The organism is Streptomyces sp. NPDC002181 (assembly GCF_042890485.1).
GTDB lineage: Bacteria > Actinomycetota > Actinomycetes > Streptomycetales > Streptomycetaceae > Streptomyces.
In genome coordinates this window covers 57,091-113,403 of record NZ_JBIASC010000010.1, presented here as the reverse complement: position 1 = coordinate 113,403, position 56,313 = coordinate 57,091, and the positions used below count along the sequence as shown (strand labels likewise).

47 protein-coding genes and 1 pseudogene (2 of these 48 cut by a window edge) are annotated in these 56,313 nt (G+C 74.4%); 20 read left to right on the top strand and 28 right to left on the bottom strand.

Annotated features, from left to right (window positions below; all coding sequences use genetic code 11):
- From ACFYXV_RS23710 to ACFYXV_RS23680, 7 genes are all read right to left on the bottom strand, one after another.
- Positions 1-637, bottom strand: partial view of a LysM peptidoglycan-binding domain-containing protein gene (locus tag ACFYXV_RS23710; RefSeq protein ID WP_389383951.1) — the 5' portion only. Its footprint begins 86 nt before the window's first position; only the first 637 of its 723 coding nucleotides appear in the window; it begins with the start codon at positions 635-637; the stop codon falls past the left edge of the window.
- Positions 638-672: 35 nt separating this feature from the next.
- A complete protein-coding gene (locus ACFYXV_RS23705; protein WP_389383950.1) occupies positions 673-1,095 on the bottom strand; it encodes a phage tail protein in 423 nt (140 codons plus the stop codon).
- 65 nt (positions 1,096-1,160) lie between these two features.
- Complete coding sequence (locus ACFYXV_RS23700; protein WP_389383949.1) at positions 1,161-1,700, bottom strand: hypothetical protein; 540 nt, start codon at positions 1,698-1,700, stop codon at positions 1,161-1,163.
- A gap of 2,797 nt (positions 1,701-4,497) precedes the next feature.
- Positions 4,498-4,656 (bottom strand): DUF6760 family protein, encoded by a 159-nt coding sequence (locus tag ACFYXV_RS23695; RefSeq protein ID WP_366449577.1) that lies wholly within the window; start codon positions 4,654-4,656, stop codon positions 4,498-4,500.
- Positions 4,653-5,165, bottom strand: a complete 513-nt coding sequence (locus tag ACFYXV_RS23690) for a hypothetical protein (protein ID WP_383352679.1) — start codon at positions 5,163-5,165, stop codon at positions 4,653-4,655. The genes ACFYXV_RS23695 and ACFYXV_RS23690 overlap by 4 nt, the downstream gene beginning before the upstream one ends.
- Positions 5,165-5,608: a phage tail protein gene (locus tag ACFYXV_RS23685; RefSeq protein WP_366103952.1), complete on the bottom strand. Its 444-nt coding sequence runs from the start codon at positions 5,606-5,608 to the stop codon at positions 5,165-5,167. Before ACFYXV_RS23685 ends, ACFYXV_RS23690 begins: the two co-directional genes overlap by 1 nt.
- Before the next feature lie 69 nt (positions 5,609-5,677).
- Positions 5,678-7,294, bottom strand: coding sequence for a phage tail sheath subtilisin-like domain-containing protein (locus ACFYXV_RS23680; RefSeq protein WP_389383948.1), 1,617 nt, complete (start codon positions 7,292-7,294; stop codon positions 5,678-5,680).
- A gap of 389 nt (positions 7,295-7,683) precedes the next feature.
- Between ACFYXV_RS23680 and ACFYXV_RS23675 the strand changes: the two genes are divergently transcribed.
- The gene (locus ACFYXV_RS23675) at positions 7,684-9,087 is read left to right on the top strand and encodes an RICIN domain-containing protein (RefSeq protein ID WP_389383947.1); all 1,404 of its coding nucleotides are present in this window, start codon (positions 7,684-7,686) and stop codon (positions 9,085-9,087) included.
- 58 nt (positions 9,088-9,145) lie between these two features.
- Here ACFYXV_RS23675 and ACFYXV_RS23670 read toward each other — a convergent pair whose 3' ends face one another.
- From ACFYXV_RS23670 to ACFYXV_RS23660, 3 genes are all read right to left on the bottom strand, one after another.
- Complete coding sequence (locus ACFYXV_RS23670; RefSeq protein WP_389383946.1) at positions 9,146-11,245, bottom strand: ATP-binding protein; 2,100 nt, start codon at positions 11,243-11,245, stop codon at positions 9,146-9,148.
- Positions 11,242-11,925, bottom strand: a complete 684-nt coding sequence (locus ACFYXV_RS23665; RefSeq protein ID WP_389383945.1) for a DUF4255 domain-containing protein — start codon at positions 11,923-11,925, stop codon at positions 11,242-11,244. The genes ACFYXV_RS23670 and ACFYXV_RS23665 overlap by 4 nt, the downstream gene beginning before the upstream one ends.
- Positions 11,926-12,089: 164 nt before the next feature.
- Positions 12,090-12,770, bottom strand: coding sequence for a response regulator transcription factor (locus ACFYXV_RS23660; protein WP_389383944.1), 681 nt, complete (start codon positions 12,768-12,770; stop codon positions 12,090-12,092).
- A gap of 306 nt (positions 12,771-13,076) precedes the next feature.
- On the opposite strand from ACFYXV_RS23660, the gene ACFYXV_RS23655 reads away from it, so the two are divergent.
- On the top strand, positions 13,077-15,947 hold the full coding sequence (locus tag ACFYXV_RS23655) for an AAA family ATPase (RefSeq protein ID WP_389383943.1): 2,871 nt from the start codon (positions 13,077-13,079) through the stop codon (positions 15,945-15,947).
- 17 nt (positions 15,948-15,964) lie between these two features.
- Here the strand turns inward: ACFYXV_RS23655 and ACFYXV_RS23650 are convergent, their stop codons facing one another.
- Positions 15,965-17,521, bottom strand: coding sequence for an IucA/IucC family protein (locus tag ACFYXV_RS23650; protein ID WP_389383942.1), 1,557 nt, complete (start codon positions 17,519-17,521; stop codon positions 15,965-15,967).
- Positions 17,522-17,642: 121 nt separating this feature from the next.
- Here ACFYXV_RS23650 and ACFYXV_RS23645 point away from each other — a divergent pair, with 121 nt between their 5' ends.
- Complete coding sequence (locus ACFYXV_RS23645) at positions 17,643-19,229, top strand: IucA/IucC family protein (RefSeq protein WP_389383941.1); 1,587 nt, start codon at positions 17,643-17,645, stop codon at positions 19,227-19,229.
- Between the two features lie 118 nt (positions 19,230-19,347).
- Entirely contained in the window at positions 19,348-20,127 is a 780-nt protein-coding gene (locus ACFYXV_RS23640) for a GntR family transcriptional regulator (RefSeq protein ID WP_389383940.1), read from the top strand.
- Positions 20,128-20,208: 81 nt separating this feature from the next.
- Here ACFYXV_RS23640 and ACFYXV_RS23635 read toward each other — a convergent pair whose 3' ends face one another.
- Entirely contained in the window at positions 20,209-21,561 is a 1,353-nt protein-coding gene (locus tag ACFYXV_RS23635) for a S8 family serine peptidase (protein WP_389383939.1), read from the bottom strand.
- Positions 21,562-22,121: 560 nt separating this feature from the next.
- Between ACFYXV_RS23635 and ACFYXV_RS23630 the strand changes: the two genes are divergently transcribed.
- The 4 genes from ACFYXV_RS23630 (at position 22,122) to ACFYXV_RS23615 (ending at position 26,555) form a co-directional block, all read left to right on the top strand.
- The gene (locus ACFYXV_RS23630) at positions 22,122-23,048 is read left to right on the top strand and encodes a SigB/SigF/SigG family RNA polymerase sigma factor (RefSeq protein WP_385469103.1); all 927 of its coding nucleotides are present in this window, start codon (positions 22,122-22,124) and stop codon (positions 23,046-23,048) included.
- A 217-nt stretch (positions 23,049-23,265) separates the two neighbouring features.
- Positions 23,266-24,327, top strand: a complete 1,062-nt coding sequence (locus tag ACFYXV_RS23625) for a glycine betaine/L-proline ABC transporter ATP-binding protein (protein WP_385469227.1) — start codon at positions 23,266-23,268, stop codon at positions 24,325-24,327.
- Positions 24,327-26,117 carry an ABC transporter permease/substrate binding protein gene (locus ACFYXV_RS23620; protein WP_385469105.1) on the top strand — a complete coding sequence of 597 codons (1,791 nt, stop codon included), beginning with the start codon at positions 24,327-24,329 and terminating at the stop codon, positions 26,115-26,117. The genes ACFYXV_RS23625 and ACFYXV_RS23620 overlap by 1 nt, the downstream gene beginning before the upstream one ends.
- Positions 26,118-26,336: 219 nt before the next feature.
- Positions 26,337-26,555, top strand: a complete 219-nt coding sequence (locus ACFYXV_RS23615) for a hypothetical protein (RefSeq protein ID WP_385469108.1) — start codon at positions 26,337-26,339, stop codon at positions 26,553-26,555.
- A 28-nt stretch (positions 26,556-26,583) separates the two neighbouring features.
- Here ACFYXV_RS23615 and ACFYXV_RS23610 read toward each other — a convergent pair whose 3' ends face one another.
- Entirely contained in the window at positions 26,584-26,859 is a 276-nt protein-coding gene (locus ACFYXV_RS23610; RefSeq protein ID WP_389383938.1) for a hypothetical protein, read from the bottom strand.
- 311 nt (positions 26,860-27,170) lie between these two features.
- Between ACFYXV_RS23610 and ACFYXV_RS23605 the strand changes: the two genes are divergently transcribed.
- Positions 27,171-30,398 carry a TIM-barrel domain-containing protein gene (locus ACFYXV_RS23605; protein ID WP_389383937.1) on the top strand — a complete coding sequence of 1,076 codons (3,228 nt, stop codon included), beginning with the start codon at positions 27,171-27,173 and terminating at the stop codon, positions 30,396-30,398.
- A gap of 12 nt (positions 30,399-30,410) precedes the next feature.
- Here ACFYXV_RS23605 and ACFYXV_RS23600 read toward each other — a convergent pair whose 3' ends face one another.
- Complete coding sequence (locus ACFYXV_RS23600; RefSeq protein WP_389383936.1) at positions 30,411-31,031, bottom strand: DUF6817 domain-containing protein; 621 nt, start codon at positions 31,029-31,031, stop codon at positions 30,411-30,413.
- Positions 31,032-31,226: 195 nt separating this feature from the next.
- Between ACFYXV_RS23600 and ACFYXV_RS23595 the strand changes: the two genes are divergently transcribed.
- Entirely contained in the window at positions 31,227-32,135 is a 909-nt protein-coding gene (locus ACFYXV_RS23595) for a LysR substrate-binding domain-containing protein (protein ID WP_389383935.1), read from the top strand.
- Here ACFYXV_RS23595 and ACFYXV_RS23590 read toward each other — a convergent pair.
- The 3 genes and pseudogenes from ACFYXV_RS23590 to ACFYXV_RS23580 form a co-directional block, all read right to left on the bottom strand.
- Positions 32,070-33,398: pseudogene (locus ACFYXV_RS23590) on the bottom strand (MFS transporter); the annotation flags it as partial. The gene ACFYXV_RS23595 and the pseudogene ACFYXV_RS23590 overlap by 66 nt on opposite strands.
- 47 nt (positions 33,399-33,445) lie before the next feature.
- The gene (locus tag ACFYXV_RS23585; protein ID WP_389383934.1) at positions 33,446-34,099 is read right to left on the bottom strand and encodes a TetR/AcrR family transcriptional regulator; all 654 of its coding nucleotides are present in this window, start codon (positions 34,097-34,099) and stop codon (positions 33,446-33,448) included.
- A 66-nt stretch (positions 34,100-34,165) separates the two neighbouring features.
- Complete coding sequence (locus tag ACFYXV_RS23580; protein WP_383356700.1) at positions 34,166-35,278, bottom strand: M20 family metallopeptidase; 1,113 nt, start codon at positions 35,276-35,278, stop codon at positions 34,166-34,168.
- 119 nt (positions 35,279-35,397) lie between these two features.
- Here ACFYXV_RS23580 and ACFYXV_RS23575 point away from each other — a divergent pair, with 119 nt between their 5' ends.
- Positions 35,398-35,640, top strand: coding sequence for a DUF6158 family protein (locus ACFYXV_RS23575; RefSeq protein ID WP_048478198.1), 243 nt, complete (start codon positions 35,398-35,400; stop codon positions 35,638-35,640).
- Positions 35,641-35,706: 66 nt separating this feature from the next.
- Here ACFYXV_RS23575 and ACFYXV_RS23570 read toward each other — a convergent pair whose 3' ends face one another.
- On the bottom strand, positions 35,707-35,868 hold the full coding sequence (locus tag ACFYXV_RS23570; protein WP_383498253.1) for a DUF6126 family protein: 162 nt from the start codon (positions 35,866-35,868) through the stop codon (positions 35,707-35,709).
- Between the two features lie 215 nt (positions 35,869-36,083).
- Here ACFYXV_RS23570 and ACFYXV_RS23565 point away from each other — a divergent pair, with 215 nt between their 5' ends.
- The gene (locus ACFYXV_RS23565; RefSeq protein ID WP_389383933.1) at positions 36,084-37,619 is read left to right on the top strand and encodes an MFS transporter; all 1,536 of its coding nucleotides are present in this window, start codon (positions 36,084-36,086) and stop codon (positions 37,617-37,619) included.
- A gap of 43 nt (positions 37,620-37,662) precedes the next feature.
- Here ACFYXV_RS23565 and ACFYXV_RS23560 read toward each other — a convergent pair whose 3' ends face one another.
- A complete protein-coding gene (locus ACFYXV_RS23560; RefSeq protein WP_389383932.1) occupies positions 37,663-38,997 on the bottom strand; it encodes a tetratricopeptide repeat protein in 1,335 nt (444 codons plus the stop codon).
- A 149-nt stretch (positions 38,998-39,146) separates the two neighbouring features.
- Between ACFYXV_RS23560 and ACFYXV_RS23555 the strand changes: the two genes are divergently transcribed.
- On the top strand, positions 39,147-40,520 hold the full coding sequence (locus ACFYXV_RS23555; protein ID WP_389383931.1) for a M64 family metallopeptidase: 1,374 nt from the start codon (positions 39,147-39,149) through the stop codon (positions 40,518-40,520).
- Positions 40,521-40,597: 77 nt separating this feature from the next.
- On the opposite strand, the gene ACFYXV_RS23550 is transcribed toward ACFYXV_RS23555, so the two are convergent.
- The 3 genes from ACFYXV_RS23550 to ACFYXV_RS23540 all read right to left on the bottom strand — a co-directional run bounded on the left by ACFYXV_RS23550 (position 40,598) and on the right by ACFYXV_RS23540 (position 43,140).
- Positions 40,598-41,224 carry a C39 family peptidase gene (locus ACFYXV_RS23550; RefSeq protein ID WP_385469137.1) on the bottom strand — a complete coding sequence of 209 codons (627 nt, stop codon included), beginning with the start codon at positions 41,222-41,224 and terminating at the stop codon, positions 40,598-40,600.
- Between the two features lie 71 nt (positions 41,225-41,295).
- Entirely contained in the window at positions 41,296-42,447 is a 1,152-nt protein-coding gene (locus ACFYXV_RS23545) for a serine hydrolase domain-containing protein (protein WP_385469140.1), read from the bottom strand.
- A gap of 99 nt (positions 42,448-42,546) precedes the next feature.
- Positions 42,547-43,140, bottom strand: a complete 594-nt coding sequence (locus tag ACFYXV_RS23540) for an HPP family protein (RefSeq protein ID WP_389383930.1) — start codon at positions 43,138-43,140, stop codon at positions 42,547-42,549.
- Between the two features lie 184 nt (positions 43,141-43,324).
- Here ACFYXV_RS23540 and ACFYXV_RS23535 point away from each other — a divergent pair, with 184 nt between their 5' ends.
- Together ACFYXV_RS23535 and ACFYXV_RS23530 are read left to right on the top strand one after the other, a co-directional pair.
- On the top strand, positions 43,325-43,513 hold the full coding sequence (locus ACFYXV_RS23535; RefSeq protein WP_385469147.1) for a hypothetical protein: 189 nt from the start codon (positions 43,325-43,327) through the stop codon (positions 43,511-43,513).
- Positions 43,514-43,578: 65 nt separating this feature from the next.
- Positions 43,579-44,655, top strand: coding sequence for a GNAT family N-acetyltransferase (locus ACFYXV_RS23530; protein ID WP_389383929.1), 1,077 nt, complete (start codon positions 43,579-43,581; stop codon positions 44,653-44,655).
- Positions 44,656-44,665: 10 nt separating this feature from the next.
- Here the strand turns inward: ACFYXV_RS23530 and ACFYXV_RS23525 are convergent, their stop codons facing one another.
- Both ACFYXV_RS23525 and ACFYXV_RS23520 read right to left on the bottom strand, forming a co-directional pair.
- Positions 44,666-45,097 (bottom strand): peptidase inhibitor family I36 protein, encoded by a 432-nt coding sequence (locus tag ACFYXV_RS23525; RefSeq protein ID WP_385469153.1) that lies wholly within the window; start codon positions 45,095-45,097, stop codon positions 44,666-44,668.
- Entirely contained in the window at positions 45,090-46,103 is a 1,014-nt protein-coding gene (locus ACFYXV_RS23520) for a hypothetical protein (protein WP_389383928.1), read from the bottom strand. The genes ACFYXV_RS23525 and ACFYXV_RS23520 overlap by 8 nt, the downstream gene beginning before the upstream one ends.
- 155 nt (positions 46,104-46,258) lie before the next feature.
- Between ACFYXV_RS23520 and ACFYXV_RS23515 the strand changes: the two genes are divergently transcribed.
- The 3 genes from ACFYXV_RS23515 to ACFYXV_RS23505 all read left to right on the top strand — a co-directional run bounded on the left by ACFYXV_RS23515 (position 46,259) and on the right by ACFYXV_RS23505 (position 50,815).
- Complete coding sequence (locus ACFYXV_RS23515) at positions 46,259-49,108, top strand: XRE family transcriptional regulator (RefSeq protein WP_389383927.1); 2,850 nt, start codon at positions 46,259-46,261, stop codon at positions 49,106-49,108.
- A gap of 44 nt (positions 49,109-49,152) precedes the next feature.
- Positions 49,153-50,145: an isopenicillin N synthase family dioxygenase gene (locus tag ACFYXV_RS23510; RefSeq protein WP_389383926.1), complete on the top strand. Its 993-nt coding sequence runs from the start codon at positions 49,153-49,155 to the stop codon at positions 50,143-50,145.
- A gap of 136 nt (positions 50,146-50,281) precedes the next feature.
- A complete protein-coding gene (locus tag ACFYXV_RS23505; RefSeq protein ID WP_383356725.1) occupies positions 50,282-50,815 on the top strand; it encodes a GNAT family N-acetyltransferase in 534 nt (177 codons plus the stop codon).
- A 42-nt stretch (positions 50,816-50,857) separates the two neighbouring features.
- Here ACFYXV_RS23505 and ACFYXV_RS23500 read toward each other — a convergent pair whose 3' ends face one another.
- The 4 genes from ACFYXV_RS23500 to ACFYXV_RS23485 all read right to left on the bottom strand — a co-directional run bounded on the left by ACFYXV_RS23500 (position 50,858) and on the right by ACFYXV_RS23485 (position 53,059).
- Positions 50,858-51,154: an antibiotic biosynthesis monooxygenase family protein gene (locus ACFYXV_RS23500; protein ID WP_385469165.1), complete on the bottom strand. Its 297-nt coding sequence runs from the start codon at positions 51,152-51,154 to the stop codon at positions 50,858-50,860.
- A gap of 153 nt (positions 51,155-51,307) precedes the next feature.
- Complete coding sequence (locus ACFYXV_RS23495) at positions 51,308-51,955, bottom strand: hypothetical protein (protein ID WP_389383925.1); 648 nt, start codon at positions 51,953-51,955, stop codon at positions 51,308-51,310.
- Between the two features lie 79 nt (positions 51,956-52,034).
- Positions 52,035-52,319 carry a hypothetical protein gene (locus ACFYXV_RS23490; RefSeq protein WP_389383924.1) on the bottom strand — a complete coding sequence of 95 codons (285 nt, stop codon included), beginning with the start codon at positions 52,317-52,319 and terminating at the stop codon, positions 52,035-52,037.
- A gap of 14 nt (positions 52,320-52,333) precedes the next feature.
- A complete protein-coding gene (locus ACFYXV_RS23485; RefSeq protein WP_389383923.1) occupies positions 52,334-53,059 on the bottom strand; it encodes an HNH endonuclease family protein in 726 nt (241 codons plus the stop codon).
- Between the two features lie 273 nt (positions 53,060-53,332).
- Here ACFYXV_RS23485 and ACFYXV_RS23480 point away from each other — a divergent pair, with 273 nt between their 5' ends.
- The gene (locus ACFYXV_RS23480; RefSeq protein WP_389383922.1) at positions 53,333-54,202 is read left to right on the top strand and encodes a DUF4132 domain-containing protein; all 870 of its coding nucleotides are present in this window, start codon (positions 53,333-53,335) and stop codon (positions 54,200-54,202) included.
- Positions 54,199-56,313, top strand: partial view of a DNA-binding protein gene (locus ACFYXV_RS23475; protein ID WP_389383921.1) — the 5' portion only. 2,859 nt of this gene lie beyond the right edge of the window; only the first 2,115 of its 4,974 coding nucleotides appear in the window; its start codon is at positions 54,199-54,201; the stop codon falls past the right edge of the window. The genes ACFYXV_RS23480 and ACFYXV_RS23475 overlap by 4 nt, the downstream gene beginning before the upstream one ends.

Genomic DNA, 56,313 nt, shown 5'->3' with positions numbered 1-56,313 from the left:
CGATCGCCCGCCAGGCGGTGGCCGTGCCGTACTCCCGCCACGCCAGCGACTGGAGAGAGTCGCCGGCCACGACCCGGTGCACGCGCTGCGCGGTGAGCGAGCCCGACGTCGGGTTCTGGCCCTTGGTCTTCCCCGGGATCTCCACCAGGTGCACCTGACAGGTGGCACGGATGGGCACGCCCGTCGTGCCGAAGAGGCTGTACGAGGCCTCGACGGAGCTCACGTACGCGACGAAGCGGGCCGTGGAGAACGCCCCCCACTCGAACACCACCCACGGCGGCGACGGCTGATCGGCGGCGATGCTCTTCGCCGTCACCTCGCAGCAGTCCAGGAGCGATTCGACCTTCTTCAGCACCGTGTTGGCGGTCGGCGCGGCCGACGAGTCCAGGAAGATCTCCAAGGTCATCTCGCGCGGCTCGGCGCCCATGAACTCCGGCTTGGAGCCGTCGCGCACGGCCATCGTCGGCGTGGCCTTCCACTGGGCGCGCTGACTCAGGGACAACTGCGCCGGGTTGAACTCGAAACCGAAGGTCCGCATCAGCGCCCCGGGCGTCGTGCTCGTCCCGACCGGGGGCTCGTGGATCGCCAGGGTCGCGCGCACCAGGCTCTTGCCGGCGCCCCTGCTGTTCGTGGCCATGGGTGTGCCTCTTTCCTCTCCGCTCCGCCGCGCCGTCAGTCCGTGAACCCGTGGTGGGCGATCTCCAGGACCTCCGTGGCCACGGACGGGTTCGCGGGGTCGAGCGAGGGGCCCTGCCAGCTCACCGGCAGCACGTCGATCAGCCCCCAGCGGGCCACCAGCGACCCGTCGGCCCGCAGCGCCGCGATCTGCGCGGTGGGCCGCTTGATCCCCGTCTGGACCGACGAGATCCACTTGGCGACCTTCGCGGTGTCGGGCGTGAGCGGACGGGTGAGCCGGATGGTGGAGAACGTGACCCGTGTGGGCAGGTGCCACACGAAGCCGTTGTTGCCGCCCTCCTGCCGGTGCTCGACCTCCACCTGGGACGACAGGCCATCGCATCCGTTGAAGTAGCCGAGGCTCTCGCCGTCGATGGTGAGGGTGAACCAGATGGTGGACCCGGGGTCCTGGCGGGGCATCCGAGGTGGGCCTTTCTGTCGTTCTGCGGTGGTGGCGCGTGCGGTGACGGGGGTCGTGGGTTCCGTCAGGCGCGCGGATCGCGGAGTCTGCCGATCCGTTCGCGGTCCATGCGCAGTTCGGTGCGGACGAGACGGGTGACCCGGCCGATGATGCGGTGCACCAGCTCGTCCAGCTGGAAGTCGGTCAGTTCGCGCGGATCGAACGCGCCGGGCGCGATCGCGCTGTACTCGGGCGGCGCTTCCTCGGCGGTGACCGCCGTCCCGGGAGCCGGGCCCGCGGCGGGCGGCGTGTACGGCGGTGGCGGTCCGGCCGGCGGGGCGGGCCGCGACGACGGGGTCGACGGGGACGACGCGGACGACCGGGGCGGTTGGTGCGACGGCCGGAGGTGCCCCAGCGTCTGGGCCACGCCGGCCGAGGCGGCGGCGGCGAGCGCGCCGATGGTCCGCCCGGAGCCGGAGCCGGAGCCGGAGCCGGAGCCGAAGGAGGGGAGGCGCTGCACCGTGGGCGCGGCCGGCGTCGAACCCCCGGACGGTGCCCCGGCCGCCGCGCCGCCCGCGGGCAGGGCCGGGGGCGCGGCCGCGGGCGGCGGAGTCAGGGCGGCCACGGGCAGCGGACCGCGCGCCGTGGCACCGGCGCCGGGTACGGCGGTCCGGCGCAGGGGAACACCCCGTGCGGGGAAGCTCCGTTGGACGGGAGGAACACCGGCCGTGCCCGAAGGCGCAGGCGCAGGTGCCGGCTGTGCGGCCGGCGGGAGTGCGGGAGCGCCGGCGGTACGGGGGCCGGGGTGCTCCGGCCGGGCGCTCTGCGCCGATCCGGCGGACGCGCCGCCGAGCGGCGCCGCCAGCGGGGAGCGTCGCTCGACGGGGGCTGCCGAGGGCGCCGTCGGACCCGGTGCCGGGCGCGGTGGGGCCTGTGTGGGGACCGTCGACGACATGGCCCTGGGGGCGGGGGCCGGGGCGGCCGTGGCGGCCAGGGGCGCGCCGAGTCCCGCACGGGGAGCCGCGACACTGCGCTGCACCGGGTCCGGGGGTGTGGATCCGGCGGAGTTACGCGGTCGGGGTGCCGGCTCGGGACCCGCGGCAACGGGTCCGCGCCGCGACTGCGCACGGCCGGGAACCGGCGGGGGGACGGCCGCGGATGCCCGGCGGACGACCGGGCCGGGCGGGAGGACCGGTCCGGGGCCGGCCGCACGCGGTCCGTGCTGTGACTGCGCAGAGCCCGGAGCCGGTGGAGGTACGGCCGGGGAGCCGCGGTGGAGGTCGGGCACGGGCGGGGCCGTGGAGCGCTGCACCGGGGGCGTCGCAGCACTGCGCCGGGTGACGGGGAGACCGGCGACCGGGGGCACGGCGGCCGCGGAGGCCCGAGCGGAAGAGCCGGGGGACGGGGGAACGGGCCGGGTGGGCGGAACGTCCCGAAGGGGCGCCGGCGCGGGGTCGTCCGACCGTGGCGTCGTGTGCGGAGCCGGTCGGGATGGAGTGGCTGCGGCCGGCCCCGGCGCGTCGCCCGGCGCGCTGTGGCCGGCCGTCGGGGCACTGCTGCGGGTGCGCGTGCGGGGCTGGTCGGAGGGGCTGGAGGCGGTGCCATCGGGCAGGGCGGAGGAGCGACGGCCTTCGACCGGAGCGGGCGATGCCGTTCCGGGCGTCGCCACCGCTCGCCGAACGGGCGTACCCGTCCCGGACGGGGCTGCCGTCACCGCTCGATCGAGGCCGGGGGCGTCGGTCGTGGGGGAGTCCGCGCGGGCCGGGTGCGTCCCCTCGGACCGTGCCTCGTCGTGCTGTGGGAGGCTGCCGGGCGTCCGCGTCGGCGGCGTCTTCGCGGCGGGTACCGCTCGCCGGACGGGCGCGCCGATCGCGGGTGCCGGAGCGCTCGCCGGCGGCGTGGGGCCGGGGGCGCCGGTCGAGGGCGGCACCGACCGGGACGGGAGCGGGTCGGTGCCCATCGACCGGGCCCGGTCGCGCTGCGGGGGGCTGCCGGGGGTGCTCGTGCGCGGGGTGTGCGCGGCGGGTACCGCTCGCTGGACGGGCGCGCCGGTTCCGGACGCGGCTGTGGCGCCCGCCCGTTGGACGGGCGCGCCGGTGCCGGAGCCGGAGGGGGAGCCGCTGCCGCTGCCGGTGCCGGTGCCGGAGGCGTCGGCCGCGGGTGCCCCTGCGCCGGACGGGACCGTGCCCGTTCCCCCGGACCTCGCTCCGTCGCGCCGCGGGCCGCTGCCGGGTGCGTCCGTGTGCGGCGCCGTCGTGCGCGGCAGAGCACGGCCCACCGCGGACGCCGGCTCGAATGCCGGTGTGCCGGACTCGCCCGGTACGTGCACGGCCGGCGCGGGCCCCCCGGGAGGCCGCAGCTCCTCCCGCTGTACCGGTGCGCCAAGTCCCGGGCGCCTGGCGGCCGGAGGCCGGGGTGGGCTGTGCCCTCCCGGTCCGTCCTGCGGCGACGGGGGAACCGCGGCCGGTCGTGCGGAGGCCGGTGCGGGGTTCGGGATGGCGGAGGCGGACGGGTCCGCGGCGTCCCGGTCGGCATCCGCAGGCAGGGACGCCGGGCTCGGTGCGGCCGGCGCGGGCGCGGCGGCCGCCGGCGCCGCGGGAGCGGTCCGGTGCACGGCCGGCAGGATCCGCCGGGCGGCCGCGGGTGCGGCCGGGGCCGTGGTCAGGGGCTGCCGCGTCCGGGGCGAAGGGGACGGCGGCGCAGGCCTCACCGGGACACCGCGAGGTGCCGTCCCTGCCGGGGTCGACGCCGACTGGCGTGCCGGCAGGGGCGGCTGGGCCCCCGTCCGCGAAGCCGGCGGCCGGTCGCCGCGCGTGCGCTGCACGGGAGGCACCGCGGGCGCCGGGTGCACGGGCACCGCCGGTACGGACCCGGAGGGCCGGGCCGCCCCCGCGCGTACCGAGGGGGTCCCGGTCGCCGCGGGGGACTCCCCTGGGGCCGGGACCGCCCGGAGCGGCGCCACCGGCAAGCCCGGCACGGCGGGCATGCCGGAGTGACGGCCCGACGGCAGGTGCGGGGCGGGCCGTTCGAGCCCCGAGACCGGGCGTGCGGACCTGGTCAGCGCACCCGAGAGCAGGCTGCTGCCCGCCGCGGGGTCCAGGACTGCGGGGGAGGACGGCCGGGTGAACGACGGGTCCTGCCAGGTCGGCAGCCGCCCGCCGAAACCGGTGTCCGCGACGCCCGTCCGGCCATGGCCCGCCGTCGGCCGCAGCGGCGGCAGGCGGGCCCAGGCGGCAACGGCCACGGGGGCCGGCGGAGCCGCGGGAACCGCAGGGGCTGCGGAAACCGGGGAAGCCGTGCTCTCGGTGGCCGCCGCGGTCCCCGGCACCGGAGCCGGGGAGCCGCCGGACGCCGTCGCCGCAGCCACCGCGCCGGCGTCTTCGCCGCGCCGCCCCCTCAGCCGGTCCAGGAATGCCACCTGCTCAGCCCTCCGTCGCGCCGCGCGTCACGAGGGACGCGATCTGCTCGGTGTACCGGCGCCGGTCCCGGTGTTCCAGGTCCAGGATCGCGTCCGGGCCCCAGTGGAAGTGGTAGGCGACGTACGCGATCTCCTCGTGCAGCCGGTCGGTCGCGTACGTCACGATTCCCCCAGGCGGCTCCCGCCGAGTTCCACCTCGAAGGGCTCCGAGCAGTGCGGGCACTGCACGGCCGCGCGGGTGTGGCCCTCCGCGTTGATCTGGCGGTAGAAGTCCTGGAGGAACGCCAGGTCCGACGCGAACATGTTCTCCACGATCCCGTCGTGCACCATCGGGACCGTGCCCAGCCGGGTGATGACCCGGCCGAGCAGCACCACCGACAGGTACGCGGGGTTCTCCTGCACGCGCACGTCCCGCAGCGGGACCAGCTCGTCGCGTGCCGTGGACAACCGCATGACCCCGTCGCGGTGCACGGTGCCCGCGTCGTCGACGTAACCGCGCGGCAGCTCGAAGGGGAACTCGGTGCGCAGCGACTGCCGTGGCCCCGGGTCGGCAGGCGGGCCGGCGTACGCGCGGTCCGGTGCGGCGGCGGGGGCCGACTGGGGGATGTCCGCCCCCGCCGCCGCGGTCTGGGGTGCCGTCGGGACCGGGGCCCTGGCAGCCGAACGCCGCATTATTCGATGACCAGTTCTTCGAACACGATGGTGACGCTCTCGGTGAGCGCCGAGGCCTCACCGGCCTTCACCGTGCTCGTCTCGATCTTGCTGCACCAGGCGTTGCGCAGGTTGTAGCGCTTCACCGGGTTGTCCTGGAAGTCCATCATGATGATGGAGGCGTTCTTGCGGGCCGTGCTCATCTGGCCGCGGATCGAGTCGTTGATCCACTGGGTGAACGAGGCCGACTGCGTCATACCGCGCACGACCGTGCACTGGCCGTTCTTCTGCACGCCCGGAAGCAGTGCCACCTCGGGCCGGCCCTGCGCACTGTTCTGCATGTAGGTGATGACGTCCTGTTCGAGGGTGAGACCGCTGACCTCGGCGAGGTACTCGACCATGACCCCGTCGATCTGCAGGCCGAAGTTGTGTGACGTGAGGGCGTCACCCGGCTGGAGACTCATGTGTTCGCTGTCCTTCTGAGGAGGGGAGGGGCGGGGAGGCGAGGGGGCGGAGGAGGACTCCGCGCCCGGCTACTCCTCCAGCTCCCCGTTGCCGCTGGAGAACTGCGCCAGCCGGAAGATCACGAACTCGGCGGGCTTGACCGGCGCGATGCCGATCTCGCAGATGACCCGGCCGAGATCGACGGACTCCGCCGGGTTCGTCTCCTCGTCGCACTTGACGTAGTACGCCTGGTCGGGGCTCTGCCCGAACAGGGCGCCGCTGCGCCACTCGTTGACCAGGAACGCGGAGACGTTGCGGCGGATGCGCGCCCAGAGGTTGTGGTCGTTCGGTTCGAACACCACCCACTGGGTGCCGATCAGGATCGACTCCTCCAGGTAGTTGAAGTACCGGCGGATGTTCAGGTAGCGCCACGCCGGGTCGGAGGAGAGGGTGCGGGCGCCCCAGATGCGGATGCCGCGGCCGGGGAAGGCCCGGATGCAGTTCACGCCGATAGGGTTGAGCAGGTCCTGCTCGCCGCGGGTGATCTGGAGTTCGAGGTCGACGGCGCCGCGGACGACCTCGTTGGCGGGGGCCTTGTGCACTCCGCGCTCGCTGTCGTTGCGGGCCCAGACGCCGGCCACGTGGCCGCTCGGCGGGATCAGGCGCGACTGCCCGGTCGCCGGGTCGAAAGACTTGATCCAGGGGTAGTACAGGGCCGCGTACTTGGAGTCGTAGTTGGCCGTCTCCTGGCGCCAGACCCGGATGTCACGGGCGTTCAGGCCGGGCGGCGGGTCGATGATCGCGACACGGTCGCCCATCAGCTCGCAGTGCGCGATCAGGCCGAGCTGGACCGCCTTGACGGCCTCCAGGTCGATCGCGCCGCGCTGGTAGGCGGCCATCAGGTCGGGCACGGCGACCATGGAGATCTCGTCGACGGCTTCCAGGCCGCCGAAGCCCGTACGGTCCGCGGAGTCGCCGAGGTAGTGCGCGGGGCCGGGGTGGGAGGCCTCGGAGCCGCCTGCCGGCGGGGCGGGCTCGGCGGGCGCGGGCGCGGGCGGCGGCGCCGGAAGCGCCACGGTCTGGTTCTCCGGCCGGGCCAGCTGCGCGGACGGCGCGGCCTCGGTCACGGCGATGAACGCGGAACGCTCCTTGACCTGCGTGACCACGTAGGACCGGCTGCCCTTCTTCGCCGTCACGTCGAAGGTCTCGACCGGCTTGTCGCCGTCCTTGACGATCAGCTTGAAGCGCTCGGCGGGCCCCTCGCCCTCCGCGTCCGCGACCTCGACGGACAGCGGGCCGCCGCGACCCTCCGCGGTGGCGGCCACGGCGAAGGTGCCGAGGCGGCGGGGCTCGGCGGCGGGCAGCGCGGCCGGGGCGGCGGCGCCGGTGACCGCGGCGGGTGCGGCCGCCTGCCCGCGGCCGCCGCCGGCGGCGTCCTCGGCGGAACCGCCGACGCGTACGACGTACGCCGCCGAACCGCCGTTGTTGAAGAACCCGTAGACGGAGTGCGCGAGGTAGCAGCCGTCGGTGAAGTCGCCGAAAGCCGCGACGTACTGGGTCCAGTTGGTCACCAGCGTCGGCTCGTTCAAGGGGCCGGTCGGCGCCAGTCCGACGAAGGCGGCCACCGACGTGCCGACCCCCTCGATGGGGCGCGAACCGCTGGCCACCTCCTCGACGTATACGCCGGGCGACAGATAGGACGGCATGCTCTGCTCTCCTCCGGTACGAGACAGGACACCCCCACCCTGACGCGCGCGTGCCGCTCGCCGGAACGTCCCCCGGTACCCGGGCGGGTACACCGTCGTTGCCCGGAAGGGCAGACCCCGGGGGCACCCGGCAGGGCGGGCCGCTCCCTGCCCCCTGATCTGCCCGCGCGGACCTGTGGGCGGGGCGGGGGCCGGGTCGGGCTGGACGACCGGCCGTCCGGACGGTCAGAGGGGCGACCACGTCGACGCCGTGCCCGCGGACCCGACGCGCGCACGGCCCGGCCGGCACGCCCGGGCGGACCCGGGGGCAACGCGCCGTGCCCGCGGGGCAACGCACCCTGCCCCCGGGGCTCCTGTCCGGCGGCGGCGGCGCGGTTAGCGTGCCGGGGGTGAGCCTATGGACTTCCCTGGAACCCGCCTCCGTCACCGTCGACCCCGGCAGCAGCACGCGCGTGCGCCTGCGCGTGCGCAACACCGGTGACGTGGTGGACGAATACCGCTTCGAGCCCGTCGGAGACCTCGCGCCCTGGACGACGGTGGAGCCGGCGACCCTGCGGTTGTACCCGGGCACCACCGGGACGGTCGAGCTGACCTTCGCTCCGCCCCGGACCCCGGACGCGGTCGCGGGGCCGAACCCGTACGCGGTGCGGATCACCCCGACCGAGCATCCCGAGGCCGTGACGGTACCGGAAGGGAACCTGACGATCACCCCGTTCGCCGAGGTGCGCGCGGAGCTCGTGCCGCCGACCGTCAAGGGCCGCTTCCGCGGACGACCGAAACTGGCGGTCGACAACCTCGGCAACACCAAGGTCACGGCCTCCGTCACGGGCAGCGACAACGGAGACCACCTGGCCTACGAGATCCGGCCGGGGAACGTCCAGATCGAGCCGGGCCGGGCGGCGTTCGTCGACACGACCCTGCGGTCCCGGCAGATCATCTGGTTCGGCTCGAAGGAGGAGCGGCCCTACACCCTCACGGTGCGCCGCTCCGGCAGCGAACCGCTGGAGGTCGAGGGGACGTACGTCCAGCGCGGCTTCCTGCCCCGATGGCTCGCGACGTTCTTCGGGATGTCCGTCGCGCTCGCGGTGGCGTTCGTGATGATCTGGATCGCCTACAAGCCGCAGGTCCGCAGCGCGGCCACCGAGCAGACGGAGCAGGCGGGAGCCGTCCTGCCGAACAGTCCGCCCCCCTCCCCGCTGGCCTCGGCGCCGCCGCCGAAGCCCGAGCCCGAACCGTCGAAGTCCGAGAAGCCCAAGGACGGCGGCGGCGGAGGCGGGGGAGGGCAGACCCAGAAGCCCGCGGCGCCGCCGCCCGTCGTACCGGCCGAAAAGGTGCTGCTGCGCAATGCCGCCACCCGGATGTGCGCCGAACTGCCGGGCCGCGACAAGGGCCAGATCAACATGGCGGTCCAGCAGAGCGACTGCGACGGCACCGACGGGGACAACCAGCTCTGGAACCTGGAGGTCAAGTACCCCAAGCTCGGCCCCGGCGGCCAGCCGCTCTTCCAGATCCGCAACGTCAAGGACCAGTTCTGCATGGACCTCGGCGAGTACGGCGGCCGGCCCGTGGGCACCGGCATCGGCGAGTTCCACTGCGACGGCACCACCGCGGACAACCAGCTGTGGTGGATCTCCAAGCAGGAGAGCGGCGACTACTGGATCCGCAACTACGCCAGCAACAACAAGTGCCTGAACGTGAACGGCGGGGCGAGCGCCGGGGACAGGCTGAACATCTCCGACTGCAGCAACACCGGCAACCAGGAGTGGAAGATCGTCCACCCCAAGACCGACTGAGGTCCGCTCGGCCCGGGCCCGGGTGACCCGCTCCGGTCACCCGGGCCCGGCCGTGGGATCACCAGCGGCCCTCGCCCGGTACCAGCCGCCCCGCCTTGCGGTACTCGCGCCGGGCGCCCTCCAGCAGGTCGTCCGCCGTCACCTCGCCGCCGCGCCCGGCGGCGAGATAGGCGGCGGTGACCACCGCGCTGCGGATGGAACCGCCGGCCAGCTCGAAGTCCCGGGCCAGCGGGGCCGCGTCGATGCCGTCGGCGGACGGCACGTGCGCCAGCCCGTGCCGCCACAGCGCGAGACGCTGCCCGGCGTCGGGGAACGGGAAGTCGACCACCAGGTCCAGCCGCCGGGTGAACGCCTCGTCGATGTTCGCGCGCAGGTTGGTGGTCAGCAGCGCGATGCCGTCGAAGGACTCCAGCCGCTGGAGGAGGTAGGAGCTCTCCATGTTGGCGTAGCGGTCGTGCGCGCCCTTGACCTCGGAGCGCTTGCCGAAGACGGCGTCGGCCTCGTCGAAGAGCAGTACCGCGTCCGTGCGGTCAGCCTCCGTGAAGATGCGCTCCAGGTTCTTCTCGGTCTCGCCCACGTACTTGTCCACGACGGACGACAGCTGGACCACGTACAGATCGAGACCGAGGTCCGCCGCGACGACCTCCGCCGACAGCGTCTTGCCCGTGCCGGACTCCCCGGCGAACAGGCCGAGGACGCCCCGGCCGCGCCCGCCGCCCGCACTGAGCCGCCAGTCGCCGAGCACGCGGTCGCGGTGGCGGGCCCGCAGGGCCAGTTCGCGCAGCTGCCCGAGGGGCCCCTCGGGCAGGACCAGGTCCCCCCAGTCCACGGCCGGCCGGATGCGGCGGGTGTGGCTCTCCAGTCCCGACGCCGACTGACGGCGTGCGGCGCGCCGCACATGGGCCGCGGTGAGAGGGCCGCCCGGGCCGCCCTCGAAGGCGGCCAGCGCGCGTGCGGCCCGCGCGGCCCGCCGCACGCGGTCCCCGCCGAGGCGGTACGGGGCGACGGCCGCGGCCAGATCGAAGCCGTCGGCGTCCGCGCCCAGCGCGGCCCGCCAGGCGGCCGTCCCGCCGTCCCGGCGGCCCGGTGCCTCCAGGACCAGGGGGTCCTCGGGGAACCAGTGCGGGTCGTACGGGCGGGGATCGGCCAGCAGAACGGTGACGTCCGGCGCCGCGGCGAGCGCCCGCAGCAGCGGACCGGGTGCCTCGGGCAGCTCCGGTACGACGACGGCCCGGCCGCTGAGGCGGGCCTCGCGCAGCAGCTCGGCGACGTGCTCACCGGGTTCGGCGCAGCACAGCCCCTCCAGGTCCGCGGCGCGCAGGGCGGCGGCGTACGCGGCCAGGCCGTCGCCCTCGCGCTGCTCCCGCAGGTAGACGGTGGCGGGTCCGGACTCCAGGAGGGCCGCGAGCCGCAGGGCGAACGGCTCGGCGGCCGCGTCGGCCGGCAGTGGTGCCGGCATCGGGCGCAGCAGGCCGATGAGGGCGGCGTCCGGCGTGTCGTCTCCGAGGAGGTGCCCGGTCAGCCGGTCGGGGACGCGCAGCGACCGGGTCAGGAAGGGACGTTCGGGCTCCGCGACCTCCAGCAGACCGAGGGCCGCGAGGGGTGCGCGGGCGTGCAGCCGGGCCCGGGCCGCGGCGGACCGCGCGGGCACCCCGCACAGGTCGAGGGCGAGACCGACGGTCGCCCGGCGCCTGCTCACGTCGTCGTTGAGGTAGCCGTAGAGCGGTTCGAAGGTCCGGTCGACGTCGGGAGCGAGGGCGGCGAGCAGGACGGAGACGTCGAGCGCGGTCAGGTCCGCCCGCCCGGCGAGCCGGGCCAGCCGGTCGCCGGGCGCGTGCTCCCCACCGACGGCCCGGCCGGTGCCGGTGCCGGTGCCGTAGGCGGTCCCCTCGTCCGTCGGCGCCCCCCAGGTGCCGAGGAGATGACGTACCGCTTCCTCCGACAGGTAGAGGCCGCGCAGGGGGTCGTCGGCCGTCGGATCGCCGGCGGCCCGCTGTTCGACCAGCTCGGACACCCGCCCGCGCAGCCCGTCGAGACGGGCGAGGAGCGCGCGTGCGGGATCGTCGGCGGCCTCGTGCGGTGCCCCCGTGCCAGGCGCCTGCGGGTCAGGCGTCCGCGGGTCAGGCTCGGGGGCCGTGCGTGCGTACGGGCCGCTCACCGCGCGTCCGAGCGGCCGGGGGCCTCCTTGCGGGAGGCCCGTGCCGCCTGGGCGGCCGCCACCTGGTGGGGGCGGTGCGAACGGCTCCCGGACGCAGCCGGATCGCCGTCCAGTGCGCCCACCCGGACGGTGGCGCCCTCGGTGACCGGCGGCCCCGCGTCGTACTCCGGGAAGGCCGGGAAGGGCGCGGTCACCACCAGGTCGAGGGAAGGCTTCAGCTCCCCGCCGAGCGCGGACCAGATCTCGGCGAGCGAACGCGACTCGGTCTGGATGCCGGCCACCGTCAGCGGCACGGAGAGACCCAGCGCCCGCAGGGAACCGGGCAGTTCGTCCGGCGGCAGCACCTCGCGGGGCAGCAGCGTCGCGAGCACGGCGGACAGCAGCCGGTGCTCGTCCTGAGGGGTTTTCGTCCACGCCGTCACCAGGTACGACAGCCGGAACCAGCGCGGCGGCTGACTCCGGCGCACGACCACGTCGCGCTCGTCCCGCACCGCCGCGTGGCCGCGCTGCCGCCGGGCCGCGTCCTCCCGGATGTCGTACAGATAGGTGTTGACCGCGGGCGCGTTGCGCCGGGCCGCCCAGTCACGGGTGGGCGCCTCGAAGGACACCTCGATGCCCGAACCCGTCAGCGCCCCGCCGCCGAGGAGGCCCTTGAGTACCTCGTCCACCTCGTGGATCACACCTGTGCCCCCGCTCTGCCCGAACGGCCGTTTCCGCCGGCCCGTCGTCCACCGTCGATCGTCTCCCGGGCGGCACCCCGGGCCCCAGGGGCGCGGGGGACGGCCGGCGGGCAGTCCGCCCTGCCCCTGCGGACACCCCCTGCCGCCGTCGGCTGCCCGGAAGGTCAGATGTAGCCTTCCCGAAGGGCAAAGGCCACGGCGTGCGCACGATTGCGCAGATGGAGCCGTGTGGTGAGTCCGTGCATGACGTTCTTGACGGTCCGCTCGGAGTAGGACAGCTTGCCCGCGATCTCACCGGTGTCGAAACCCTCGGAGACCAGGCGCAGGACGTCCACCTCACGGGGCGTGAGCCCGAACGGCGCACTGGTCCGGCCCGCCGCACCCCGGTGCAGCGTGCCCACCTGCCGGATGAGCCGGCCGAGCAGATCGGCGGGCAGGTCCCCGTCGTCGCGGGACGCGGCCAGCACCGCCTGCACCAGCCGCCCGGCGGTGGCCTCGTGGCGCCAGACGATCGCTCCGACACCGCACTCCACCACGTCCAGCAGTTCGTTCTCGCGCATCGCGCCTATGACGAGCACGGCGCGAGCCCCCTCGCTGCGCACGATCCGGCGCAACCGGGTCAGCGCCGCCTCGTCGAGCGCGTCCTCCACGAGCAGGGCCACCGTGCCCGGACCGGACTCCTCGCGCAGCTCGATCTCCGGGTGTCTGAGCAACTGGCTGATCGCGCCCTCGCGGCTGATCGGATCAGGGGCGGACACCGCCACCGGGACGCGCCGGTCCGCGGAGCCGGAGCCCCGGCCCGTGCCGGGGGAGGAGATGGTCGTGGTCCGGGGTGAGTTGAGCAACCGATTCCCCTGTTCAGCAGCCCGCCGCGGAGCGCGAGCCGGTGGTGGATGAGCACCTTCCACCCTTCTCCGGGCATCGCGCCGGCCGCAATCGTGGAGCACCACGAGCCACACCACGAGACCGCGCCGGCGGCCACCACGAGACCGGCCGCCTCCGCGAGCGTCACCGCAGGTCACAGCGGGCGCCGTTGACATCGGGACGGCTCCGGCGAGCCGACAGTGAGGTACGCCACTCCACACCACCGCGACGCGCGTTCCGTCGTCTCACCCGGCGGCGAAGCACACCATCCAGCACAGGAGGCAGCGATGACCGGACCGCTCCGCGAACGCGAGGGCACCCGGGCCCTGCTCGCGGCCGAGACGGAACGGGCCCGCTCCGGTTCCGGCCGCCTCGTGCTGCTCCAGGGCGCCTCCGGCACCGGCCGCACCTCCGTACTGGAAGCCGCCGCCCGGGACGCCGCGGACCGGGGCCTGCGGGTGCTGTGGGCGCGCTGCTCGCCGGAGGACAGCGGGGTGCCCTTCGCCACGGTGCTGCAACTGCTGGGTCCCGTACCGGACTTCCCCGACCTCGTACCGGACGGCGACGACCGCGGGAGCGCCGCCCGGCTGTGGCGGCTGCTGAGCGCGTACGCGGACGAGGGCCCGCTCCTGCTTTCGGTCGATGACGTCCACCTGGCCGACGTCCCCTCGCGCCGCTGGCTGCAGGAGGCCGCGCGCCGCATCGACCGATTACCGGTGCTGCTCGTGGTGAGCGAACGGAGCCAGTACGACATCGACCCCGGGCGCTCCGGGCTCGCCCGGTCCCTGCCCCCGTCCCTCGTCCGCACCCACACGATCGAACCGCTCGGCGACACGGCCGCCGCGGAGCTCGTCCGCGCCGCCGTCGCGGACGCCGGACCCGAATGGACGGCGGAGTGCGTACGCGCGGGGGCGGGCAGTCCGCTGCTCCTCCACGCGCTGCTCGACGACCTCGGCGGCCCGCAGGCGGCCGGCCCGGCACCGGCACCGGCACCGGCGCCCGTCGCCGCCCTGCCGGACAGCTGCGCCGCGTTGTATCCCGGGAGCTATCCGGCGGCCGTCGCGTGGTGGCTGAGCAGCGCGGGAACGGCAACGGCCGAGGTGGCCCGCTGCCTGGCAGCACTGGAGGAAGCCTGGCCCCCGCAGACGCACGAGGCACACGGGACACAGGGACCGGAGGGACGGCGCGCCGGGCTCGGCGCGAGCGCCCCGGCGGGTACGGACGTGGCCGGGGTGCTGGCCGAGGCGGCCGGCGCGGATCCCGCACGGGTGGCCGGCTGGCTCACCGCGATGACCCGCATCGGACTCCTGCGCCCGGACTCCGCCGGCCGGCCGCGCTTCGCCCACCGGCTGCTGCGGGACGCGGTGTTGACCGGGTGGCCGACGGTGCGGCGCGAGGAGGCGCACCGGCTGGCGGCCGCGACGATGCTGCGGCGCGGGGAACGCGTCGAGGCGGTCGCCGCCCATCTGCTGCGCGCGCGGGGCGTCGGCCTGCCCTGGGCACTGCGCGTGCTGCGGGAGGCGGCGACGGTCGCGGTGCACGACGCCCGCCCCGGCGCCGCCGCCGGCTATCTGCGCCGCGCTCTGGACGAACCGCTCTCCGACGACCGGCGCCAGCAGCTCCTCACCGAGCTGGGCTCACTGGAGTACGCCTCGGCCGACGGCGCGGTGGCCATCGCGCGTCTGGCGGAGGCACAGCACCTGCCGGCCGCCCCCCGTGACCGGGTGCGCGCGGCCGTCGCCCTCGGCACGGCCCTGGTCGGCCGCGGCGAGGTCACCACCGCCCTGGAGGTACTGCGGCGCACGGAGGGCAGCCTGGACGGACATCCGGGACTCACCCGCACCGTGCAGACCGCCACCGCTCTGCTGGCCGACTCCGACCTCGCGACCCGCCAGGAGACCTACCGCAGGCTCTGCGAGAGCGGCGTACACGCGCCGGAACTCGTCGGCACCGCCAGCCGGGCGCTGCTGGTGCGCTACGAGGCGACGGCCGGCCTGATCTCGGCCGGCGAGGCCATGACCCGCGTACGGGCCCTGCTCGCACAGCCCTCCGACCCGCTGGCCGAACCGTTCCTGCTGGGGACGGCGGCGGCGGTCGCCGAATGGGCCGACGAACTCGACGAGGCGGAGCGGCTCGTGGACCGCGGTCTGGCCGGGCAGCACCCCGCCCTCCTCCACCCCATGGAGCACGCGCTGCTCAACACCCGCGCCGACATCGCCGCGGCCCGCGGCGACGTCGCCCGGCTGATCGCGGTACGCGGTGACGGCGCGGCCGTCGCGGCGCGCGCCCACAGCGGCCCCTCCAACCGGGACGCCCACGTGCTGATGGCGCTCGTGCACACGGGCCGTTCCGAGGAAGCCGCCCGGCTCGCCGACGCCTTCGACCTGAGCCGGGCCCCGGAATCATGGGAGCTGAACCGCTTCCTCTACGCGCGGGGAGTACAGCGCCTGGCCGCGGGGGACCCGGCGGGCGCGCTCCACGACTTCCTGGAGTGCGGCCGCCGCCAGAGCGCCCGAGAGGTGTTCAGCCCGGTCGTCACCCCCTGGCGCTCGGCGGTCGCCCAGTGCCGCCTCGCGCTCGGCGGCGGCCAGGAGGCGCTGGCGCTGGCCACCGAGGAACTGCGGCTGGCCCGGGTGTGGAACACCCCGCGCACGGTGGGACGGGCGCTGCGCGTCCTCGGCACCGCGACCGGCGGCCGCCGAGGACTTCACCTGGCCGATGAGGCGGTCGAGACCCTCAGGGACGCACCCGCCGACGCCGGAATGGAACTGGTCGAAGCCCTCCTCGCCCAGGGCCGCCAGCTCCTCGCCGCGGGTGAGCGCGGGCGCGCCCGTGACCGGCTGCGCGAGGCGGCCGACCTGGCCGAACGCAAGGGCGGCCGGCGCCTGCTCGCCCTGGCCGAGCAGGCCCTGCGCGAGGGCGGCGCCCGGGTTCCGGTCCCCGGTGCCCTGACCGGCAGCGAGCGTCGCATCGCGGAACTGGCCGCGGCGGGGCGGACGAACACCGAGATCGCGGACCTGCTCCACCTGGCCCGCCGCACCGTGGAGACCCACCTGACGAGCACCTACCGCAAGCTCGGCATACGCAGCAGGACGGAACTCCGCGCCACCCTGGCCCTCACCCGTCCCGAACCCGCGGCCCCCGGGGCCCCCGCCTGACCCCGTGCCGGAGGACGTCAGACCGCCCGCCCCCGCCCCCGCCCGCCGGCCCCGGTCAGCGGATTGTCCAGCTCCGCCCACTGGTCGCCCGGAATCCCGGGGCTCAGCCGCATCAGCGTCAGGGCCTTGGTCGGCAGCGGAGCCGTCAGCAGGGCCTCGGTGTCCGCCGTGGCGGGAAGGCCCGCGGCCTCGGCCAGCGCCTCGCCGAAGGCCGCCGTCGAGCCCGCGGTGGCCCCCAGAGTGCCGGTCAGCAGGGAGCCGAACAGTTTGCGCCGCAGCAGGGTCACGTCGTCGGTGACCAGTCGGCCCGAGAGCGGCGGCACCGGCAGACCGTGCCGCACCAGCCGCTCGGGGCTGATCCGGATGTCGGCCAGATCGCGGTAGACCAGCCGCAGCGGGGCCCCTGTCGCGTCCAGGACGACCAGCAGGTTCTGGCCGTGCGCCTCCAGCGCCACGCCGAGGTCCAGCACGCGCAGGCACACCGACAGCGCGAGACGGGCGAACTCGGCCCGCCAGGCCGCCGAACGCGCGAACGCCGCCCCGCCCAGGGCGGCCACCGGTACCACCCGCTCGCCCGCCGCCGCGTCCGCGTACACCTCGGGAGGCTCGCGCAGCACCGCCGCCAGGTCAGGGCTGTGCGCCGTCGCCGCGCCCAGGGTGCGGGTGATGTGCAGCCGCCCGTCGAGCCGCTCCGACAGGGCCTGGGCGAAGGCGGAGACCGCCGCCGCCGTCTCGATGGAGTACTCCGAGATGTCCCGTACGGAGGAGGTCAGACGGGTACTCAGCGCCGTCTTGACGTGTGGGCCCCCGGCCGCCGGTGCCAGGGTGCGCAGGGCCATCAGGGGATGCGCCGCGAAGCCGGGGCGCAGCACCCCGGCCGGCCCCCGGCCCGTCTGTTTCAGGACGTGTTCCGCCTGCCACGGGTGCACCGGCAGCAGGAGCCGGCCGCCGTCGCGCAGCTCGGCCGGCCACGCGCCCGTGACCAGGCACTCCTCGGCCCGTACGGCGACCAGCCCGAGCTCGACCAGCGGCCGGTGTTCCGGCGCGTACGCCAGCTGCTCGGCCACCGAGAAGCCCGGCCGGGAGCGGCAGTTGGGGTGGTACGGATGGCCGTCGACCACCCGCTGCTCCCACTCCCAGGCGCTCCCCGGAGCGGCTTCCCCGGCCGCCGGCTGCCCGGCCCGGGACAGCGCGAGCGAGGCCGTGCTGTCGTCGAGCTCGGCGGCGAAGGCCTCTCCGTGCGGCACGCCCAGGGCCGCCACGAGCCGCCCCGCCTGCCGGTACGGGACGCCGTCGAGCAGCACCTCCCGGACGTACGGGTCGGTCGCGTAGGGATCGGGGAGCGGGCCCTCCAGCCGGCCGCCCCCGGACAGCAGCAGGGACAGGCCGCCCGGCCCGCGCTCGCGGCGCTCCACCCACGGCAGCGGTTCGACGGCCAGCGCCCGCCACAGACGGGTCAGGACGGCGGCCCGGGCGCCGTCGAGCGCGGAGCCGTAAGCGGGACCGAGGGCGGGACGCACCTCGGCCAGTTCGGCGGACACGGCCTCTTCGGCCGGGGAGGCGGGGAGGTTCATGCTGGGGTGCAGGGCCCTGTTCCTCTCACGGGTCTCTCACGGGTGGCGTGATGATCACTGCATCATCGCGGATACTGAAGATCACGACCGGTGGTACGCCCCGCGAACCCCGGCACTTGGGATGGACCGAATGGAATCCGTGGAATCCGTGGACCTCAACGCCGCAGCCGACGCGTACGCCGCCACCCCCCTGCTGAACTGCCTGCTGCGGGAAGCGGCGGATCCCGCCGAAGCGGAGCCCGCCTCCGCGGCGGCCCCGGCGGACGGCGGCGCCGCGGTCCACCGGCTGCGCGGCAGCGGCCGGCTCCTGCGCGTACGGGCCGGGCGCCGGCCACTCCACCCCGAGCTGCGCACGGCGGACGGCTGGCACCCGCTCAGCCACACGGAGCTCGTCAAGCTGACGGCCGACGAGCTGCGCCGGTACACGGGCGTCCCCAACGACGAGCTCCCCGTCGAGATCGCCGACAGCCGCGAGGCCGTCGCCGCGCTGCTGGCCGCCCGCGCCGCCGCCGAGCCCCCGCAGGACCCGTACGTCCGCTCCGAGCAGTCCCTGGTCATGGGACACCCGTACCACCCCGCCCCCAAGGCGCGGGGCGGCGCGCCCGCCGCGAGCTGGCTGCCGTACGCGCCGGAGGCGTACGCGCGCCACCCGCTGGTCTTCCTGGGGCTGCGCGAGGACCAGGCGGTCGAGGAGGGCGGCCCGGCCGCCGCCGACGCGGTCGACGCGCTGGCCGGGCTGCTCGACGGCCCGCGCCCGCCCGCCGGATACCGGCTGCTGCCCGCGCATCCCTGGCAGCTGGAGCTGGTCGGAGGCTCGGCGGCCGTACGCACGGCTTTCGCCGACGGGCGGCTGCTGCGCCTGGGCCCCGGCCGTCGGACGGTGTGGCCGACGGCATCGATCCGCACGCTGTACGTGCCCGGTGAGGCTGACCTCTTCGTCAAATTCAGCCTCGACGTCCGGATCACCAACGACGTGCGCCGGCTGTGGCGGCACGACCTGGTGAAACTGCGCCGCACGGACGCCGCGGTCGAGGCGGCCTTCGCCGGGCTGCGCCGCCGCGGGTCGAACGCGGTCTGGCTCGCCGACCGCGGCTACCGCACCGCCTCCTTCGCCTTCGAGGAGCTCGCCGTCCTGGTCCGCGACGGGCTGCACGCGCGGCTGGAGCCGGGGGCGACGCCGCTCGCGTCCGCCGCGCTCGCGGAGGGGTTCGCCGGCAGTCCGCTCGCGGCGACGGCCGATCCGGCCGGCTGGTGGCGGGCGTACCTGCGCCAGGTGGTGCCGCCCGTGCTGGACGTGTTCGCCCGGCACGGCGTCGTACTGGAGGCGCACCTGCAGAACTGCCTCGTGGCCGTCGACGCGCAGGGCGTGCCGGTGCAGGCCCTGTTCCGGGACGCGGAGGGGGTGAAGCTGCTCGCGGAGACGGAGAGTGCCGCCGGTTGGCAGCGGCTGGTCTACTGCCTGGTCGTGAACCACCTCACGGAGGTGGCCGGGGCCCTCGCGGAGGCGCACCCGGGCACGGCCGCCGCGCTGTGGCCGGCGGTGCGCGAGGAGTTCCTGCGCTACGACGCGGAACACGGCCTGCCCGAGATCGCGGAGCTGCTCTCGGCCCCGTCCCTCCCGGCCAAAACGAACCTGCTGCTGCGCTGGACGCGCGCCGACGGAGCGGACGCCCGCTACATCCCGCTCCCGAACCCGCTGCGGAGCTAGGGGGTGTTGGGATTCGGCCAAGGTGGGGCGGGATCGGGGGCACCCCCTCACCCACAGGTATAGACCAATGCTAGGTTGCGTACCGCGCAGTCCTTGACCACCCGTCAGAGGAGAAGCCATGCCCTCCCTTATGCGGGACGGCGGCCCGGCCGCCGCCATGCCCAAGTACCAGCGGATCGCCGCGGCCCTGCGGAGCGAGCTCGAACGCGCCGCGCACACCCCCGGCGCCAGACTGCCCTCGGAGCGCACCCTCGCCGCTCGCTACCAGGTCAACCGGCAGACCGTCCGGGCCGCCCTCCAGCACCTGCGACAGGACGGCCTGATCGTCACCGAACGGCGCGGCACCCGCCCGGCCGTCGAAGGCGCCGCCCCGACGCGCGAAGCCGGGGGCCGAGCCGGGGGCCAACCCGCCCGCCCGGCCGTCGTGCCCGAGCGGAGCCGGCTGAGCCTGGTCAGCGTGCCGCCCTCGCTCGCCGAACTGCTCGGCATGCGCGGCGGGGAGCGGACCCTGGTCCACCACCGCCGTGAGCACGGCCCGTCGGGGGAGACCCTCCGGGACGCGATCACGTACCTCTGCCCGGGCGCGGTCGCCGCCGAACCCGAACTCGCCCGCTACCGCGACCGGCCGGCGGCCGACGCGCCGGTCCGGGACGAGGACCTCGGGCCCCTGCACCGGTGGCTCGACCGGGCGGCGGAACGGGGCCGGGTCGCCGAGACCCTCACCATGACCCGGAGCAGCGGGGCACCGGCCGCCCCGCCCGCCTGCGGTCTGACCGTACGCCGCACCCTGTACGACGGCTCGGGACGGCTGCTCGCCGTCACCGACCTCGCCTTCCCCACCTGGAACCGGCTGACCTTCCACCGGGACCACGACGTGGCCGGATTCCGCGTCACCTGAGACCCGGCACGGCACGGCACGCACGGCACGGCACGCACGGCACGGCACGCACGGCACGCCGCAGCCCCTCGGAGCGGCCCCTCAGAAGCGCAGGGCCCAGCTGTCGAGGTGGCCGGTGTAACCCGCGAACGCGTCGTACACCCTCAGTTTCCACACGCCGTTGGCGGTCTCCGACGAGGCGTCGATCCCGAACACCCCTCTGAGGTCGGCATTGCCCCAGCCGGTGTAGCTGTCCTTGATCGGGTACACCGTGCCGTCGGGCGCGATCACGTCGACCTGGAGGGTGCCGGAGTCCGGGTGCCTGATGTCCAGTTCCACGTCCAGCTGCGCGGGAGCGCGGCCGGGGATCCCGCTGACCGTCACCGGCGATTCGACCGTCTCCAGATCCCCGATCGGATGGTCCGAGTCGTTCGCGAAGCGCGGACCGGGCGCGCGGTTCGGCGCCGTCCCCACGTACAGGAGCCGGTCGGGCGAGCCCGGTCCGGCGTCGACCACGGAGCCGGTCGTGGCCGCGGCGGTGAGGGCGTCCGCCACCTGCGCGGGCGTGGCCGTACGGTGGTCGGCGAGGTAGAGCGCGGCCGCGCCCGCCACGTGCGGGGAGGCCATCGAGGTGCCGGACATGGTGGTGCTCCAGTCGTCGCCCCAGAACACCGCCGAGGTGATCGAGTCGCCAGGGGCGAACAGGTCCACCAGGGGCCCGTGGTTGGAGTACGAGGCGCGCGCGTCGCCGTCGTTGGTCGCGCCGACCGTCAGCGCCGCGGGCACCCGGGCGGGGGAGTGGGTGGAGGCGTCCGCGTCCTGGTTGCCGGCGGCGACCGCGTACGTGATGCCGGAGGCGATGGAGTTGCCTACGGCGGCGTCCAGCACGTCGTCGGGGTCGCCGCCCAGGCTCATGTTGGCGACGGCGGGCTTCACGGCATTGCGCGTGACCCAGTCGATCCCGGCGACCACCTGCTCCGTGGTGCCCTCGCCCGACCAGTCGAGCACCCTGACGGACACGACCTTCGCCTTCTTCGCGACCCCGTACGCCGTGCCCGCGAGGGTGCCGGCGACGTGCGTGCCGTGCCCGTGCAGGTCGTCGGCCTCGTAGTCCTCGTCGATGGCGTCGTACCCGTACGAGGCGCGCCCGCCGAAGTCCTGGTGGCTGATGTTGACGCCGGTGTCGATGACGTACGCGGTCACGCCCTGCCCGGCCGAATCGGGGTACGCGTAGCTCTGGTCGAGGGGGAGCCGGCGCCGGTCGATCCGGTCGACGCCCCAGGAGGGCGGTTCCGGCTGGACGGAGTCGAGCCGCAGCTTCCGGTTCTGTGCGACCTCGGCGACGGCGGGGTCCGCGGCGAGCCGGCGGGCCTGGCGCTCGGACAGCCGGACGGAGTAGCCGTTGAGCGCGGCGTCGTAGGTGCGGCGGATCGTGCCGCCGGAGCGGGTGACCACGGACCGCCCCTGTTCCGTACGGGCACCCGCGCGGGCCGGGTTCAGCAGGACGAGGTAGCTGCCGGCGACGGCTCCGGGCGCTCCGGCGTACCGGACGCTCCCCTCGGGCGGGCTCGCGGCCGATGCCCCGGTGTGCGCGCCGAGGGCGAGCGCCGAGGCGAGGGAGAGGGCGGCCCCGCACCGCCGCCATCCGAACTGCCGTAATCCGCGGGTCCCATGTGATCCACGCGATCCGTGTGACCTATGTAATGCGTGTGATCTGCGCAATGCGCGTGACCTGCGTAATGGATGTGATCCGTGCCATGTCTTGAACATCCGGGCCGAACCCCCCTTGAGTCGTGCGCTCAGAGTGAGGCGCGGCAAGGGCCCGCACAAGTCCGAGCGCCCAGGAGGAAAGAGGGGGGAAACAAGAGGAACCGGAGTCGCCGGTCGCGCGCGTGCGCGCGTGTAAGCGGACGGCCGCATTTCCGGCAATTCTTGACGTTCAAGCTGAAAGAGACCACCATCGACGGCAGTCAAGGTCCCGCGCCGCAAGCCGACAAGCCCAAGGAGCGAACCCCATGCCCGCCCATGCCCCGTCCTCCACTTCCGAAACCAACGCAGTCGTCCCCCGTCCGCGCCGCGGCATCCAGGCCGCCCGGATAGCGGACCTGCCGCGGATCGAGGAGCCCAGGGAGGTGGCCCCCTCCGATGCGAGGGAGCTGTCACGGGTGTTCTTCCGGCGGCTGAGCGAACTGCCCTCGGGTACGCCGGAACACCAGTACGTCCGCAACGCGCTCATAGAGATGAACGCCTCACTCGTCCAGTACGCCGTCCGCCGTTTCCGCGGCCGGGGTGACGGAGGAGACATCGAGGACATCGTCCAGGTCGGCACCATCGGCCTGATCAAGGCGATCGACCGGTTCGACCCGGCCCGCGAGAACGAATTCGCCACCCTCGCCATGCCGTACATCACAGGCGAGATCAAGCGGCACTTCCGCGACACCTCCTGGGCCGTGCGCGTCCCGCGCCGCCTCCAGGAGCTCCGCCTCGACATCGCCAAGGCGAAGGAGGAGCTGACCACCACGCTCGACCGTTCGCCCACTGTCGCCGACCTCGCCGGCCACCTCGGCCTCGCGGAGGAGGACGTCATAGAGGGTCTCGTCGCCGCCAACGGCCACACCACCGGCTCCCTGGACGCCCCGCACTCCGGGCACGCCGAGGGCTCCGACGGCTCGGCCGACGGCCACACCCTCGCCGACGTCATGGGCGAGGAGGAGCCGGCCCTGGAGCGCGTCGAGGACATCCAGACCCTCGCGCCGCTGCTGGAACAGCTCTCGGAGCGCGAGCGCCGGATGCTGCGGATGCGCTTCGGTGAGGAGCTCACCCAGGCGCAGATCGGCGCGGCGCTCGGCATCTCGCAGATGCAGGTCTCCCGGGTGCTGGGCCGCGTCCTCGCCCACCTGCGCGCCTCCATGCTGGAGGACCCCGGATCCGAGACCTCCTAGGTCCCGGCACCACCATCGCCCCGGGGTTCCGGCGTGAGGTGGATCACCTCGGCGTTTACCCCGGATGAGCCTGGGCACCCGCGGATCCGGAGCGGACCCTTCCGCCGGTTGTCACACGGCCGGCGCGGGTGCGGGCGGATCCCGTACCGCTCCACGGCCTGTGCCCGGCCCTCGTGGCCGGGCACAGGCCGTTCCCGGTACGACCCGCGAGGTGTATGTGTCCACGCTCCAGGCCGAACACGTCTACAAGGTGTTCGGAAGACGACCCGGCGACGCCGCAGCCGCGGTCCGCGCGCTCCGAGCCGGCGCGAGCCGCGACGAGCTGCGCGCCGACGGTACGACGGCCGCTGTGATCGACGCCTCATTCCGCGTCGAGCCCGGCGAGATCTTCGTCGTCATGGGTCTGTCGGGGTCCGGCAAGTCCACGCTGCTGCGCATGCTGAACGGACTGCTCGCACCCACCGAGGGGCGCATCCTCTTCGACGGCCAGGACCTCACGACCCTCTCCCGGCGTGAGCTGCGCCACGTCCGCTCCACCAAGATCAGCATGGTGTTCCAGCACTTCGCGCTCTTCCCGCACCGCAGCGTGCTGGAGAACGCCGCCTACGGGCTGGAGGTGCAGGGCGTCGCCCGCGACGAGCGGCTGCGCCGAGCCGCCGAGGCGCTGGAGCTGTGCGGGCTCGCCGGCTGGGAGACCTCCTGGCCCGACGAGCTGTCCGGCGGCATGCAGCAGCGCGTGGGCCTCGCCCGCGCCCTGGCCACCGACGCCGACCTGCTCCTGATGGACGAGTCCTTCAGCGCGCTGGACCCGCTCATCCGCCGCGACATGCAGGACCAGCTGCTGGAGCTCCAGCAGCGGCTCAAGAAGACCATCGTGTTCATCACGCACGACCTCAACGAGGCCATGCGCCTGGGCGACGGCATCGCCGTCATGCGCGACGGCCGCGTCGTCCAGCAGGGCACCGCCGAGGACATCCTCACCCGCCCCGCCGACGACTACGTCGCCTCCTTCATCCAGGACGTCGACCGCTCGCGCGTGCTCACGGCCGACGCCGTGATGACGGACCCGGTCGCCGGAAGCTGTGCGTGCGGCTGTCCCAGCGTCACCGCCGACACCCCGATCGCCGACCTGTGCGCCGTCAGCGCCCGCGTCCCGCACGCCGTCGCCGTCACCGACGGCGCCGGGGTCGTCGTGGGCTCCGTACCGCAGGACCGCCTCGTCGCCTTCATCGGCGACGAACAGCGCGCCCCGGTCCGCTGCGCGGAGGTGGCCGCCTGATGCCCCGCCTGCACCTCGGCGCCTGGGTCGACAGCGGCGTCGACTTCCTCCAGCGCCACCTGTCCTGGCTGTTCGACGCCATCAGCGCGCTCGTCACCGGCCTGTACGACGCCATCCACGCCGTGCTCGACGCGCCCGCCCCACTGCTCTTCGCCGGCATCCTCGCCGTCGCCGCCTGGTGGCTGCGCGGGCTGCTCGCCGGCCTCCTCGCCTTCGCCGGCTTCGCACTCGTCGACTCCGTCGACCTGTGGGGCGACGCGATGTCCACGCTCTCGCTGGTCCTCGTCGCGACCCTGGTCACCCTGGTGATCGCGGTCCCGCTCGGCATCTGGGCATCCCGCTCCGACCGGGTCAGCGCCGTCCTGCGGCCCGTCCTGGACTTCATGCAGACCATGCCGGCCATGGTCTACCTGATCCCCGGCATCATCTTCTTCGGCGTGGGCGTGGTGCCCGGCATCATCGCGACCATCATCTTCGCGCTGCCGCCCGGCGTACGGATGACCGAGCTCGGCATCCGCCAGGTCGACGCGGAACTGGTCGAGGCCGCAGACGCCTTCGGGACCACCCCGCGCGACACCCTCGTACGCGTCCAGCTGCCGCTGGCCCTGCCCACCATCATGGCGGGCATCAACCAGGTCATCATGCTGGGCCTGTCCATGGTCGTCATCGCGGGCATGGTCGGCGGCGGCGGGCTCGGCGGAGCCGTCTACAAGGCCATCGGCAACGTCGACATCGGCCTCGGCTTCGAGGCGGGCATCTCCATCGTCATCCTCGCCATGTACCTGGACCGGATGACCGGGGCGCTGGGCCGTCAGGTCTCCCCGCTCGGCCGGCGCACCCTCGCCAAGGCGCGGGCCGCCGCGAGCGGCGCGGCCAAGGTGTGGAACCACCGGCCCCAGCCCGCCTACGCCGTCACCGGCGCCGTGGTCCTCGCGCTCGTCGCGGGCGGCCTGAACACCTTCGGCGGCTCCGGACAGCCGGCCGCCGCCGGGCCCGACGCGATCGGCAAGGGACGCAAGATCAGCATCGGCTACATCCCGTGGGACGAGGGCATCGCCTCGACCTACCTGTGGAAGGAGCTCCTGGAGCGCCGCGGCTTCCAGGTGGAGGCCAAGCAGCTGGAGCTCGGCGCCCTGTTCACCGGGCTGGCGGGCGGCCAGGTCGACTTCCAGACCGACGCCTGGCTGCCGGTCACACAGGCCCAGTACTGGGAGAAGTACGGGAACAAGCTGGACGATCTGGGTTCCTGGTACGGCCCGACGTCCATCGAGCTGACCGTCCCCTCGTACATGAAGGACGTCACCTCCCTCGCCGACCTCAAGGGCAAGGGCGACCGGTTCAAGGGCAGGATCATCGGCATCGAGCCCAGCGCGGGCGCGATGGGGATCCTGAAGGGCAAGCTGCTCAAGGAGTACGGCCTCGACGGCGAGTACCAGGTCGTCGACGGATCGACCCCCGGCATGCTCGCCGAGCTGAAGCGGGCCTACCAGAAGCAGGAGCCGGTCGCGGTCGTGCTCTGGTCGCCGCACTGGGCGTACGCCTCGTACGACCTGAAGAAGCTGGAGGACCCCAAGGGCGCGTGGGGCAAGGGCGACGGCATCCACACCCTGGCCCGCAAGGGCTTCGCCGCGGACGAGCCGGAAGTGGCTTCCTGGCTCCGCTCGTTCAAGCTGACCGAGGCCCAGCTGACCGGCCTGGAGGCGAAGATCCAGGACGCGGGCAAGGGCAAGGAGCAACAGGCCGTCCGCACCTGGCTCCAGGAGCACCCGGAGGTCGCGAAAGCGGCCTGACCGCGGTGCGGAGGTGAAGGCGCCGGCGGGCCGGTGGAGAAGCACGCTCCACCGGCCCGCCGGCGTCTTCGTCCGTGTCCGCGCCCCGGGCACGTGCACCGCCGCAGGTCCGGGAACGCACCTCTGACCTGCCGAGATCCTGGATGATCTGCCCCGTGCCCCGGAGGGGGCGGCCGTGGCACAGTGCCTGGAACAGCACCGCCGGACCAGGGAGCCCCCATGCGCGATCCGCACACCGTGCCCCGGCTCGTGGCCGCCCCCGAGGCCCCGGCGGAGCCGGGTCCGCTGCCGCGCTGCCCGGTGTGCGGGAGCCCGCCGGAGCGGATCTCCTGGCGTCAGTGCCCGGGCCGGCCGGTGCGGCTGGTCTTCGACCCCTGCGGCCACCGGTACGCCTCCCCGGCCCCACCCGTCCTGACCGTCACCCCACCACCGTCGTAGGCCGCACCGCCGGTGCAGCGGGCCGTCGTCAGCGGCGCTTCGCCGCCGTGTGCTCCGCCTCCCCGGCCGGCGCCGCGTCCCCGGCCGCCCTCCCGGTCGGCGAGGCCGCGTCCGTGTGCTCCGGGTACCGCTCCTCGTAGGCCTGTACCAGGGAGACGAGCAGGTCGAACGAGGCGTCGTCGAGCGGGGAGTCGCCGGAGCCGTAGTACGCGGCGGCGGCCCGGATGGCCGCCCCGATCGCGTCGGCGTACTCATCGCGCGCGGTGAGGGCGGAACCGGCCGCATCGGCGTTGGTGATCGTCATGTCCCGATCGTCGCCCGGGGGTCTGACAACGCCCGCCGACCGCAAGGGACTTTGACGACAGCCCCTGGGCAGCGGTCCGGCCCGTCCCGCCGGAAGGGCGCCGGCCGTACGGTCACCCGATCGGACGGCTCCGTTCACCGCAGAATCGGCACGCCGTCGGCGGTGCGCGATCCAGCTGATGCATGTTCAAAGATGCTTGATTGGAGACGATTTCGCGCAGCATCCTTCAAGTGATCTCCGTGGGCCGCTATCTTGCCAGGCGCATGCCAAAGCGGTGTGTCCGCAATCCGGACCGCACGAGGAGCTGCCCCATGAGACTCATCCGCATCCCCAGGCGCACGCACAGGCGCACCCCCGCCCGCATGCGCAAGAAGCCCGAGCGGCGGCGAGCCCCCCTCGCCGCGCTGCTCGCCGGGGCCCTCGCCGTCGCCGGCCTGGCCGCCGCCGGGCCGATGACCTCACCGGCCGCCGCGGCTCCCGCTCCCGCGACGGCGGGCAACGCCACCGGCCTCACCCGGTCCGGAAACACCTTCACCGTCAGCACCTCCGCCGGAGCGAAGGCCCGTATCGTCATCGCCCGCGCAGACATCTTCCGGCTCTGGCTCTCGCCCGACGGGGCCTTCACCAACGACCCGGCCGGCTCCGACCTCGCCCCGACCACCGACTTCGGCTCCGTCGACGCCTCCTCCAGCGACGCGGGCGCGTACTACCGCATCACCACCGGCACCCTGAACATCCGCGTCAACAAGAGCCCCCTCCAGTTCTCCGTCTACCGTGCCGACAACGCCACCCTGGTCTGGCAGGAGACCCAGCCCACCTCCTGGACCGGAACCCAGACCACCCAGTACCTGGCGCGCGGAGCCGAAGAGCAGTTCTACGGAACCGGCCTGCGCCTCGGCGAATGGGCGCTGCGCGACAAGACCGTCCCCGTCGCCGTCGACAACAAGTGGCGCGAGAACGACAACGCCAGCCCGGCCCCCTTCTACATGTCCACCAACGGCTACGGCGTCATGCGCAACACGTGGGCCCCCGGCTCCTACGGTTTCAACGCCCCCACCACCCTCACCCACGACGAGAAGCGCTTCGACGCCTGGTACTTCACCGGCGATTCGCTGAAGTCCGTACTCGACGCCTACACCGATGTGAGCGGCAAGCCGTTCCTGGCACCGATGTGGGGCATGGAACTGGGCAACGCCGACTGTTTCAACGCCTCCAACCCCGCATACCAGGGCGACCACAACCGCCTGCGCCACCAGACCACCCCCGACGTGGTCGGATACGCCACCGACGCCCGCGCCGCCGACATGCCCTCGGGCTGGTTCCTCCCCAACGACGGTTACGGCTGCGGCTACACCGCCCCGCTCAAATCGACGGTGGACGCCCTGAAGGCCAAGGGCTTCCAGACCGGACTGTGGACCTCCACGGGCCTCGGCTCCATCGCCGACGAGGTGGGCACGGCCGGCACCCGCGGCGTGAAGACGGACGTGGCCTGGATCGGCGGCGGCTACAAGAGCGCCTTCAGCGGCGTCCAGCAGGCCGTCGACGGCATCGAGAAGAACTCCGACGCCCGCCGCTACGTCTGGACCGTCGACGGATGGGCCGGCACCCAGCGCAACGCCGTCGTCTGGACCGGCGACACCAACGGCACCTGGGACGACATGCGCTGGCACGTCCCCGCCATCGCCGGCGCGGGCCTGTCCGCCCTCAACTACGCCTCCGGCGACGTCGACGGCATCTTCGGCGGCAGCCCCAAGACCTATGCCCGCGACCTCCAGTGGAAGGCCTTCACCCCCGCCTTCATGACCATGTCGGGCTGGGGCGCGGCCAACCCGTCCGCCGGCTACCAGGACAAGCAGCCCTGGCGCTTCGCCGAGCCGTACCTCTCCATCAACCGCAAGTACCTCCAGCTCAAGATGCGGCTGATGCCGTACCTGTACACCATGAGCCGCACCGCGCACGAGAGCGGTGTGCCGAGCACCCGCGCCCTGGTCCTGGAGTACCCGGACGACCCGGTGGCCCGCGGCAACCTGACGAGCGGCGAGTTCATGGCCGGTGATTCCTTCCTCGTCGCCCCGGTCGTCTCCGACACCGCCGTCCGCGACGGCATCTACCTGCCCGCCGGGACCTGGACGGACTACTGGAGCGGGAAGACGTACGCGGGGCCCGGCTGGCTGAACGGCTACCAGGCACCGCTCGACACCCTGCCCCTGTTCGTCAAGGGCGGCGCGATCGTGCCGATGTGGCCGCAGATGAACCACACGGGCGAGAAGCCCGTCTCCACCCTCACCTACGACATCCACCCGCGCGGGAACTCCTCCTTCAGCCTCTACGAGGACGACGGGATCACCCGCGCCCACCAGTCCGGCGCGTACGCCCGCCAGCAGGTGGACGTCAGGGCCCCGGCCGCCGGCTCCGGCACGGTCACCGTCTCCGTCGGCGCCCCGACCGGCAGCTACGCCGGCAAACCGGCCGCCCGCGGCTACGAGTTCAGCCTCCACGTGGCCTCCGCCCCGGGCACGGTCGCGGCCGACGGCGCAGCCCTGGCCCGCCAGACCTCCAAGGCCGCCTACGACGCGGCCGCCACCGGGTGGTTCTTCGACCCCGCCGACCGCGCCGGCGTCCTGTGGGTCAAGTCGGGTACGAAATCGGCCGCGTTCGACGTCACGGTCACCGGCACCTCCGTCCCGGCGGCCGACCCGATCCCGGCGACCTCCGCCCCCGTCCCGCAGTCGGCGTGGACCCTCGTCTCCGCCGACAGCCAGGAGACCGCCGCCGAGAACGGCACGGCCGAGAACGCCTTCGACGGCAACCCGGCCACGCTCTGGCACACGGCCTGGTCCTCGGGCACCCCGGCGGCGCTGCCGCACGAGATCCGCATCGACCTGGGAGCCCGCTACGCGGTCGACGGCCTCGGCTACCTGCCCCGCCAGGACGGCGGTGTCAACGGCCGGATCGGCGGCTACGAGGTGTACGTCTCGGACAGCACCACCGACTGGGGGCCACCCGTGGCGACCGGCACCTTCGCCGACACCGCCGGCGCCAAGTCCGTCTCCCTGGCCGCGAAGACGGGCCGCTACCTGCGCCTGCGCGCCCTGACCGAAGCCGGCGGCCGGGGGCCCTGGACCAGCGCCGCCGAGATCGGGCTGACCGGACGCGCCGCGCCGCTCCCGGCCGACGCCACCCTCGTCCAGGCCGCCTCCGCCCGGTGCGCGGATCTGCCGCACAGCGCCACCATACCCGGCACCGAACCCACCCTGTACTCCTGCCACGGCGGCCCCAACCAGCGCTGGAGCCTGACGGCCGACAGCCGGGTCACTGGCCTCGGCGGGATCTGCCTCGACGGTACGGGTGCCACCTCGGTCACCGTCCAGACGTGCGGCGCGGCCGCCGGGCAGCGCTGGCAGCAGGGCCCGGACGGCAGCCTCCGTACGCTCGGACAGTGCCTGGCAACCGTCGGCGCGGCCACGGCCAACGGCACGAAGCTCACCCGCGCGGCCTGCGACGGCAGCCCCGCGCAGCGCTGGGGCTTCACTCCCTGAGGGAGGCCGCCGTCAGGACGGGCCGCCTCCGAGCACGGCCCGGCAGTCCCGCCAGGCCGGCTCGGAGAGCAGCCCGCGCAGCCGCGTGAACAGGGCGAGCAGGCCCGGACCGTGGGCCGCGCGGAACGCCGGGTCGACCACGGCGAGGTCGAGCTCGTTCGCCGCGGACAGCTCGGCGAAGTCGCGCAGGGTCTGCCGGTCGGGGGAGTGGACCCGACCGGTGAACCGGTCGCGGAACGCGGGCGCCACCGACGACACCGCCTCGTTGTCGGCGGCGTCCGCGCCGGCCGGGTCATCGGCGGCGAGCGTCGGACAGGAGGCCGCGCGGTCACATCGGGCGTAGAAGTGGACGATCTCCTCGGCCTCCGCACCGATCACCGCCGCCAGTTCGGCCCGCCGGCCGGCCGGCAGCAGGGCGGTGGCGAAGCCGTCCGTCCCGTAGAGGGCGTGGCACAGGCCGGCGAGCCGCAGCGCGGGCCGGGCTCCCCACGCCCCGAGCCGCGCGTGCACGCGTTCCAGATGCGCCGACAGGGTGCCGCCGGGGTGTTCCACGTTCCCGGCGCCCAGTTCCCGCAGCAGTGCGAGGGCGCGCGCCTCCCGGCGCTCGTCCCGTGTCGGTGCCGGCATGGGCATGGTCCTCTCCGCGTGCCCGGATGAGACGGGTGGGTCGACACCCGTCCGCGCCCGCGCCGGGGTCCGGACCGTGGCGCGGGCGCGGACGGGTTGCCGCCCTGGGCCCTGCATGGATCGTTGTCCACCTCCAGACCCAAGTCAATCCTCTGATTCCCTATCAAGACCCAAGCTCTGACTCGGAGTAATCTGCACCCCGTGACCCTCGACGACCTCCGCGTGTTCGTGGCCGTGTGCCGGGCCGGCAGTCTCAGCGCCGTCGCCCGCGACCTCGGCTGTACGCAGTCCGCGGTCAGCCAGCACGTGCGCCGCCTCGAAAAGCGGACGGGCACGGAACTGCTGGAACGCCACGCCCGCGGCGTCGTCCCCACCGAGGCCGGGCGCATCCTCCAGACGGCGGCCGCCGACGGCATCGCCGGCCTCGACGGCGCCCTGCGCCGCGTCGACGAACTCGTGCGCGGGGACAGCGGATCGGTGCGCATCACCACGGGCGCGACGACCGTACGGCACTTCATGTCGGAGGCCGTCGTCGACTTCCGGCGCCGCCACCCGCAGGTCAGCCTGGAGTTCCAGACCGAGAACTCCAGCCGCAGCTGCTTCGACGCCCTCGCCGCCGACGACCTGGACCTCGCATGGATCACCATCGGCCGGCCCGTGCGCGGCATCGAGCAGCGCCCGGTGATGGAGCTGCCCTGGGTGCTCGCGGTCTGCGCCGGCGACCCCCTCGCCGCCCGGCCCCGCATCGAACCGGCCGACCTCACCGGCATCCGCCACATCCGCCTCCCGGAGAACTCCGCGTCCCGCGCCCACCTCGACGCCGCCTTCGCGGAATCCGGCATCCGGATACGGTCCGACACCAGCGTGGCCGACTGGGACACCGCCCTGCTGCTGGCCGAACTGGGCCTCGGGCACGCCGTCGTGCCCGCCCTGCCCGGCTGGCGGGTCCCCGGTTCAGAGGGCCCGCTGCGCCTCGTCCCGGTCCCCGCCCTGCCACCGCTCGCGGTCGGCTGGGCGGTCCGCCGCTGGGCGGCCCTGTCCCCGCTGGCCCGGGTCTTCGCCGACGACGTCGCCCGCAGCTGCACGGCCCGCGCCGCGCGGCAGCAGTGAGGCGGGCAGCAGCCCCAGGGCCGCCAGCGCCGCCAGGGCGAACAGCGCGGTCGGAGCCGTCCCGGCCCCCGCGCCCCCGCCCGCCGCGACGGCGATGCCCAGGGTCGGACCGACGTTCATCGCCGTCTGCTTGAGCCCGCCGACGACCCCGGCACATCCGGCCGGGGCGTCCCCGACCACCGTGCCGGTGGCGGTCACCATGACCGCGGCGAACCCGGCGCCGAGCACCGCGAAGGCCGCCATGACCGCCGGGCCCTCCGCCACACCGAGCCCGGCGACCCCGAGGACCACCAGCCCCGTGCCGGTGAGCGCGGTCCGGCGCGGCCCGTACCGGCGCAGCGCCAGGCCCGCCGGCGGCGCGCCCGCGATCATGCAGCCGGTCAGCGGGAGCACCAGCAGTCCGGTGGCGAGCGGGCCCTGCCCCCGTACGTCCTGGAGCAGGAAGGTGGTCGCGAACAGGGCCCCGAACATTCCGGCGGACACCGCCAGCAGCAGGGCCATCGAGGCTGTGACCGGCCGGCACCGCGCCACGGCCGCCGGTACGAGGGGCTGCGCGGCCCGCCGTTCGTACCGTACGAGCACGGCCGCGAGGGCGGCGGCCCCGCCGAGCCCGAGCAGCGTCGGCGGCGCGGTCCAGCCGTGGGCGGGTACGCCGGCCAGCGCGTGCACGAGTACGGCGAGGGCCCCGGCCAGCAGCGCCGCGCCGGTCAGCGCGGGCCGGTCCGGTCCGGGGCCGTCCGGTCCGGGCCGGTCCGGCGCGGGCAGGCGTACGGCGAGGACGAGCGCGGCGATCACGAGGGCGATCGGCACGTTCAGCACGAACACGGAACGCCAGCCCGCGTGCGTGACCAGCACGCCCCCGAGCAGCGGACCGGCCGCGGCGGCCGCGCCGATGGCACTGGTGCGCACCGCCACCGGGGTGGAGAGCCGGTCGGCCGGGTACGCGAGGCGCAGCAGCGCGAGGGTCGCCGGTTGCAGCAGGGCCCCGAACACCCCCTGGGCGGCACGCAGGGCGATGACCCAGCCGACCCCCGGCGCGAGCGCGATCCCGGCGGAGGCCGCGGCGAAGCCGAGCACGCCGGTGAGGAGCAGCCGCGGATGCCCGTACCGGTCACCGAGGCGGCCGGCCGTGACGAGGAGGGCGGCCACGGCGAGGAGATAGGCGGTGCTGGTCCACTGGACCTGGGCCACGCTCGCCCCGAGGTCGTGGCGCAGGCTGGGCTGCGCCACGCTGAGGACGGTGCCGTCGAGGGCGACGAGCATCGCGCCGCCGACGCTGACGAGCAGCGCGATCCGCCGCCGCGTGCGGGTCACGGGCGGTCCGGCCCGAGGTGGGCGTCGAGGGCGGCGTCGACGAGCCGTTCGACGCCGGCTCCGGGACCGGACGCTTCGCCGAGGACCAGGGGCAGGCTGCCCCAGGCCCACAGCTGGGCGACGCCGTGCAGGCTGGCCCACAGGGCGGCGGCGGTGACCTCGGGGTCCTCGTCGGACCGGCAGCGGGACACGAGGCCGGCGAGGAGGCGGAAGAGGGGGATCGTGGACTCGCGCAGTCGTGGCTGCCGCTCCGCGCCCTCCTCCGGGGTGGCCCCCGGCCCGCCGCTCTCCTCCCCCGCGTCTTCGCGGCCCTCGCTGTCGAGCAGGTCGTGGCGGAACATCAGCTCGAACATCCTGCGGTTCTCCAGCGCGTAGCCGACGTACGCGCACCCGAGCGCCCGCACCTGTTCGCGCGGCGAGGAGGCGCGGGCGGTCGCCTGCGCGAAGCGGTCGCCGAGGTCGGCGAATCCGCGCCGGGCGATCGCCGAGAGCAGGGAGTGGTGGGTGGGGAAGTGGCGCCGGGGAGCGCCGTGCGACACCCCGGCGCGGCGGGCGATCTCGCGCAGGCCGAGGGCGGCGGTGCCCTCGGACAGCACGAGGTCGACGCCGACGTCGATCAATCGTTCCCTGAGCGGGTGGTGGGGGTCCATGGACAGTGTCTACCAGGCCGAGTAGACACTGTCTACTCGGCCTGGCGGGCGCCGTCCGCCCAGAAGCTACGCGTCCGCGTGCATGTCCCGGATGGCCCGCACCAGTCCGGCGACGAGGTTCGCCCGCTCGGCCATGGCCTCGACGACCACGTACTCGTGGTCGGCGTGCGCGCCGCCGCCGACCGCACCCAGGCCGTCGAGGGTCGGCACTCCCAGCGCCGCCGTGAAGTTGCCGTCGCTGCCGCCGCCGACCGACCGGCCTTCGAGGCCGGGGAGCAGCCGCTGGGCGACGGCGAAGAGGTCGGCGGACGCCGACTCCGGCATCGGGGGCCGGCCGATGGACCCGTGGACCGAGATCTCCGCGTCTTCGAGGTGCGGGGCGAGCGCGGCGAACGCGGACTCGATGCGCGCCTGTTCGCGGGCGGACTCGACCCGCACGTCGGCGGTCACGGTCGCCTCGGCGGGCACGACGTTGTCCACGCCTCCCGCGGACGCGACCGTCGGGGTCACGGTGGTGCCGATCTCGGGCCGGCCGAGCGCGGCGATGTCCAGTACGAGGTGCGCCGCCTCGATCAGGGCGTTCACCCCGGCCTCGGGCTCCAGACCCGCGTGCGAGGCCCGGCCCGCGACGGAGACGTGGAACGAGCCGCAGCCCTTGCGCCCGGTCTTCAGGGCGCCGCCGTCGGCAGCGCCTTCGAACACCAGGGCCGCGCCGCAGGCCAGGGCGCGTTCCTCGATGAGGGCCCGGGAGGAGGGGGAGCCGATCTCCTCGTCGGCCGTCACCAGGATCTCGACGCCCGACAGGTCGTCGAGCAGCGCGAGTCCGTGGACGGCCTGGACCAGGCCGCCGAGCATGTCGAAGACGCCGGGGCCGGTCACGCGGCCGTCCTCGACGGCGAACGGTCGGCGTTCGAGGGTGCCGAGAGGGAACACCGTGTCGTGGTGGCCGAGGATCAGCACCCGCGGTTCGCCGCCGCCCGACCAGTGGACGTGCGGTCCGGTCTCGCTCTCGATGAGGACGGCCTCCCCGCCGAGGCGGTTCTCGATGACGGCGGCGACGGTTTTGGCCGATACCCCCAGGGCGTCGAGGTCCCGCGAGGGGGACTCGATTTCGACGAGTGTCCTGAGGTCCTCGATCATCGCGTCCACATTCACATGGACAACCGCACGCATCGTCATGGCGCAAGGGTAGCCGCAGCGCCACGGCGCAAAGTGCGCGGGAAGGGTGGCTGAATCAAGTGTGGCCGGGACGAAAGGGGCATCCGAGGGGATGATGGAGGGAAGGAGGTGCACGGGCCATGGCGGAGCATGACGGCGGTCCCTCGGCGGCGAACCTGGAGGATGGCAAGCTGCTCAAGGAGCTGGAGGCCATCCACCGGACCCGCCACGAGACCTTGCTCTACGGGTCGGACGAGGCGCTGGTCACCCACACGCAGCGGATGAACGAGCTGGAGCACGAGTACGTGCGCCGTCACCCGCAGCGCGCCCAGACGCCGGGGCGGACCCGGTCGGGCGCCCGCGCCCGGACCGGCGAGGGCTGAGCGGCGCCACCTGCCGAGCGGCGCGTGCCGCGCCGTCGGCGTCCGGACTCGCGGTCCTCGCGGGTCTCACTTCTGGGCGTGCTCGCCCAGGTAGAACAGCAGCCAGACGAACCCGGCGAACACGTGCGTGCCGAAGATGTAGAAGAACGCGCGCAGGGCGACGCCCTTCTCCTTCCACTTCTCGTGCCGCGCCGCCGCGGAGGCGGGATCCTCGGTCTTGTCCGGCACGGGCGGATCTCCGTCTTTCGAATGCGGGCGGGGCCGGCGGGCGACGCCCCGGGCGGCCGGACACGGGTGCACGGCCGCAGAACAGCGTACGGGTGTGCCCTCGGTTTGAGACCTCATCGCCTCGAATGAGACGTTGATGTATCATTCGAGGCGAAGGAGGCTCATCGCGGTAAGGCGCGGTGGGCCTCCCCGCCCGCTCACCCGAACGGAACCCCATGCACGCCCGCCGCCCCGCCGCTCCACTCGACCCGCGCCGCTGGATCGTCCTCGCGATCCTCTCCGGCAGCCTGCTGCTGATCTCCATGGACACCACGATCCTCAACGTGGCCTTCCCCTCCCTCGTCGGTGATCTCCAGCCCGGCGCCGTGCAGCAGCTGTGGATCATCGACGTCTACGCGCTCGCCCTGTCCGGCCTGCTCGTCACCGCCGGCGCCCTCGGTGACCGCTGGGGCCGCAAGCGGCTGCTCATGGCCGGCTTCGTGATCTTCTCCGCCGCCTCCCTCATCGCCGTCTTCTCCACCGAGGCCTGGCACGTGATCGCGGCCCGCGCCCTCCTCGGCGTCGGCGGCGCGGCGATCATGCCGTCCACCCTGTCGATCCTGCGCAGCGTGTTCACCGACGCCAAGGAGCGGGCCTTCGCGCTCGCCGTCTGGGCCGCCGTATTCGGCGGCGGCATGGCCTTCGGCCCGGTCGTCGGCGGACTCCTCGTCCAGGACCACGGCTGGCACTCCGCCTTCCTCCTGAACCTCCCCGTCGCCGCCGTCATCGTCGCGGCCGGCCTGCGCTACCTCCCCGAATCCCGCTCCCCGCGCAGCGGCGGCCGCTGGGACTGGTGGGGCGTCGGCCAGTCGATCGTCGGCATGCTCGCCCTCGCGGGCGGCATCAAGCAGCTCGGCAAGAGCGGGATCGCCGACCCGCTCCCGTGGGCCCTGCTGGCCGTCGCCGCCGTCGCGCTGACCGTCTTCGTACGACGTCAGCTGCGCCTGGACAACCCGCTGCTCCAGGTCCGGCTGTTCACGAAGCCCGCCTTCAGCGTCGCCGCCACCGCGATCTTCCTGCCCATGGTGGGCATGGGTGCGATCCTCTTCCTCGTCACCCAGTGGTTCCAGTACGGCCAGGGCTACACCCCGCTCGAAGCGGGCCTGCGCCTGCTGCCCGCCCCGCTCGCCCTGATCTGCGCCTCGATGGTGGCCCCCACCCTGATGCAGCGCTTCGCGATCCGGCACGTGCTGGGCGCCGGACTGGTGCTCCTGGCCGTCGGCATGGCCCTGCCCTGGACCCTCCAGCAGTTCGCCGAGCTCGGCTACCCGGCGTTCGCCGCGGCCCTCACCGTCATGGGCCTGGGCGCCGGCACCGCCACCACCGTCGCCTCGGTCACGCTGATCTCGACCGCTCCCGCGGACGAGGTCTCCAGCGCGGCCGCCATCGAGGAGACCTGCTACGAACTGGGTTCGGCCATGGGCGTCGCCGTCCTCGGCAGCACCGCGGCCGTCCTGTACCGGGGCAACCTGCCGGTCCTCGATCTGGACGGCACCACCGCCGCGGCGGTCCGCGAGTCCGTGGGTGAAGCCGCCCACATCGCCGAACGGCTGGGCGGCGCCCTGGGCAAGGGCCTGATCGAGGCGGCCTCCCAGGCCTACACCCTCGCCATCACCCCGGCCTTCCTCATCGCGGGCCTCCTCGCGGTCGCTGCGGCGGCCACCACCTGGACGATGATCCCGCGCGACCTGAGGCCCACCGAGAACCACTGACACGAAGACCGGGGCCCGGCGCCCGCGTCACCGCATCACGGCGTCACCGCCGCAGCGGCGACGCGGGCGCCGGGCCCAGCGTCGTGGTGCCCGGCGCCGCGCGGTGCCCGAGCCCCGTGCGGTACGCGTCCAGCGCGGCCTCCGTCCGGCCCGTACGCCGCAGCAGATCGCCCAGCAGCCTGCACAGATCCGCCAGGTCCCCGCCGGCCCCGCTGCGCTCCAGCAGGGTCAGCGCCTGCACGTAGTGCTCCTCGGCGGACTCGGTCTCCCCGCGCTCCTCCGCCATCAGCCCGAGCAGCCGGTGGGCCCCGCCCGCGTGTACGGCGCCGTGGCTGTCGCCCAGCTCCAGCAGCCCCGACAGCAGCTCGGCGGCTTCCTCGCAGCGGCCCAGCCGGCGCAGTACGTCGGCGAGTTCCACCTCGACCTGCGCCGCGTAGAGGGCGGCCCGCCGGGCGGCGAGCATGTCGCGGGCCGTGCGCAACTCCGCCTCCGCCGCCACCAGATCGCCGTTCTGCGCCTGGACGTAGCCGCGCATCCAGTGGCAGTGCGCCAGATCCGTCCGCAGCCGCAGCTGCTGGTAGATCGCCTGTGCCTTGGCGAGGGAGGCGTCCGCCTCCGCGGGCCGCCCCGCGGTGAGGAAGGTGCGCGCGACCTGCCGGTGCATCCCCGCCACCAGCGCCGGATCGGCCACCTGCGGAGCCAGCGCCAGCGCCAGCTCGGCGGCGTGCGCGGCCCTGGCGTGGGCGCCCATGTCGATGTACGGGCTGATCACGGCGGCGTACAGCAGCACCAGCGCCTCCGGATCACCCAGCCCGCCCGCGTTCAGCTCGTCGATGGCCGATTCGAGCAGGTAGCAGGCGTACCGGAGCTCCCCGGCGAGCAGGTGCGCGACGGCCCGGCCCCGGATCGGGCGGGCCCGGCGGGGCAGCGGCTCATCGGCCAGCAGTCGCTCGGCCGCCTGGAAGTGCCCGATGGCGTCCGGCAGTTCACCCGCCTCCAGGGCGCAGTCACCCAGGCCCAGCAGGGCCTCGGCCCGCTCGGCGTCGAGGCCGAGCCGTTCCGCCTCCGCCAGCAGCCGCCGGTACCGTACGGCCGCCTCGGCGGCGGCCCCCGTGGCCAGCGTCTGCTGGGCGTCGGTGAGGGCCAGGCGCAGCTCGGTGGCCAGATGGGCGGGGCGCCCGGTGGCCAGTTCCTCGTACGAGGTGCCGAGCCGCCCGGCGAGGAAGCGCAGCGCCGTTTCGGAGGGGCGGACCTTGCCCGACTCCAGGGTCGAGATGTAGGCGGAGGTGTACGAGGGCTCCGCCAACGCCCGCTGCGTCAAACCGCGTTCGGCGCGCATGCGCTGAACCCTGCGGCCGATCTCGGCCGGTTCGTCCATGTAGACCCCCTGGTCGCTCCAACTCCCCATGGTGCAGGGGCGGCAGGCATTGCGCACCTCCCGTGCGCCCTCTAGTTTAAGCAACCGATTCAGCGCACTTATCGCGCCGTTTAACTTCCGGTGACTTCCGGCTTCCCGGGGAGAACTCCATGGACGCGTCCCTCCGCTTGACGCTGCGTGCCGCCCTCGCCGCGGCCTGTACGACCGCCCTGCTGCTGGCCGCGGGCCCGCTCGGCACGGCGGCCGCGGCACCGCCACCGCCACCGGCGAAGGCCGGGACCGGGAACGGGGCCGGGACCCAGGTGGAGATTCCCGGGCCCGAGGACGGCACGGCCGCCGGTTCCGGCCACGTCCGCGTCCCCGCCGCCGGCAAGGCGAAGAAGGCCCCGCAGCTCTCCGAGGCCGAGCGGGCGGCCGACGGCGACGTCACCAAGATGGTCGACAACGGTCCGACGTCCGACCGCCTCGACATCGTCGTCGTCGGCGACGGGTACACCGCCGCCGAGCAGGACCGCTTCCACGCCGACGCCCGGGCCAAATGGGCCGAGATCACCGCCGTCGAGCCGTACTCCACGTACCGGAACCTCTTCAACGTCTGGACGGTCGACGCCGTCTCCCACGACTCCGGAGTCTCCGGCGACCCCACCCCGGCCACCGTCCGCGACACCGCCCTCGGCTCGTACTTCTGGTGCGAGGACATCGAGCGGCTGCTCTGCATCGACCAGCCGAAGGTGGACGCGTACGTGGCGAAGGCGCCGGCGGCCGACCTGGTCCTGGTCCTGTCCAACAGCGCCAAGTACGGCGGGGCCGGGTACAACGAGCCCAGCGCCACCCTCGGCTACGAGGGGATATCGACCGCCTCCGCGGGGAACGCGAAGTCCGGGCAGGTCGCCATCCACGAGACCGGCCACTCCCTGGGCAAGCTGGCGGACGAGTACTTCTACCCCGACACCCCCGGCTACGAGAAGTACGAGGGCCCCGAGCCCGCCGACTCCAACACCTCCACGCTGCCCGCCGACCGGATGGCCGCCGAACGGGCCAAGTGGTACCGCTGGCTCGGCGCCGAATCCCCCGACGGCGGCACGGTCGGCGCGTACGAGGGCGGCGGCTACTACGTCACCGGCCTGTACCGGCCCACCGACGGCTCGATCATGCGGGTGCTCGGCAAGCCCTTCAACCTGCCCGGGACCGAGGCGATGATCGCCGGCTTCTACGCGCACGCGAAGCCGGCCGCGCCGCTCACCCCCACCGGCCGCACCCTGCGGCTGCGCAACACGGCGAAGGTCTCCGTACCCCGGCTGGCCGGCGCGGACGGCAGGCAGCCCGAGGTCCGCTGGTACCTCGACGGCCGGGAGCTGAAGCGGTTCGCGGGCCGCACCGAGGTCGCCGTCGCCGAGCTGTGGCTCTTCGACCTGCGCACGCACAAGCTGTCGGTCACCGCCGAGGACCGCACCCCCTCGGTCCGCGACCCGAAGATCGCCCGCACCCTGAAGTCCACGGTGGACTGGACGGTCCGCCTCTAGGCGGTGTCGTCGAAGTCCCTTCCGGCCGGCGGCACGGGCGGACGAAGCCACCACGACGACACCCCCTGGCGCACCCTTCAGGCGCCGGGCGGTTCGAGGAGGATGCCGCGGGCGGCGTAGAAGCGGGGGAGCGCCGCCCAGGGCACGGGGGCGTGCTGCTGGGAGTGGCCGGGGAAGCCGGACGGGTTGTTGATCATGACGTGGTCGTCGTCGGCGGCGACGGCCAGGACCAGGTGGCCGCCCTTGGCCGCCGGGTCGGGGTCGAGGGTGCGGATGGTCTTGTGGACCGAGAGCATCGCCAGACCGCCGACCGCCAGCACGGCCCGGATCCGGTCGGCCGGCAGCTCGGGGACGGCCTCGGCGCGGATGCCGTACCGGGCGCCCACGTACGCGGCGAAGGGGCGGTGGATCAAGCCGTGCACGGCATCCCCCTCGCGGACGTAGGCCCCGGCGTCGCGCAGCTCCCGCAGGAGCGGGAGGGAGGGCGGGACGGGCAGGCCCCAGTGATCGAGGGCCATGCGCAGGCAGGCGACGCCGCACATGCGGGGCGCCCAGAAGGCGTACTCCTCGACGGTGTCGGCCCCCGAGCTCCGCCACAGCGGATCGGTGACCGCGCTTCTGCCCGCGATGAACTCGGGGACGAGATCGGCGGACTCCCACTGGGAGTGGTACGGGACGGGGCGGACGTGCGGGGGACGGATCATGCTGCCCCAGTCTGGACCATGCCGCAGAGCAGAATGACGAGCGCCGGTGCCGGTGCCGGTGCCGGTGCCGCTCAGGCGTCGGCCGCGTACGCCCAGACGTCGCGCACCGGGGCGGGCGGCGCCGGGCTGGTCATGGTGACCTGCGTGAGCAGGACGGACACGGAGCCGGTGGCCGGGATGACGTGGCCCGCGGTCCCGGTGCCGCCGACCCACCCGTACCGCCCCGGTACGTTCCACGGATCGCGGGCCGTGACGTCCACCGAGCCGCCGAACCCCCAGCCCTGGCCCTCCAGGAACAGCTCGCCGCCGGCCCGCTGGGCCGGGGTCAGCCAGTCGGTGGTCATCTTCCGTACGGACTCGGCCGACAGGAGCCGGCCCCGGTCCCCGTCCAGGGCCCCCTGCGCGAGCAGCATCCGGCCGAACGCGAACCAGTCGTCGGCGGTCGAGACCAGCCCGCCGGCGCCGGAGGGGAAGGCCGGGAGGCTGCTCCACTGCCCGTGGGGGGCGTCGGCCAGTTCGAGGCCGCCGTCGCCCTCGCGGTAGAGGCTCGTGAACCGGCCCAGGTCGGCGGGCGGAACGAAGAAGCCGGTGTCGGCCATGCCCAGCGGCTCGAAGATCCGCTCGGCCATGAACTCGGGCAGGGACTGCCCCGAGACCCGGGAGACCAGCACCCCCAGGATGTCGGAGCAGGTGTTGTACAGGAACGCCTCGCCCGGCTGGCACAGCATCGGAACGCCCGACAGCGTCTTCAGCCACGCGTCCGGCTCCGCGACGTCCTGCGGCTGCGGCGGCCCCTGCTTCAGCTCGCTGACCAGCGGGCCGACCGCGGGCAGCGAGAAGTCCGACGGGAACCCGTACCCGGCGCGGGAGGTGAGCAGGTCGAACACGGTGACCGGGCGCTCGGCGGGCACCAGGTCGTCGAGAGCGCTCCCGGGCGTACGGGCGACCAGCGGCGAGGCCAGCTCCGGCAGCCACGGCGCGATCTCGTCCTCCAGGGCCAGCAGACCCTCCTCGACCAGCGTCATCACGGCCGCGGCCGTCACCGGTTTGGTCATCGAGGCGATCCGGAAGATCGAATCCCGGACCATCGGAGCCGTGCCCTCAAGGTCGGCCGAACCGACGGCCGCCACCTCCACCCTGTCGCCGCGGGCCACCAGGCCCACCGCCCCGGGCAGCGATCCGCTGCCCACGTGCCGTTCCAGGATGTCGCGCAGGTCGCTCATCACTCCACCTCTCCCGATCCCGCTGCGGATGCCTCCTCCCACAGACTCCCGCAGCGCCGCGCATTCATCGGCCGGACGCGCGGCGGACGACCGGACGGGTCACCACCAGTAGGCGGGGTACCGCGGCGCCTTGCGCCGGATGCGCGACGCGGCGTACCCGGTCAGGACGAGCAGCACCGTCGCGCCGAACAGCAGCGGGACGAACCGGGCGGGGGCCGGGCTCTGGAGCACGATCACCACGGAAGTGGCGCACGCGGGCGAGTGCGGGGTACGGGCGGCCATCAGCAGCGCGAGCGTGACACCGGCCGCGACGGCCGCGACCCAGGCGCTGCCGCCCGCCACGGTGAGGGCGAGGTAGCCGACGGCGGTGGCCAGCAGATGGCCGACGACCACGCTGCGCGGCTGGGCCAGGGGCAGGGCGGGGGCGCTGTGCACGAGGGCCGCGCTGGCGGCCAGGGGCGGTACGAGCACCGGCTCGTGCAGCAGCGCGCCGATCCCGACGAGCCCCAGCAGGACCGCGGTCACGGCGCTGGTGCTGTGGAAGGCGGCCGCGGTGGTGGGGCGGGCGGGCGCCCGGCCGGCGGCGATCCGGGACCGGATGGACCCGGCGACCGACCCGGCGGCGGGCTCGGGGGCGGGGGCGGAGGTGGTGGCGGAGGTGCCGGCGGACGGGGAGGGCAGGACGGTGCTCACGTACGGCTTCCGGGGCAGGACGACGGGGGAACGCGGTCGAGGCGGCCCGGAGCCGGGGTGATCAACCGCCGACCCGGCCTCGCGCCCGTCCCTGGTACGGCCGGCGCAGACCGGCTACGACCATATCCGTCAGGTGTGCGGGGCACGTATCCGGGGAGGGATACGGGTACGGGAAGGACGGAACATGAAGACGCACGCCCACGACGCAGAGGTACCCCCGCCCGCCGCCGACCGGGGCCCCGAGCCCGCCGAGGGCGGGGAGCCGGCCTGCCTGCTCCACCTGGTCTGTCCCGACTGCGGACGGCTGGCCGACGAGCGCGGCGCCCGGACCTGCTCCCGCTGCGGGGCCCCGCTCCCGGACTCCGGGCCGTGAGGCCCCGGCGGCCGCGCCCGATATCCACTGGCCCCGGCACGGGCGGCGGTCCTAGGGTGCGGGCCATGACGATCATGAACTCGCAATCCGTTGACCGATCCGTGTCCCTCACCGCCCAAGCCCTCCGGAAGGTGGCGCACCTCGACTGGTCACTCCCCGCCGCCGGCCTGGAGTGGAGCTGTCACGACACCGCCGAGCACGTGGCCGGTGACTTCATCGGCTACGCCACCCAGCTCACCGGGCGCTCCACCAGCGGATACGCCCCCTTCGACATCAGTGCCGACCCCGGCACCACCCCCGACGGCCTGATCCAGGTCATCGAGGCCACCGGCGGACTCCTGTCCGCCGCCGTGGCCGTGACCGACCCCGCGGTGCGGGCCTGGCATCCGTACGGCTTCGCGGGCCCGGACGGATTCGCCGCGATGGGCGTCGTCGAGACGCTGCTGCACACCCACGACATCCTGAACGGTCTCGGCGTCCACGACTGGGAGCCCGACGCGGACCTCTGCGAGCAGGTCCTCGACCGGCTCTTCCCGCAGGTGCCGCGCGATGTCGCGGCCCCGTGGCCGACCCTGCTCTGGGTGACCGGCCGCGGCGCCCTCCCCGGGCTGCCCCGCCGCACGGCGTGGCGCTGGTACGCCGAACCCGTCGCGGCGGAACGCGTCGTGCTCTGCGAGATCTCCCCGCTCGTCGCCGCAGACGTCCGCGATGGCGGCACCGGCGGCTTCGCCTGGGCCGAGGACGGCCCCGGCGAGGGCACCCGTGTCGCCTCGGGGATGGTGGCCAAGGCGCGCGAGGAGGGTACGTTCCGCCCCGGGTGGGGCGCGTACGCCATCGTCCGTGAGCAGGACCGGCGCGCGATCGGCGGGATCGGCTTCCACGGCGCCCCGGACGCCGAGGGGAACGCGGAGGTCGGCTACGACCTCGTACCGTCGGCCCGCGGCAACGGGTACGTCACCGACGCGCTGAAGGGCCTGGTCGTCTGGGCGTTCGCCCAGCCCGGCGTGAGCGCGCTGCACGCCGAGGTCGACGCAGACAACGCGCCGTCCCACGCCGTGCTGGTCCGGGCGGGATTCGAGCGGACGGGCTCCACCGAGGACGGTGGAGCCCGGTACACCCTGCGGGCGGCCGACGCTCAGTAGGCGGCGCTGCTCAGAAGCCGCAGCCGGTGACCCACTTGTGGGAGGAGATGCGGTCGTTCCACTCCCACGGGACGTTGCCGGACCCGCCGTTCGGAGCGCAGGTGGAGGCACCGCCGTAGCCGATGTTCTCGTAGACGCGCACGTCCCCGAACGAACCGGCGTAGCCGTTGTTCCACCAGGACGAGGCCCGGTCGTTCATGTTGAAGTTGCCGCCGGCCCCACAGGTGCGCCAGTCGGCGTCGTCGCCGCTCCAGCCGCACGAGTGGCCGCCGCGGTTGGTGTCCTCCCAGACCCAGTAGTTGCCGTCCGCGGCCGCGCCGGAGGCCTCGGCGGTGGCGGCGGTGGAGGCCGTGGCGGCGCCGGCCGCGGTCATGGTCGCGGGGACGGCCAGCAGCGGTACGGCGAGCGCGCCGGCGAGCAGCAGGGTGCGGAACTTACGCATGGGATCCTCCGGAAGGTCGTGGGTGCGGTGTCCGGTCTTCTTGTTCGGAGCCGAGTTCCTCGGAGCCGTGTCCTTCACATGCCTGGCGCGCCGTCGGCAGCGCGCCGTTCTGGAGCCGCCACCTGAGCGCGATCTCCTCCTGGTGCCGGGCACGGAGTTGTTCGCCGTAGGCGTGGTCCAGAGCCTTGGAGACCCGGGCCAGCGGGGTGCCGGACGCACAGGTCGCCTCGATGACCGCCAGTTCGGCCTCGGCCGCGTCCGCCTCGGCCGGCGGCATGCTCTCGCCGAACCGGGCCGCGGCCTGCCGGGAGGCGTCGGGGCCCGCGTACGGGCGGCCGGCCGCCCGCATGCACGCGGCCCACTGCCCGACGGCGTCCGCGTACCGCCGGTCCTCGTGAACGCGCGTCTCGCGCAGCGGCCGCAGGTTCATCGTGACGACCTTGACGCGGAACCAGGTCGCCAGATCGCCGTAGAGGGTGCGTTCGGCGTCCGCGATGCAACCCTCGGGGGAGGCGGTGATGGTCATCCCGGTGGGCGCGGTGGCGGAGAGCCCCACGGGGGCGGAACCCATGAGCGCGGTACGGGCGGCCGCCCGCCCGGACGCCGACAGCCCGCGGAAGTACCGCTGGTTGGGGTCGGCTTCCCTGGCCCGCGCCGCGGTGCGCTCGTCCCGGCCGCCGTAGCCGTGGGCCCGCGCCCACTCGACGTCGTCCACCCCGTACGGGAAGGACCGCGCGCCGGTGTCCGGGGCCTCGGTGACGGCGTACGGGAAACCGCGCCCGTCCATGCACCTGCTGATCAGGATCTGCTCGGCCCGCTCCAGCAGCCGGGATTCGGCGGCGCTCGGCTCACGGGCGGGGGCGAGCGGTTCGGCCCGGCCGGACCGGCCGGGCGCGGCCTCGGACGAAGCTCCGCCGGGGGCCCCGGCGGCCGGTCCGCAGCCTCCCAGGAGCAGGAGGACCGCCGCGGACGCGGCCGCGGCCCGGGCGGGGTGGTGTCGTCGCATCGGTGTGCTCCTTCCTCTCGCGGCGACGGTGGTGCGGCGAACCCAGGTCTAGCGGCGATCCGTTGTTCGGCGTCGGCGTGGTGGCAGCGAACAAACAATTGCTGAACAATCCACCCCAGAGGGCAGCAAACTCACCAGGCGGGAAAGGGGAGGACATGGCCCGCAAGGAGCGTCCGCTGGAGGGTGGGGACGGACCGCTGAGGAGGTTCGCCGCCGCCTTGCGCCGCCTGCGCCACGAGGCCGGATCCCCGCCGTACCGGGACCTTGCGTCCCGCGCTCACTACTCCGTGGCCACCTTGTCCGGGGCCGCGTCCGGCCGGCGGCTGCCCAGCCTCGACGTGACGCTGTCGTACGTCCGCGCCTGCGGCGGCGACGTACAGGAGTGGGAGGGCCGCTGGCACGCCGTCGCCGCACGGCTGGCGGAGGCCGAAACGCCGGAGCCCGAAGGGGAACCCGGCGGGAGGGGGCACGGGACCCCGTACGTCGGCCTCGCGGCCTTCCGCGCCGAGGACGCCGGCCTGTTCTTCGGCCGCGAGCGGCTCGTCGAGGACCTCCTCGCACGCCTCGCCCGGCAGCGCGTCGTGGCCCTCGTCGGCGCCTCCGGAGCCGGCAAGTCCTCCCTCCTGCACGCCGGGCTGCTGCCCCGGCTGGGCGCGCAGACCCCGCCCGCCGCGGTCCACGTCCTGACCCCCGGGCCGCATCCGCTGGGCCGGGTGCGCAAGGCCCTGGACGCGCACGCGGCCGACGACGGCGAACTCGTGCTGATCGTCGACCAGTTCGAGGAGGTCTTCACCGTCTGCGCCGACCCCGACGAACGCGCCGCCTGCATCGACGCCCTCGTCGCGGAAGCCCGGCGGCCCGCGTCGCGCTGCCGCGTCGTCCTCGGCGTACGCGCCGACTTCTACGCCCACTGCACCCGGTACGCCGCCCTCGTCGAGGTCCTGCGCGACGCCCAGGTCCTCGTCGGACCGATGAGCGCGGACGAACTGCGCCGCGCCGTCGTCGAACCGGCCCGACGGGCCGGCCTCGCCGTGGAAGGCGCCCTCCAGGCCACGCTCGTCGCCCATGCCCACGGACAGGTCGGCGTCCTGCCCCTGCTGTCCCACGCGCTCCTGGAGACCTGGCGCCGCCGCCGCGGCGCCGCCCTGACCCTGGACGGATTCCGCGCCGCGGGCGGCTTCGAGGGCGCCCTCGCCCAGTCCGCGGAAACCCTCCACACCTCCCTCTCCGCACGCCAGCAGCGGATCGCCCGGCAGGTCTTCGTCCGCCTCATCGCCCTCGGCGAGGGTACGGAGGACACCAAACGCCCCGTGGCCCGCGAAGAGCTGAACCAGGACGCCGACACCGCGACCGTCCTCGCCCGGGCCGCGCGGCTGCGCCTGCTCACACTCGACGACGGACGGGTCGAACTCACCCACGAGGCCCTCATCCGCGGCTGGCCCCGGCTGCGCGGCTGGCTGACCGACGACCGCGAACGCTTACGCCTGCACCGCCGCCTCACCGACGCCGCCCGGGCCTGGGAGGCCCTCGGCCGGGACCCGGGCGCCCTCTACCGCGGTACCCGGCTCGACCTCGCCCGCGACCTGGCCGCCGCCCGCAGCATCGGACTCACCACCGGAGAACGGGCCTTCCTCGAAGCGAGCACGGCGGCCGAGGCCGCCGCGGGGAACACCGCCCGCCGCCGCGCCCGCCGCCTGCGCGCCCTCGTCACCCTCCTCGCCGCCCTCGTGGTGTTGGCCGCGGTCGCCACCGGCAACGCCGTGCGCGCCGAGGACGAGGTCACCCGCCAGCGCAACGGCGCCGTCGCCCAGAACCTCGCCGACAGCGCCACCGACCTCGCCAACACCGAGCCGGGACTGGCCGTACAGCTCGGCCTGACCGCGTACCGCCTCGCGCCCACCACCAAGACGCGCGACAGCTTGGCCAGCACCCTGATGACCACCACGCCCGTGCACGCCAAAGAGGTCCTCGCGCTCGCCTACCGCCCCGACGGCGAGCAGCTGGCGACCGCGAGCGGCGACCACACCGCCCGGCTGTGGCGGATGCACGGCACCGACACCCCCCTCGCCGAGGCCACGCTCAGCGGTCACGGGGACGACGTGCGCTCCGTGTCCTACCGGCCGGACGGCCGCGCGCTCGCCACCGGGTCCGCCGACGGGAGCGTCCGGCTGTGGGACACGGCGGACCCGTCCCGGCCGGCCCTGCTGGCCTCCCTCACCGGCCAAGGGGGCGACGTGCGCTCCCTGGCCTACGGTCCGGACGGCCGTACGCTCGCCACCTCCGGGACCGACGGCAGCGTCGGGCTGTGGGACGTGGCCGATGCCACCCGCCCCGCGCTGCTCGCCCGGCTCGCCGGGCACCGGGACGCCGTCCGCTCCGTCGCCTTCAGCCCGGACGGCCGTACGCTCGCCAGCGCGGGCGAGGACCGCACCGTACGGCTCACGGACGTGGCCGACCCGCGGCGGCCGGAACCGCTGGCCGTCCTGGAGGGCCACGACAACGCCGTGTTCTCCGTGGCCTTCGCCCCCGACGGGCACACGCTCGCGGCCGCCAGCGGCGGACGTACGTCGATCCGCCTGTGGAACGTCACCGATCTGCGCCACCCCGCCCCGCTCGCCGTCCTCGCGGGCCACACCGACGTCGTCGGCTCGGTGGTGTTCAGCCCCGACGGGCGCACGCTCGCCAGCGCGAGCGACGACCGCACGGTGCGCGTGTGGAGCGTGGCGCGTCCCGCCCACCCCGGGCTGCTCACCACGCTGACCGGCCATCTCACCGCCGTCAGCTCGGTCGCCTTCAGCCCGGACGGCGCGGTACTGGCCTCCGGCGGCTTCGATGCCACGGTCAGGCTGGCGGGGACCGACGAGGCGCGCGTGATCGCCGGCGCGTGCGCGCGCACCGGGCCGGCGATCACCCGCGCCCAGTGGTCCGCGCACCTCCCGTACGTCGACTACTCACCGCCGTGCAGCGGCATGGAACAACGTTCCCCGGGGTCGTCCGGGCGCTAGCCTCGGAGGCGGACGCCCGACACCGGCTCGGAAGGCAGGCCCCGATGGCGAGTTCTCCGATTTCCACTTCTTCCGCCCGGTCACGGGTCCCCGTGATCGACCTCGGACCGTGGCGGTCCGGTGAGGCCGGGGCGCGGGAGCGGATCGCCGCCCGCGTCGACGAGGCGCTCCAGGCCGCCGGGTTCCTGCTGATCACCGGGCACGGGGTGGACCGGGGACTGTCCGCGCGGATCCGGGAGGCGGCCAGGGAGTTCTTCCGGCAGCCCGCCGAGGCGAAGGAACCGTACGCGGTCGCGGTCGGCGGGCGCGGCTGGCTCGGTCCGGGCGCCGAGGCCAACAGCTACGCGGAAGGGGCCGCCTCGCCGCCCGACCTCAAGGAGTCCTGGTCCTGCGCGGCGGACGAGCCCACCGGGAACCCGTCCGTGGACGCCGAGTGGTTTCGGCCGAACGCCTGGCCGGCCGAGGTGCCGGCGCTGCAACCGCTGGTCGTCGAGTACATCGCCCGGATGCGGGCCCTGTCGGACGAGCTGCTGGAGCTCCTCGCCACCGCACTCGGCCTCGAAGCCGACCACTTCACCCGCCACACCGGCCACCCCACCTGGGGTTTCAACCTCAACTGGTACCCGGGCACGGAGGTGCTCGGCGAGCCGCTGCCCGGCCAGTTCCGCATCGGCGCGCACACCGACTTCGGGACGGTCACCGTCCTCGACCGCGAGCCGGGCTCGGGCGGGCTCCAGATCCACACCGACGCCGACGGCTGGCAGGACGCCCCGTACGACCCGGCGGCGCTCACCGTGAACATCGGCGACCTGATGGCCCGCTGGACGGGCGACCGGTGGCGCGCGGGACGCCACCGGGTGCTGCCGCCGCCCGCCGCCGCCCCGGCCGAAGAGCTCGTCTCGCTGGTCTACTTCTACGAATGCGATGCGCACACCCGGGTCGAGTCGCTGCCGGCGCCGGTGGGCCGGGTGGTGCACGAACCCGTGGACTCCCACGCGTACCTGCGGGCGAAGCTGGACGCGATCACCGTGCCCTGACGCCTCCTCCCGCAGCCGCTGCCCGACGGCCCGGACCCCGGGGCGGGAGCGGTGGCCGGGAGCGGCGACCGGTCCGCGGCGGGCGCCCGGGCCGACCCGATTACCGCTGGTCGGCGGTGTTCGGCAGGATGGGGGCATGACCGAGATCCGCACCCCCCGCCTGTTGCTGCGCCGCTGGACCGACGACGACCTCGTCCCCCTGTCGGAGATCAACGCCGACCCCGATGTGATGCGCTGGATCGGCGACGGCTCCACGCTCGACCTGGACGAGACCGCCGAGGAGATCGAGCGCTGGGAGGAGGAGTGGGACGAGGAGGGCTTCGGCCTGTTCGCCGTCGAGCTCCTGGCCTCGGGCGAGCTGATCGGCGCGGTCGGCCTGAGCGTGGCGCAGTCCCCGGCGGAGGTGCGCGACTTCGTGGCGGTCAGCTGGCGGCTCGGCCGGCCGTACTGGGGCCAGGGCTACGCCTCCGAGGCCGCGCAGGCCACCTTGGAGTTCGCCCTCCAGGACCGGGGCCTCGACCGGGTGATCGCGGTCAGCCGGTCGGGCCACGAGGAGTCCGAGAACGTGATCCGCAAGCTGGGCATGGTGGCGGAACTCGACGCGACGGACCCGGAGCACGGCCACCTCCTCCAGGTCCACAGCATCGACCTCACGGAATACGAGGCCTGACCCGGGGGCTCGCGGGCCGGGGGGCGACAGCCCCCTGGGGAATCAGGCGCCGGAGTTGTCGACGAGCCCCACGATGTCGAGGTACTCGACTTCGGGCGGGACGCCGTACAGCCCCGTCACCTTGTCGACGATCTCCCGCGTGAAGAAGGCGCGGGCCTTCTCCTCGTCGTCCCACACGTAGAAGTTCCTCGCGTGTACGCCGTCTTCGGCGAGCATGAAGCTCTTGAGGCGAAGGCCGGGCATGCCTTCGAACGGTCCGCGGACTTCGTCGGCGATCTTTGCGATGGCTGAACGATCGAACTTGTCGGTCTGCGTGAAAGTCACGAGCACGCCGATCATCGGGAGCCTCCCATCGACTGGGTGAGCAACGGTCGATCGAGTGATGCTGGCGGCGGATCCCAGTATACGCGGCCGGACATCGCGGCCGCCGGACCGCGAGCCGCAGGTGCGGCTCGCGGCCCGGCGACGCCGGCCCGGAGCGCGCCGAGCCCGTCAGGGCCTGCGGAACCAGCGGCGCCGGGGGGCGGCCGGCGGGCCGAACGGCGGGAGGGCCTTGAAGCTCTCTTCGAGGACCACCGTCGGGGCGATCCGCCGCAGTGCGCCGCGGACCAGGGTCAGCGGGTGCCCGGGGAACGACGCGTCCCATTCCTCCAGGTCGGCGACGTGGTACGGCAGGCCGCCGGTCACGTCCGGCCCGTACGGATGCGGGCGGAAGTAGTTCTCGTGGCCGACCCGGGCGCCGACGACGGCCTCCCGCATCCCGCTCGCGCCCTGTTCGGCCGCCTGCACCTTGATCACCGTGCTGCAGCCCGCCTTCGGGAGGGTCCAGGAGGCGAGGAAAGCCAGCCCGTGCTCGGTGTTCGGCCGCCGGATCTTGACCAGTTGCCGTACGGCCGGGACGGCATCCACCTCGCCGGTCACGGCCTCGATAAGCCCCCCGCCCGCCCGGGCCGCGGACCGGGCGAGGCCGTGGCGCAGCCGGTCGGTCTCGTCCAGTGGCGCCGGAAGGTCCGGAACCAGGGGGAAGAAGTGGACCGAGAGGATCAGCCCCCGCTCGTCGGTCCAGACCCCCTGCTCACGCTCGGTGAAACCGGTGAGGTCCATGCCGGTGATCGGTGTCGGTGCGGATACAGGTGTCATGGGGATCATGATGCTGATCACCGCCCGGGCCCGCTGCGGCGGGTCGGGGCAGGAGTCCGGCCGGGGCCGCCGCAGCCGATCAGGGCGTGGCCGGCCCCGGGGCTCCGGCGCCGTGGCCGGTGCGGACCGCGGCGAGGGCGGCCGCGTGCACGGCCGCCGGGTCGCCGCGGTGGGGGACCGGGCTGCCCGTCAGGGTGTACCACTCCTCCGCGTCCTTGTACTGGACCTCGATCCGGACCAGGCCGCCCTCCGGGAGCGTCGTCGTACGCAGGGTCAGCGGGCCGGTGATGACCCCGACCTCGTCCGTCATCGCCCCGCCCGGCCCGGCGAGGACCTCGTCGCACCACTGCCGTCGTCCGGTCATGTGCTGTCGTCCCGTCATGCCGCGCAGCTGTCCAGCATCGTCCCGAGCATCTTCTTCTCCGCTTCCGTCACGGTCAGGCCGTACGTCGATTTCACGGTGGTCCAGGCCCGCCCGTACTGGCACCAGCTCGACTTGTCCGGCGGCTGCCACAGGTCGGGGCTCTGGTCGCCCTTCGAGCGGTTCGTGGCCGCCGTCACCGACAGCAGCTGAGGGTGGGTCAGATCGTTCGCGAAGGCCTTGCGCCGCGCGGCGTCCCAGCCGGCCGCGCCCGAGCGCCAGCCCTCGGCGAGCGGCACGATGTGGTCGATGTCCATCTTCGAGGCCTCGGTGACCACGACCCCGTCGTACAGGCTCTTCCAGGTGCCGGAGACCGCCTTGCACTCGGAGTCCTGCTTCACGTCCGTGCCGTCCCGCTTGAGGACCACCTCGCGGGTGTCGCACTTGTTGCCCTGCTCGGCCCAGTGCGTGAACTTGGCCCGGCTGTAGCCGGCCATGGTCCCGGGCTGCGCGACCTTCAGCGCGGCCAGCCGGGTCCGGGCCGCCTCGACGCCGACCATGCCGGGCAGCACGTCCCCCGCGGCCGGTTTGGCGTCCGAGCCGCCCGGAGCGGCAGGCGACGAACCGCCCGCCGAGGGCTTCCCGTCCTTGCCCGGTGCGGTACCGGTGCCCGAGCACCCGGCCACGGCCAGCAGCACCGCCGCCGTCAGGGCCGCACCCCGTACACGTATCTGACGTCCCATGAACCCACCCCGAGCCGGCTCCGCCCCGCACACTGTCCCGGAAAGACTACCCAGAACCGGACATTCAACCGGACGACCCACCCGTCGCGCCCCCGCGGCCGGCGGGCCGTGCGCTCCCGGGGCCGCCGGGGCGGCCGCCCCGCGGGGCCCCTCGGTGTGGCGTTGTCAGTGGCCCTCGCTAGTCTCCCGACATACCGCAGCTCAGGGGGGATTCGTCCCCCTGCTCGACGCTGCGCGCATCCGGTTTTCGGACAGGCGGAGGGGCACGTACTGATGGCATGGCTGGCGGCGGGCGAGGGGTACGAGATCGCCCTGGTGGAAGGGAAGGTGGCGGCGCGGTCCGCCACCGGGCGCGCGGCGGGACGGCAGTTGAAGACGCTGCCCAAGGCCCTGCGCGACCACCCCGAGGTGGACCGGCTGCGCCGGCTCGCCGAATGGCTGGATCGGCACGAGGCGGCCTGCGTCGCCCAGGTGGACACCTGGATGGTGTCCTCGCTGCCCGTGCCGACGGCGCTGCTCGCCCGGGTCTGGCCGGACGAGGCCTGGCAGAGCGCGCTGCGCGACATCGCCGTCGTCGGCGAGGACCCGGACGAGGCGGGCTTCCTGCGGGACGCCACCGCCGACGGTGAGCTGAAGGTCGTCAACCTCGACGGCGAGACCGTACGGCTCTCCCCGCTCACGGTGACCATGCCGCACCCGGTGCTCCTGCCCGACCTCGAAGACGTACGGGACTTCGCGGCCGAACTCGGCATCGTGCAGCGCGTCGAGCAGATCCACCGGCCGACCTGGGAGAAGCCCGACGGCCTGGCGGCCACCGCCACCGAGGTGCGGGACTACGCGGGCGGGGTCTTCGCGAGCCGGTTCGGCCTGGCCGCGCGGGCGACCGGCCTCGGATACCGGGTCTCCGGCGGCTACGCGACCTGCAAGGTCCGCGACACCGGCCGGGGTACGGAGGCGGCCGTCTGGATCGGCGAGCCGTACTACGAGGACGAGACGAGCACCGGCGCCCTGAGCTGGCACGACGAGAACGGCCGGGCGGTACGGCTGACCGAGGTCGGACCGGTCGCCTGGTCCGAGGGAATGCGAATGGCCGCGGCACTGTACGCCGGGCGCAAGATCGAAGAGGGCGGGGACGCGCGATGAGCACCACCACCGACACGACGGGCACGGCGAACACGGCGGAGACCGCCGAACTGCTGCTCAAGGCCGGCGCCGTGCTGCCGAACGGCACCGAGGGCGCGGGCCCCTCGGCGGTCGACCTGACCGCACGCACCTACCGCCACCCCGCCCTGCCCGACGGCCGCGTCGTCGTCCGGCTCGCCGCCGCGGAACTGGGTCCGGCGGAGGACCTCGCCGCCGGCTTCCTCGGGCTCGTGCCCGACGAGGCCGAGGGCGCGCCGCCCGTGGTCGGCCTCGGCCAGCGCCAGGCCCTCGGCTTCCCCGAATGGGTCCTCGTCCACCACCCGCAGGACGGGCACCACGCCCTCGCCGTGGTCCCCGAGCTCGACCGGCTCGCCCGTACGGCCAAGACCAAGCCCAAGGCCGCCCTCGACGCCTGCCACGAACTGGCCGGCCGGCTCGGCGCCGCCGTCCCGCACTTCCTGCCCGTCTTCTACGAGCAGGCCGCCCGCGTCTTCCTCGCCGTCGAGAACACCACGTACGCCGCCCAGCTGTTCGGCCGCGCCCGCACCAGCGAGGCACAGCACGGCCTGGCCGTCGACGAGGACCGCCTCGACGGGGTGTTCCTCGAATTCGCCCTGGTCGGCGCCCTCCCGGTGAAGGTGCTCACCGGCTACGCCAAGGAACTGTCCGCCCGCGTCAGCCCCGCCGAGGCCCACGAGCGCTTCCGCCGCCTGTGCGTGCGCCGCACGGCGGGCGGACTGCCGCCCTCCGCGCAGGCCGCGACCGAACTGCGCCGCCTCGCCCGCGCCGCCGGACTGACCGGCACCGAGGCCGAGCAGGAGTACCTCGCCGAGCTGCTCCCGCTGCCCGCCACCCTGCGCGCCGCGTACGGCTGGTGGAAGGCCCACCGCACCGCGCTCGTCGCGCTGGCCCGCCGGGTGCCGTCCGTACGGGGCACCCTGCTCGGCCTGATGCCGCCCGGCGGCGGGGACGGCGAGCTGCCCGAGCTGTGGCTCGGCCTGCTGGAGGAATCCGGCGCCACCGCCGGTCTGATCAGCGCCGACCTGCCCGCCGAGGAGCGCTGCTCCGACGGCGCCGCCGGCTGGCTGGAGCGCTTCCACGCCGCCCGGCACGCCGGCTGGGGCTCGCGCCCCACGCTGCCCGCACTGCTCGACCTGGTCACCCGCGCCGCCGGACGGCTGCGGGCCGAGCTCGCGGAGCGGGCCGAACCGGCCGGGCCCGGCCGCGAAACGGGCCTGAAGGTGGGCGTCGAGGACGCCGATCTGCTGGACCTGCTGCTCTCCCTGGGCGTCCCGGTCACCGACCCCGAGCCCGACTCCGACTCCCGCCGGCGCCACGACCAGCTGAACCTGGCCGACTGGGCGCGCTCCGACCAGCGGCGGGACCTCCTCGCCATCGCCGCCGACCGGCGCTTCCGGCCCTCCTTCCGGCGCGCCGCGTACGGCCAGGGCGGCGACGCCCACGCGGTGGAGGTCATGCGCCTGCTCGCCGCCTCGCCCGGCGGCCGCCCGATGCTCACCGAGTGGATGCACGAGGTGGCCGCCGCCTCCACGGCCGCGGGCCTGCCCGGCCTGCCCGACGCCATCCGCCGGCTGACCTGGCTGCCCGCGGAAGCTCTCGAACTCGCACGTGAGGAAGTGGCCGCCGCGGCCGCCGCGGACCTCGGCGAAACCCTCGCCCGCACCCTGCGCACCGGACTCTTCGAGGAACTCTCCTGGCCCGCCTGGGAGAGCGCCGTCGCCGAGATGACGCCCGCCGGCCACAACGGGAACGATCTGACCGTCGTCGAGGCCTGGCCCCACCTGATCGTCGCGAGCTCCCAGCAGGTTCGCGTCATCGACGCCGAAACCACCGTGCTCACCCACGACCTGCGGGCGGCGAGCAGCAACGCGCGCCGGTACGGGTTCCACTACGTCGACGGCGAACTGCTCGTCTTCTGGGGCCACTACGGCACCGGGGAGATCAAGGGCTACTGGCACACCGACCCCGGCAACGTCTTCACCGTGGACATGACCGGCGGCTACTGGAACCTGCGCTCCGAGGACATCAGCCTCCCCCTGCCGGGCGGCGGCCGCGCCACCGGCGGCGGGGTCCTGCACGCGGGGGACACC

Bases quoted from the DNA above. Each gene is read 5' to 3' on its own strand.
- ACFYXV_RS23640 (WP_389383940.1), top strand. From the start codon at position 19,348: ATGCCCTCCCTTATGCGGGACGGCGGCCCGGCCGCCGCCATGCCCAAG.
- ACFYXV_RS23705 (WP_389383950.1), bottom strand. From the start codon at position 1,095: ATGCCCCGCCAGGACCCCGGGTCCACCATCTGGTTCACCCTCACCATC.
- ACFYXV_RS23630 (WP_385469103.1), top strand. From the start codon at position 22,122: ATGCCCGCCCATGCCCCGTCCTCCACTTCCGAAACCAACGCAGTCGTC.
- ACFYXV_RS23580 (WP_383356700.1), bottom strand. From the start codon at position 35,278: ATGACGATGCGTGCGGTTGTCCATGTGAATGTGGACGCGATGATCGAG.
- ACFYXV_RS23515 (WP_389383927.1), top strand. From the start codon at position 46,259: ATGGCCCGCAAGGAGCGTCCGCTGGAGGGTGGGGACGGACCGCTGAGG.
- ACFYXV_RS23495 (WP_389383925.1), bottom strand. From the start codon at position 51,955: ATGACACCTGTATCCGCACCGACACCGATCACCGGCATGGACCTCACC.
- ACFYXV_RS23500 (WP_385469165.1), bottom strand. From the start codon at position 51,154: ATGATCGGCGTGCTCGTGACTTTCACGCAGACCGACAAGTTCGATCGT.
- ACFYXV_RS23650 (WP_389383942.1), bottom strand. From the start codon at position 17,521: ATGAACCTCCCCGCCTCCCCGGCCGAAGAGGCCGTGTCCGCCGAACTG.
- ACFYXV_RS23615 (WP_385469108.1), top strand. From the start codon at position 26,337: ATGCGCGATCCGCACACCGTGCCCCGGCTCGTGGCCGCCCCCGAGGCC.
- ACFYXV_RS23680 (WP_389383948.1), bottom strand. From the start codon at position 7,294: ATGCCGTCCTATCTGTCGCCCGGCGTATACGTCGAGGAGGTGGCCAGC.
- ACFYXV_RS23645 (WP_389383941.1), top strand. From the start codon at position 17,643: ATGGACCGAATGGAATCCGTGGAATCCGTGGACCTCAACGCCGCAGCC.
- ACFYXV_RS23520 (WP_389383928.1), bottom strand. From the start codon at position 46,103: ATGCGACGACACCACCCCGCCCGGGCCGCGGCCGCGTCCGCGGCGGTC.
- ACFYXV_RS23605 (WP_389383937.1), top strand. From the start codon at position 27,171: ATGAGACTCATCCGCATCCCCAGGCGCACGCACAGGCGCACCCCCGCC.
- ACFYXV_RS23565 (WP_389383933.1), top strand. From the start codon at position 36,084: ATGCACGCCCGCCGCCCCGCCGCTCCACTCGACCCGCGCCGCTGGATC.
- ACFYXV_RS23600 (WP_389383936.1), bottom strand. From the start codon at position 31,031: ATGCCCATGCCGGCACCGACACGGGACGAGCGCCGGGAGGCGCGCGCC.
- ACFYXV_RS23550 (WP_385469137.1), bottom strand. From the start codon at position 41,224: ATGATCCGTCCCCCGCACGTCCGCCCCGTCCCGTACCACTCCCAGTGG.
- ACFYXV_RS23555 (WP_389383931.1), top strand. From the start codon at position 39,147: ATGGACGCGTCCCTCCGCTTGACGCTGCGTGCCGCCCTCGCCGCGGCC.
- ACFYXV_RS23510 (WP_389383926.1), top strand. From the start codon at position 49,153: ATGGCGAGTTCTCCGATTTCCACTTCTTCCGCCCGGTCACGGGTCCCC.
- ACFYXV_RS23690 (WP_383352679.1), bottom strand. From the start codon at position 5,165: ATGCGGCGTTCGGCTGCCAGGGCCCCGGTCCCGACGGCACCCCAGACC.
- ACFYXV_RS23685 (WP_366103952.1), bottom strand. From the start codon at position 5,608: ATGAGTCTCCAGCCGGGTGACGCCCTCACGTCACACAACTTCGGCCTG.
- ACFYXV_RS23480 (WP_389383922.1), top strand. From the start codon at position 53,333: ATGGCATGGCTGGCGGCGGGCGAGGGGTACGAGATCGCCCTGGTGGAA.
- ACFYXV_RS23535 (WP_385469147.1), top strand. From the start codon at position 43,325: ATGAAGACGCACGCCCACGACGCAGAGGTACCCCCGCCCGCCGCCGAC.
- ACFYXV_RS23525 (WP_385469153.1), bottom strand. From the start codon at position 45,097: ATGCGTAAGTTCCGCACCCTGCTGCTCGCCGGCGCGCTCGCCGTACCG.
- ACFYXV_RS23530 (WP_389383929.1), top strand. From the start codon at position 43,579: ATGACGATCATGAACTCGCAATCCGTTGACCGATCCGTGTCCCTCACC.
- ACFYXV_RS23560 (WP_389383932.1), bottom strand. From the start codon at position 38,997: ATGGACGAACCGGCCGAGATCGGCCGCAGGGTTCAGCGCATGCGCGCC.
- ACFYXV_RS23575 (WP_048478198.1), top strand. From the start codon at position 35,398: ATGGCGGAGCATGACGGCGGTCCCTCGGCGGCGAACCTGGAGGATGGC.
- ACFYXV_RS23585 (WP_389383934.1), bottom strand. From the start codon at position 34,099: ATGGACCCCCACCACCCGCTCAGGGAACGATTGATCGACGTCGGCGTC.
- ACFYXV_RS23655 (WP_389383943.1), top strand. From the start codon at position 13,077: ATGACCGGACCGCTCCGCGAACGCGAGGGCACCCGGGCCCTGCTCGCG.
- ACFYXV_RS23620 (WP_385469105.1), top strand. From the start codon at position 24,327: ATGCCCCGCCTGCACCTCGGCGCCTGGGTCGACAGCGGCGTCGACTTC.
- ACFYXV_RS23490 (WP_389383924.1), bottom strand. From the start codon at position 52,319: ATGACCGGACGACGGCAGTGGTGCGACGAGGTCCTCGCCGGGCCGGGC.
- ACFYXV_RS23485 (WP_389383923.1), bottom strand. From the start codon at position 53,059: ATGGGACGTCAGATACGTGTACGGGGTGCGGCCCTGACGGCGGCGGTG.
- ACFYXV_RS23505 (WP_383356725.1), top strand. From the start codon at position 50,282: ATGACCGAGATCCGCACCCCCCGCCTGTTGCTGCGCCGCTGGACCGAC.
- ACFYXV_RS23610 (WP_389383938.1), bottom strand. From the start codon at position 26,859: ATGACGATCACCAACGCCGATGCGGCCGGTTCCGCCCTCACCGCGCGC.
- ACFYXV_RS23545 (WP_385469140.1), bottom strand. From the start codon at position 42,447: ATGAGCGACCTGCGCGACATCCTGGAACGGCACGTGGGCAGCGGATCG.